This window comes from Pseudomonas sp. SWRI18, assembly GCF_014268345.1.
GTDB lineage: Bacteria > Pseudomonadota > Gammaproteobacteria > Pseudomonadales > Pseudomonadaceae > Aquipseudomonas > Aquipseudomonas cedrina.
The window spans coordinates 112,834-157,057 of sequence record NZ_JACCQQ010000016.1 but is presented as its reverse complement, the minus strand read 5'-3'; the positions used below and the strand labels follow the sequence as shown (position 1 = coordinate 157,057).

Sequence of the window (44,224 nt, the reverse complement as noted above, 5' to 3'; positions counted from 1 at the left end):
GGGGGCAGGAGGGGGAGTTTGAGGGGTGCGACGGATGGACGCGGTTGGCTAATTGCAGCCCCTTTTGACGGGCAAATATGGCCAGCAGCGGAGGTTTGCGAGTGGGTAAATGAATCTGTTCCTGTTCCGTGTAGATGAGCACCGTCTGAATCACACTGCATAGCGAAGCGGCGTCAGATTGGATGAATCGTTAGGGTTCAGCTGCCAGTTCCGAGCTCACCTCGGTTTGCCACATAGACCCAAGATCGGTTGCTCGTGAGTCTATGGTTGCAATGGCGTCGAGACAATTAGCCATGGTCTCCGTGGTGAGGTGCTCTTGGTAGATACAGAGGCTCTGAGCAAATTGCGCAAGAGAGGAATTTATGAAAACGCTCTCGTTGTAGTGGTCGTGGTTGAAGCAGATGACGTGTCGGCTGTCCATGTCAATAGCAATAACATCGCCAGAACCGTTGTGACCAATAGGGAAATAAGATTTGGGTAAGCCGAAAATGTGTACTCGTGACTCAATTTCCGACTGTGAGTAGGCATAGAACGAAAGAAACGGCGCGGCATCACGCGGCAGCCCTTGTGCCGCCAGAAAGCTTGAGTCTTCTCTTGCGAGACGGTGGGGAAGGGACTCAGAGTCAAACAAAACGAACTCGTCAAGATGAAGGTCGAGACCTGCGGGAATCTTCGGCAGAGATGCGACGAATCGATTTTTGAAGTTTAGTGAGATGTCGTTCATGAGGCCTGACAATCAAGGGGGGGGCGGCTTCGCTGGCGTAAGCGAGCGGTTTGCATATTGTTAGATTCCAGCTGCGAATTGGCAAGAGCTCTGTCTCGCTTGTGCTGCAGCGAATGGTAGATTCCTTGCGAACATATCAGCGCGTTCTCAATCATGCGGCACATGTGGCCCAGCGAACGCATCGGTACGCGGAGCGCGTTCTACGAACAATCAGGCGATCACAGCATTGGGGTTCGCGAGCTTTGCGAAAGGCTAAGTGCGCCCTATCATGCGGTCTCGTTCAATCAGGGTGCTAATGGAATGGCAATACGATTAAGGCAAGCATGCGTAACTGATATCCCCGCGGTCTACCGAGGCGAGGAAAGCTATATTCGGTGTTGGGAGCCAGAGCATGAAATCACGTGGCGCTTGCAACTGGAGCGGCACCTGACGCGCTGGGTGGAAAATTTTGAACGGCTTACCATCGCGCTCATGGGTGATCACTTCGCGGGATACTCGCTTTGGGCGCCGGATCAAGGCCTCGCAGAACTTAGTACCATTCATGTAGTGGCAGACCATAGACGTAGCGGCGTAGGAATGGCGCTTCTGGAGGCGTATGCGCTGGACGCGGCAGCCCAGGGATTCACTCAATTGCGTTTAAGTGTACGGCCTGACAACCCTGCGAAGTTGATGTACCAGAAAGCGGGTTTTCTGTGTACCGGCACGGGGGCCCATGGCTACCTAACGTATGAGCGCCACGCTTGATGGTCACGTGAGTGACATTTACTTCTGGCCGACTCCCGTCTTTTCGCGTAGGGCAGCTATGGGGCGATTGGGAAAACCGACTTTTCAAAACAATCGGCCGATTACTGATATTGAGAAGGGAAGTACGACCTTTAGCTGACGTTCAAATTCGTGACGCTTTGCACAGCAGCGCTATGCAAAGCACTGCCGCTTGCGGTAACCAGGTGTATGCAAAGTTCTCCAGGAAGAAGGGGCCTTTTCCGGTTGTGTAGATGGCAACGGCAAGGCCCAGCCCGACGCCGATGGCTGCCACCGGTATACGCGTGAACTGTGGAGGATTGTTTTCTACCGATCTCATTCCCTGTGACCTTTTTGAAGCGGATGGTGTGTTGAATGTCCGCAGGTTTTTTACAGTGAAAACCGGCCAAATCAAGCGATATTTAAAATTCCATCTATCTGCTGGCAGGTGTCTTTGCAGGTGCGTATTGTTTGATTGGCCGATACCTTCCCTGGAAAACACGCGATAAGGAGCATGCACATGGACGTCGAAATGGCTCATGCGATCGAGGCCGCTGAAAGCGAGTATTTGTGTTCCCGCGTCGAGAGCTTGTCTCGGGTAAGTGGAAACCCTTTTGGTGCTCGTGTGTTTTTCAACGACGCTTTTCCCTGCTTTCAAGTGAAGGCATCACCCAGCCCGATGCTCAATCGCATCTACGGCGACAGCACCGGCAGCCCGCAGTCACTCTTGAGTTTGCTCAAGGAGTCAGCAGAGTATTCGACTGTAACGCCGCTTATCGGGAAGGCCTCGACGTTGGGACCGTACGCTTTTGCGGGAGAGGGACGACTGGAGCGTCTGAGGGGATGGACGCACCTGCAACTCGCGTGCTCCATCGACGACGTGGTTTTGAACCCGCATTCATTCGAAATCGAAGAGGCCACTTCACAAACGCTTCCTGAGTTCGCCGCTGTGCATGCGAGTGGATTTCATACAAAGCCGGAGCATCTTCAGTTGAGCCAGGATTCGTTCGCAGGACTGATGTCAAATGAACGTCTGAAAATCTACGTCCTTAAATCGGATGGACAGGTAGTTGCAGGAGCGTTGATGTACCTGGCCACCAATGGCGTCGCGTACCTTGGGACGGCTGCCACCCGAAAAAACGCACGAGGCTTGGGCTTCCATGCAGCTCTGATAGCCCACCGGATAGAGCAAGCAAAGAAGTACGGCAGCCTTTTGATTGCCGCAACCGCGCTTCCCAGCTCGCAAAGTCGCCGTAATTTGCAGCGTGCAGGGCTGGCGACATCCCACGCTCAAGCGTTATATCGCCTGGCAGATACCCGCAGGTAAATCGCCGAGTCGTCGTAGCAATGGTCACTGCGACTCGGCGGCCTACCGGTTCACGAAACGTTAGCCAGCCGCTCCAGCACCCTCCCGCTCCATCAATTTATCCACCAACAACACCCCCATTTCACTCAATTGGTGAATCGCCAACGCGACATCCCGCTGTTTCCCCGTCAGCTCATCCGACAGGTCAAGCAGCAGCGTGGTCACCGAAGAAAAGGTTTCATAGCTATTGGCAATCAGCACTTCACTGCTGGCATCGTCAGCAACGCTGAACAGCGTTGTCGAGGGCGGAGGCGGGGGCTCTGGCGGTTCGGCGCCGGTGTTGAGGTAGTGATCAATCGCACGATGCGCCGCCTGATTCAGTTTCAGGTCGGGATCGTTTGGAGGGTTAGGCGTGACTTTGTACATATACGAAATTCCCCTTTTAGGGCCGACTCCGCTTCGCTACTAAACGAAAGGGTGGCAGCTGTACGCAGGTTAGTAGACCGGGGAATTCCGCAAAGCCGGCGCACCCGAAGGTGCCCTGCGCACAGCCGCCATCAAGCACAGACGGGAAGTCTGGAGGATGACGCTTGTGCACCAAGCGGAAATTACACCTCGGGCTACTAAACCCGATCACTGAAGTGTCAGCGACCGAGCCACCTTAGAGACGCCCACTCAAGCGCACAAGCCGGCGGATTCTGACGCAACTGTAGGCAATGCGGCAAGGTGCGCAAGCTTGGTGTAGGACACGTCGCAGGCTTTCCTACACAGCGCTCAACGCTGAAAATTCCCTGTAGTGAGCGGGCTTGCCCCGCGCTGGGTGGCGAAGCCGCCCCAATAAGAACGCTTCAGTGTTTCAGATAGAACACAGTCGCCTGATTTGGGGCGGCTTCGCCACCCAGCGCGGGGCAAGCCCGCTCACTACAATGTGGATTACGCAAGAGGTGACCGTCCTGCTTATCACGCCTGCGCGGAAAACCGCTGCGCTGCGCGTCGCTCCAACATGGCGGTTTCCGTCTCGCGTGTGGCCCGCTCACCTTTGTAGGACAGCTGAGTAAAAAAAACCGCATCCTTGAATTCCGCTGGAACCATGGTGCGCGTGTCTTTGAACAAGGGCGCCAGGTCAATGGTGGTGGCGAAGTTTTCCTTGGTCAGGCTGTAGAAGCCCATGTAGCTGCCCGACCAGGGTGAATCGGCGTCCACCAGGTCGATGGAGGCATCACGATAAGTCACCGCTGCCGCTTTGAGGCCAAGGGATTTGTTGAGCAGGTCGGTGAGCCGCTGGGTGTCCGAGCTGCTGAGCTGGCCGGCGGTATCGAGCACCTTGAGCTTGCCATCGGCCTCGACCGTGAAGCCATACTTTTTACTGGCAAGGTCGGGAGCGCTGCTCGACAGCGTCGCCTGGAATGCCTGAAAAGAGGCTTTCAGCACACCGTGCGCGCTGGCGGCCAGCTCGGCAAATCGAGGGAAGTCCGGCGATTGGGAGCGACCGATCCAGGTGTCGACGGCCTCCAGCGGCTCTACCGTGGCGCTGGCGCCTTCACTGGGATGGTAGATCACCGCTGGCGCGGCATGTGCCAGGGCATTCTTGGCGGTATCCGTCATCGGCTGGGGCTCGAGCTTCTGGTCGGAAGGCGTGAGGCGAGTGTTGGCCGGCGCGATGGAGGTGGAGCTGACGGGCGATAGCATTTAATCAGTCCTTGATTCGCGGGGTTTCCTACAGGTTATCGACAGGTGTGGAGCAAGCTTTAAGTCAGTCAATGGCCTGCGGCTTGCTGGCTGACCAGCGGAATCACCCACGCGACTGCAATCAATTCCAAGGGTGTAAAACCTGTCCCGGTGCTCAAGTATCGCAAACTCAAGGCGATAACTGACTACACCTCCTCAGATTACCCCGCCATGATCCTCCGAAAATTGAACCTCGCCTCACGCTCTGCCCTGTGCTTCGGTTTTTTCTGCGTGATGATCATTGCAATTGGATTGCTTGCGCTGCGCCAAGCTGACCGTCTCAATGCCGCGGAGCAATACGTCGAGACCAATGTCCTGCCCAGCGTCAAATTGCTCGGGCAGCTGGATCGAGAGTTCGTGAGCATCAGGGGTAACAACGCGCGCTTGCGCAACCCCCTTGAACCTGAGGATCGCAGGACCAAAGCACTCAGCGATATCCAGCTGTCTCGACAGTTGATCGACACTTACCTGCAATCCTTGGGCGCGCTGATCGTGACCCCCCAAGGCCGAGAAGCGTATCAGACGTTTGTACAAACACAGCGTGGCTATACCGCTGCGCAGGATGTTTATCTGGCATCAATTACGGCCGGGCAACTTGAAACTGCAGTGGCGATATCCAATGGCCAAATGAGAGATGCCGCCCAGGCGGTGGAAAAATCGATCGCCCGTCTGGTCGAGGTCAACGATGGTAAAGCCAGGAAAGCCGGCGCTGACGCCAACGATACCTATCAGCAAACCCTGTTGATTGTGGGCCTCTTCATCGCTGTCGCCGTGGCGGCTTCGTTGCTGCTCGCGCTGATGTACACCCGCAGTCTGACTCGGCCCATTGGTGAGTCACTGGAAATTGCCGAGCGTATCGCGGCAAACGATTTGAGCAAGGATATCAAGCTCGAAGGTACCGACGAAGCCGCTCGGTTGATCAGGGCGTTAGCGCTCATGCAAGAAAACCTGCGCCAGGCGCTGACGTTGATTGGTGACTCATCCACGCAGTTGGCCGCGACGTGTGAAGAAATGCATGCAGTCACCGAGGGGGCTTCGCGGACCCTCCAGCGCCAGAGTCACGAGATTGAAATGGCCGCCACTGCGGTGACCGAAATGAGCGCCGCTGTGGAGGAGGTTGCGAGCAATGCAACCTCTACTTCCGAGCTGACCGCGCAATCGAGCTCTGCGGCGATCGCCGGATGTGCTCAAGTTGAAGACACCGTGACTGCGATCAATCTGATGGTCTCCAATGTTGAGTCCAGTTCCGCCGAGGTGAGATCCCTGGCCGTCATGGCTGCCGACATCAGCAAGGTTCTGGACGTGATTCGGGCCATTGCTGAACAAACCAATTTGCTCGCACTCAACGCGGCAATCGAGGCGGCCCGAGCGGGAGAGGCGGGTCGCGGCTTCGCGGTAGTGGCCGATGAAGTCAGAGCCTTGGCCCATCGCACTCAGCAATCTACCCAGGAAATCGAGAAAATGGTGAGCTCGATTCAGTCGGGTACCAGCGGCGCGGTGTCGTCGATGAACCAAACCAGTGTCCAGGCCAATAAAACCTTGGAAATGGCCAATGGGGCGGGGGCGGTATTGGCGGCTATCACCGCCTCGTTGAACCAGATCAACGAGCGCAATCTCATGATTGCCACGGCATCGGAAGAACAAGCCCAGGTGGCGCGTGAAGTGGATCGAAATCTGGTGAGCATTCGCGACCTTTCCAGCGAAACCTCCGTGGGGGCAAGCCAAACGGCCCTCGCTACTGCCGAGCTGACCAAACTCGCTTCCGGGTTGAACCGGTTGACCAGGCAGTTTCAGATTTAAGCGGGGATTTTGAATTTCCCTCCTGCGGCTTCAGGAAATCGCGACCTGTCTTAGCCTGCGACTCAACCCAGGCGTGTTACCCGTAACACGCTTGAACGCCCGACTGAACGCCGCCTGAGAGGTATAGCCCAAACGCTGCGCCACTTCTTCAATCGGCAGCCTTTCCAGCGTCAGCCACTGGCTGGCAAGCCGCATTCGCACTTCGGTGACGTAGCGCAGCGGGGTCATGCCAATCGTCAGTTGAAAACGCTCCGCAAACACCGAGCGGGACGTATTGCATTGCTCCGCCAACTGCTCGACGGTCCAGTCGCGGCCGGGTTGCTGGTGCAGCGCCAGCAGTGCACCTGCCAGCCGTGGATCGCGCAGGGCGGCGACCAGGCCGGAGGCGTTGCCGCAGGCGCACTCGACCCAGCCACGAACGACCATGGCGGCGACCACGTCGGCCAGTCGCGCGAGGATGCCGGCAAAGCCGACGCGTGCGGCGCTGACTTCGCGTTCCATGGTGCTGAGGATAGGCACGAGTCCGGGGTAACGCTGGCCGCCGGCATCAATCAGCATCAGGCCCGGCATCAGCTTGCCAAGGCCATGCAGGCTGCCCAATTCGAATTCCATGCAGCCACTGAATACGATCGTGGTCGGCGTGGGGTCGGTATCGGTTCCGGTGTCCACGGCGCTGACGGTGTCGCCGAGGGGCTCGCCGTTCAGGAGGTCGATGTCTTGAACAGGCGCGTCCGTATGCGAGAGCAGTTGGTGGGCCGCGCCATGGGAGATGAACACGGCGTTGCCGGCTGATAGCGCATAGGTGGTCCCGTCTTCCATCCGCAGCACCGCGTTGCCGACCGCCAGGAAGTGGAACCAGGCATGCCCAGGCTTGGCAGCGAAGCCCAGGCCGAAGGCCGGACCGGCCTGGATACGCCGATACTCGACACCGCGCAGGCGCATGCCGCGCAGTAGCTCGTTGATGAGATCGGAGGAGAGAGCAAATTGATCTGTCGGCATTGTTCAGGTGTTTCGGTCAAGAAATCGAGGTTTTCGATCATAGATCATCCAGATCCTCGCGCCTAGACTGCGGGTCGCCATGAAGATTGGGAGATCCGTGCAATGACTGACCTTGTATGCAACGCCGTACCCGACAGCCGTCCTGGCGCCGGGCTGGAGGTAGAACCTGCAACCCCCGCGTGGATGGCCGTATTCTCGCTGGCCATGGGCGTGTTCGGCTTGCTGACTGCCGAGTACCTCCCGGCCAGCCTGTTGACGCCGATGGCGGCTGATCTGGGTGTGTCCGAAGCGCTGGCCGGCCAGGCGGTAACGGTGACGGCCGTGGTGGCGCTGTTTGCCGGCCTGTTGGTGCCTGGCCTGACGCGCAGTATTGATCGACGCTGGGTGCTGCTGGGGTTTTCCACCTTGATGATCGCCTCCAATCTGTTGGTGGCGATTTCCTCCAGTTTCGCCGTGCTGTTGGTGATGCGTATCTTGCTGGGCATCGCCCTGGGCGGGTTCTGGAGCATGGCGGCGGCGGTGGCGATGCGCTTGGTACCGGGTGCTTTGTTGCCGCGAGCGCTCTCGATCATTTTCAGTGGCATTGCCATCGGGACGGTGGTTGCGGTGCCGCTGGGCAGTTTTCTGGGCGGGCTCTATGGCTGGCGCAGCGCGTTCTTTGCTGCGGCGGCGGTGGGGGTGGTGACCCTGGCTTTCCAGTCGTTCACGCTGCCGAGCCTTGCGCCGCGTCGGCCGGCACGCCTGCGCACGGTGCTTGAGGTGTTGCAGCGGCCGGGCATCGCCGTGGGCATGTTGGGTTGTGTGCTGGTGCACAGCGGGCACTTCGCGATGTTCACCTATATTCGGCCATTTCTCGAAGGTACGACCGGCATTGGGCCGCAAGGGCTGTCGCTGATGCTGCTGGGTTTTGGTGTGGCCAACTTTGTCGGCACGCTGGTAGCCGGGTGGCTGCTGCCCCGTCACCCTCTGGCCACCCTGGTGCTGATGCCCGCGCTGGTGGGCGTTGCGGCACTGGCGTTGGTCCTGTTGCCGGCCTCGGTACCGGGGCAGGCCGTTCTGTTGGCCGTCTGGGGCCTGGCCTTTGGTGGCGTGCCGGTGGCGTGGTCGAACTGGGTCGCCAGCGCGGTCCCTGACCAGGCGGAAAGCGCCGGGGGCATGGTGGTGGCATCTGTGCAGTCGGCCATCGCCACAGGCGCGGCGGCTGGCGGTGCGATGTTCAGCCTCGGTGGCAGCGCAGGCGTATTCGTGGCGGCGGCCGTGCTGATGCTGCTGGCCGCGTTGCTGATTGCGCTGCGTGTGCGCGTTCCTTCCGCCCATGGCGCTGCCGGGAACAACCCGGCGCTGCACCTCTGATCCAGCTCCCCAAGCCGCTTCGATCCCGTCCGTAACCCGGAGATACACCATGAACAATACGACGTCTCACCAAGGACGCCTCAAATCCCTGCGCGCGGCCGGTATCGGCAATGCGCTCGAGTGGTTCGACTGGACCCTGTACGCAACCTTTTCGGTGTACCTGGCGAGCAATCTGTTCGACAAGACCGATGCCCGCTCGGCCATGCTCGCGACCCTTGCCGTGTTTGCGGTGGGGTTTGTCGCGCGACCTGTCGGCGGCTGGCTGTTCGGCCGGCTGAGCGACCGGTTGGGGCGCCGCACCGTCATGGTGATCACCATGATGCTGCTGGCGATCAGCAGCCTTGGCATCGCGGTGATCCCGGACTACCAGAGCGTTGGTCTGTATGCCTCGGTCGCGCTGCTGTTTTTCCGGCTGATGCAGGGGCTTGCCCATGGCGGCGAGACGGGGGTTTCCTACACCTATGTCGCCGAGATCGCCCCAAGCAAACACCGTGGCCTGTGGTCCAGTTCGGTCTACGTCGGGGTGACGCTCGGCGTGATGGCTGCGACCGCCGTGGCGGCGGCGCTGACCTGGCTGCTGGGCGCGCAGGCCATGGGCGACTATGGCTGGCGGATCGGCTTCGCCATCGGTGGGCTGCTGGGTATCTATGCGCTGTTTTTGCGCCGCGGTGCGCAGGAGTCCCACGTGTTCGTGGAACAGCAGGGGCTGGCTCGGCCGCCGCGCAAATTGTCCAGAGGCGAGATGCTGCGCGTCGCGCGCAATATCGTGATGCTTGCTGCGGCCGCCAACGTCACCTACTACGCCTGGGTCACGTTCGGCGCTTCGACGGCGATTGCCCAGGGCATGGACCCTACGGGGGCCTATGTGGCCAGCCTTTTGGCGCAGGTTCTCTGTGTGTGCTGGTTGCCGATCTGCGGAATGTTGTCCGATCGGGTAGGCCGCCGGCCCATGGTCATCGCCTGGGGCCTGGGCGTGATCGGGCTGACCTATCCCATTTCGATAATGGTGACGACTGAGCCCTACACGTTGTTCCTGGCTCAAGTCCTGGGGCTGGGCGCCTGGTCGTTGATCGCGGCGATCTTTCCCGCCGTGCTCTGCGAGCAGGTGCCCACCCAGGCGCGCGCGCAGGGCGTTGGGTTGGTGTCGTCGGTGTCGGTGGCGATCTTTGGTGGCTCCGCCCCCTATTTGCACAGCTACCTTGGCGGCGCCGACCTTGGCTATCTGTACGTCTGCTATGTCATGGGATTGGGCGTGGTCACCGTCCTGGCAGGTGTGCTTATCGACGAAACGGCCGGCATTGATCTTGCGCACATCCAGGCGCCCGGCGCTCGGGTGGCAGCAGGTGCACGGCCGTCGACGGCCGCTCAGGACTCATTCAATTGACGGGTCTATCCGCAGCATCAGCCGACCCAAGGAGTGCAACTTCCATGAACCCAGAAACAGACCTGGAAAATACCGCTGCACGCGGTGAAAGGCCGGGCACCGGCGTAACGGTCAGCCAGACGTCGGGGCCACGTCAGGCCGCGCGCGAGACCTGGGTCGAAGTCCCTACCGAGTCAGGCCCGGCGGCCGCCTGGTGCTACTCGGATCGCCGCGCCTACAGCCCGGCGGATTCGGTGCGCCTCTATGTGTCTTCGAACCGCCTGCACGTGAAACTCAGGATCTACCGTGATGGCGCCATGGCTCGCACGCTGCATGAAACCGGCAGCCTCGACGCTCGATTTCATGCCGTGCCCGACCGTGCCTATGAGCATGGGTGTGGATGGCCAGTCTTTATGCAATGGTCAATTCCGGCTGATGCAGAGCCGGGTGGCTATGTAGTGGAAGTACGGGACAGCGCTGACAGCGTGCTCGGGCATCACCTGTTCATCGTCAAGGCGGCGCGCAAGCGTGCCGATGCCTTGGTGCTCGTCGCAGCCACTTCGACCTGGGCCGCTTATAACGACTGGGGCGGCGCCAATCATTACTTCGGTGTTCATCCCGGTACGCCACGTGGCCGCGCGCCCTTGCTGTCGGCACAGCGGCCCTGGGCGCGAGGGCAGGTCTGGCTGCCGGAGGGCGCGCCACGCTCCATCAATGCGACCCGGCAACGCAAGCCCGGGCCGGCGCGTTACACGTTCATCGAATGGGCCTCGCTTAACGGCTACGCCAAGTACTACGCGCTGGCGGGGTGGGCCTCCTACGAAAGACCGTTTGTGGTCTGGGCCGAACAGCAAGGCTATACGGTCGACATCTTGACCCAGGACGATTTGCACCACGACCCGCATGCGCTCGAGGGCTACCGCTGCGCCGTCTTCGCAGGGCACGACGAGTACTGGACGCGGGAGATGCGCGACCATGTCGACGCCTTTGTCGAAGGGGGCGGCAATGTTGCGCGCTTCGCCGGCAATTTCATGTGGCAGATTCGCTTGGAAGATGAGGGCCAGCGGCAGGTCGCCTACAAATACGACGCCGGCGCACTCGATCCCTTGGCGGCTACCGACCCTCGTCGGCTAACCGGCGCGTGGGAAGATCCGAGGGTGGATCACCCCGGAGCGAAGACGTTTGGGGTGAATGCCGTGCGGGGCATATACGCCGGTTTTGGCGCAATGGCGCCGCGCAACCCTCGTGGGTATACGGTCTTCAGGCATCAGCACTGGGCGTTTGCGGGGACGGGCCTGGGTTACGCCGATATGTTTGGAGATGAGGCCAACATTTTTGGCTATGAGGTGGATGGCCTGGAATACACCTTCGTCGACGGTCTGCCGGAACCGCTCGGCACAGACGGTGCGCCCGTCGGACTGCAGATTCTCGCCATGGGCTGGGCGACCAACGCCGAGCACGGCCGCGCCGAGGATGCCTATTCATTCATGCTCGGTGATGGCGATGCCCGGTTTCGTGCGTCGATCCTGGCGCCCGACCTTAGTGAGGCCAACATCAGTCTGCATAGCCGCGGTACTGGCATGGTGGTGCACTTTCAAAAAGGTCGAGGCCAGGTGTTTACCGCCGCTACATGCGAATGGGTACATGGGCTTATACAGGCAGACATCTACACCGTGATGATCACAAAAAACGTGCTCGATCGTTTCCTGCGCACGCGGTAGGAGGCGAAATCGCCGGGTCGTTGTGGCGGTGGTCACAACGTCTCGGCGAACTTGGGGAGCTCAGGGTCTTTCCCTTATTCGCACGCAGGTTCAGCTTGAGCAAACCGGTCGCTCGCCCAACCGTTCTACCAACCTTACAAGATAACCGTCGGGATCCTGGACGATGAACTCGCGCTGGCCTACCTCTACATTTTCAGCCCTGTACCAAGTGTCTTTGCATGCTCGGTAGAGTGGAAAACCTGCCTCATCAAGCTTGCAGATAATGGGTGAAACCGCCTCAACATCAATTTGCAGGTTGATACCCCGTCCAAACGGCTTGGCCAACGGCGCAGTCAACCATTGACCCGCGTCCGGATCAACCTGCTCAAGCATGATTTGGGCGCCATCCAAATCCAGATAGGCAAACCCGTCTTCCGGACGTTGATAAGCTATTTTGAAGCCCAGGCAAGAAACCCAGAACGCCAGGCTGTTATCCAGGTGGGTGACCATTAACTCCGGGACCAGTTTGTTACGTCCAAACATAAGATGACCTCCATTTCATAAAACCTTCCGTCATGTTCCTGACCGAACTCAGGGGTTGGCTTTCAGCCGCCCCAGCACCGCCGTCCGTAGGCAACCCCAGGCGATGAAGCCAATAACCAGTACCTCGGCTACACCCATCAGCACATTGAATGAAAAAGTGAGCGGTTGCTCAGCCCAGTAGAACGTCGTATACCCCGAGCGAAAGCCGTTGATCCGAAGTCGTCCACTGAACACCGCCGGCACCAATGCAACAACTTGGGTCAGCTCCAGCACTGCCAGGAAAGCACCCAGCAAGGTGAGCAGGGCGCGTAGGGGGATGCCGAGTTTTTCAGAGGGTTCAACCGCAGGTGCGGGGTCTTTGGCTTTGTGCAACCTGGCGCTCTTGGCGGGCGACGGGGCAGGGCGATAAGGTGCCGGCTTGCCAGCTGCGGATCCGATGACGACCTCGGTGGGCACGGCGACGTTCAAGTGGTCGGCCAGCGCCTGCAGCCACGCATCGGTGCGCTTGCTTCCCGGCACCACCGGGACGTTATCGGTGGTCAAGCGCTGTTCGCTGCCGTCGCGCATCATCAGCCATAGCTGGGTGTGGGCGGGCTCGGCCTGTTCGCGGCGGCGCAGTTCGAGGGCACGCGGTGTGTCGATTTTGAAGATCGACACGATACGTTCGCGACGCCCGAAAAAGTTTTGCGTGCGGCGCTTGCCTTCACCGTCGAGGCGCGACAACAACAACGACTCGCGCATGCCCATGTACACCATCAGCGACAGGCCCAGGGCAGGCATCAGGAGCAGCGCGAGCACTAACAACAGGGTCGACAGTGGGTCCAGGTCCGCCAGTTGTGATTGCCATTCGGTGAGCCAGAATCCCACGCATGCCACCGGCAGGGTAAAGGCGATTGCGCCGACCAGCAGCACCGTTGCGGTCTGTACCCGATTGCACGAGTGGATGTGCAAATCACCGTTGGCGGTGCGTTCGAAGCGGTGCCCAATTAGCATGCCGGGGTCTCTATGCACTGGCTTCAAGGCCGGCGCGCAGGCCGGGGTCGAGGTTGATGCTGCGCAGGATACCTTAAGCCGGGCCCGCCGCGATTGTCCTCGATTAGATTGAACACCCGAAAACCCAGGCCGCCTAACCCTGACAGGCCACTTGACTGCATCGTCAGATGCAAGGGGCGTTTACCTGGCTGCGACCGACCATGCGCGACAACGCATGCGCCGTCGCAGGCTTCAAAAGGGGGTTTCAATGATCGAGGATTTCGCAGGTTTTTTCACCACGTACACCCTTCTGGGTATTTCGCTGGCCAGTTGGGCCCTGGCGGTTTGCGCCGCTGCGCTCAGCTACTTACTGGCAAGAACAGCCATTCGTTTTGTTTTTCGCAAGGTCCAGGCCAGGGCAAGCGTCGACAATGGTCATCTGAGTTATATCGCCAGCCAAGTGCTGTCGGCGACCAGCACCACATTACTGCTATTGGCGTCGATCCTGGTCGGGATTGGTCTGCTGGATCTGCCGGAGCGCTGGCTTGGCCGAGTCAGCAGCCTGTGGTTTGTGGTGGCGGCGTTGCAGATCGGCCTGTGGGCCAACCGCGCCTTGGCGCTTGGGTTGCACCGCTATTTTTCTCGGCACAGCGCCAATGGGACGTTTCAAGCGAGCGCCCTGGCCACCCTGAGTCTCTGGGGCGTCAGGGTGTTGTTATGGGCGGTGATCCTGCTCGCGATGCTGTCGAACCTGGGCGTCAATATCACTGCGTTTGTCGCCAGCCTCGGCGTGGGCGGTATCGCGGTGGCGCTGGCGGTGCAGAACATTCTGGGCGATGTGTTCGCCTCGCTGTCCATTGCGGTCGACAAACCCTTTGAAGTCGGCGACTTCATCGTGGTGGGCACGCTCGCCGGTACGGTTGAGCATGTCGGCCTCAAGACCACGCGCATTCGCAGCCTGGGTGGCGAGCAGATAGTCATGGCCAACGCCGACATGATCGGCAGCACCATCCAGAACTACAAGCGGCTGCAGGAGCGGCGGATCGTGTTCGAATTTCGCCTGACCTACGACTGCTCCACCGAACAGATCCGGCAGGTGACGCAACGGGTGCAGGACATTATCAAAGCTGAAGAACTGGCCAGGTTCGACCGCTGTCATTTCAGGAGCTTTGGTGAGAGCGCATTGGAGTTCGAGACCGTCTATATCGTTCTGGACGCGAGCTATAACGTCTATATGGATGTGCAGCAACGGATCAACCTGAGCATCATGGAAGCGGTCGCCGAACTGGGTGCTTGCTTTGCATTCCCGTCGCGCACCGTGCATGTGGCTTCGCTGCCAGAGGCGGCGGCAGTGCCTGCTCGGACGCAGTCTTTGGCGCGCACCGAGCCTGCATGAAACGGTGGGGGAGGCCGCTGTGATCAGGTGGCCTATCGCGCTTCAGTCTTGCGCGTTTGTCTCCAGGCAAAACATCTTGCGGTACTCAGACGGCGACGTCCCCAGCTGCGCGCCAAAGTGCTGCCTGAGCGACAGCGCCGTACCAAAACCCACTTCTCCCGCGATGCACTCGATCGGCAATTGCGTGGTTTCCAGCAACGCCTGCGCCTGGGCGACGCGCTCAGCGTTCAACCATTTGGACACGGTGGTCCCCGTGGCTTCCTTGAACCGGCGGGTAAAGGTACGCCGGCTCATCTTTGCGCGTTCGGCCAGGACATCAAGGGACAGGTCGTCGGCCAAGTGCGCGCGGGCCCACGCCAGCACTTCAGACAAGTGCGTTGCGCTGGGTAAGTGCGGTACCGGGTGTTCCACATATTGCGCCTGGCCGCCCTGCCTATGGGGAGGAGTCACCAACATTTTGGCGGTGCGGTTCGCCACATCGGCCCCGAGTCGCTGGCGCACAAGGTGCAGGCAGCAGTCGATGGCCGCGACGGTGCCCGCGGAGGTGATGATGTTGCCGTCGTCCACATACAGCACTTCCGGGCGGAAGCGAACCTTGGGGAAACGTCGCGCGAACTCATCGCGAACGGCCCAATGGGTGGTGGCTTGCTTGTCATCCAGCAAGCCCGCGTCGCCCAATACAAAGGCGCCCAGGCACAGACCTACGAGGAGCTTGCCTTGGGCATTGGCCATTTGCAGCGCGCTCACCAGTTGTGGGGAAGCAACGACTGACTGATGGCCCCACGCGGGGATGATGATGACGTCGGCCGTTTGCATCAGTTCCAGGCCGAGGTTCACCGACAGGCCGAGGCCTTGATCGCTGCTGACCATGCCCGGCACTTCTGCGCAGTAATCAACCGCATAGTGAGGCGCATCGGGCGCGGATTGGGCGGTGCCTAACACCATGCCCGGCACGGAGAGATGAAACAGGCTGACGCCGTCAAAAGCGAGCACGGCAACACGTATGGGCGGCATGGGATAACCTTGCGGGCAGTAGGAATGACGTGGCCCGATTATATCTATATATGTCATCCAGGCCACTGTTGGCTATCCAGGTGTTCGGCAAGAATAGACGCCTCGATACTTCAACAGGACCTGACTTATGAAATTCAGCACACTTCCCCTGGCCCTCAGCATTGCCTGCGGCGCAGCCGCTACCTCCGCGTTCGCGGGTTCGAACCTGCCTGATGCCGCCCACAAAGTGGACCTGCAGCAGGTGCGTAACGCCACGGTGAAAATATCCTACGGCGGTACCACTTTTCTGATCGACCCGATGCTGGCCAAGAAGGGCACCTACCCGGGGTTTGAAAACACCTACCGCAGCCACCTGCGCAATCCGTTGGTGGATTTGCCCGAGTCACCGGCCGAGGTCATCGCCGGGGTCGATGCGGTTATCGTCACTCACACGCACCTCGACCACTGGGACGATGCTGCGCAACAGGCGCTGCCCAAGGACATCGCATTGTTCGCCCAGCATGAAGAAGACGCGCAGCTGATTCGTTCCCAAGGCTTCAAGAACGTGCGCGTGCTCAAGGACGAAGCGGAATTCGGCGGCGTCAAAATCACCAAGACCGGCGGCCAGCACGGCACCGACGAAATGTACGCGGTGCCGGCGCTGGCCAAGCCGTTGGGCGAAGCCATGGGCGTGGTATTCCAGGCGCCGGGCTACAAGACGCTCTACCTGGCCGGTGACACGGTGTGGCGCAAAGAGGTCGACCAGGCTATCGAGCAATTCCATCCGCAAGTGATCGTGCTCAACGCCGGCAAAGCCATGATGAGCGGCTTCGAAGGCTCGATCATCATGGGTGAGGAAGATGTACTGCGCGCGGCGCAGACTGCCAAAGACGCGAAGATTGTGGCGGTGCACATGGACGCCATCAACCATATGTCCCTGACCCGCGAACAACTGCGCAGCTACGTCAAGAAGCAGGGGATCGAAGGGCGAGTGGATATTCCCGAAGACGGCGCTTCATTGGCGTTTTGACCCCCAAAAAAACATCGAACTGTAGTGAGCGGGCTTGCCCCGCGCTGGGTGGTGCGACGATTCGACAAGCCCGCTCACTACAAGCTTTTGGTTGACCGTTTAGCGATTGTTCTTGTCCAGAAACGCCCGAATAACCGGAATGATCTCCTGACCATGCGTCTCCAGCGCAAAGTGCCCGGTGTCATAAAACCGAATATCCGCCTTGGGAAGGTCACGCTTCCAGGCTTCGGCCCCGGCCGGCAGGAAGAACGGATCATTCTTGCCCCACACCGCCAGCAGCGGCGGCTGGTATTGGCGGAAGTACGCCTGGAACGCCGGGTACATCGCTACGTTCGAGGCGTAGTCCAGCACCAGGTCGAGCTGGATCTCGGCATTGCCAGGCCGGGATATCTGCAAGCCTTCCAGCGTGTAGCCATCGGGCGAGACTGAGCTTTTATCGGCCACGCCTTCAAGGTATTGCCACTTGATCGAGGCCGGGGTGGGGAAGTCGTGCAGGGCCTCGCGGTTTTGTGGAGTCGGCGCATGCCAGTAGCGTTGGATCGGCGCCCAGCCGTCGCCCAAGCCTTCCTCGTAGGCGTTGCCGTTCTGGGAAATGATCGCGGTCACGCGTTCGGGGTGGGCGACGGCCAGGCGCCAGCCAACAGGAGCGCCGTAGTCGTGGACCATCAGTGCGTATTTATTGAGTTTGAGCTGTTCGGTGAACTCACCAATGGTGTTTGCCAATTGGCTGAAGGTGTAGGCGTATTTGCCGCGCGGCGGAGCTTCGGTGTAGCCGAAGGCCGGCAGGTCCGGCGCGATCACGTGGTAACGGTCGGCGAGTGCGGGCATAAGGTCGCGGAACATGAAGGACGAGCCGGCGAAGCCGTGCAGCAGTAGGACGGTCGGTGCGTCCGGGTTGCCTGCCTCACGGTAGAAGACCTTCACGTCGCCGACCTGCGCGTGGCGGTAATGCACCGGGTTGTCTGCAGCGGACGCACCGCTGATCAGCAGGGAGGCGGTGAGCCCGGCAGCGGCAATGGATTTGGACGAGGTCATGATGCGCTTCCTATGTAACCGTTTAAGTGGTGGTTTGAAAGTTATGCCTTGGTCTGGTAACCTGTAAAACATATTTTCATTAGTTACAGGCTGCCCATGAATCCGATCAGCACTGCCCCAGGCGCACTTTTTCTGGCTGACAACCTGGCGCTCGACTTCATCAATACGCAGTACGGTGTGGGTGATCAGCGCCATGACTGTTTTATTGATGATCAAGGCGTCATGAGCTGGCTGACGCAGGCGGGGCTGTTGCCCGAGCACGCCGGCCCGACGCCGCCGCCCGGGCTGCTGACCCTCGCGCGTGAGCTGCGCGCGTGTTCAAGCGCTGTGGTGAACGCTGCAATGACCGGCGGTCCTGCCGATTTCACGGTGATCAACCAGGTGCTTGAAGCGGGGCGTCCGGTAAGCAGGCTGGAATGGGCGGCGGATACGGCGGCGCTGCGCGTCGTCACTCAGCCCAAAGACAGCAGTGCGGCCAGCGTGCTCTGGCCGGTGGCCGAGGCCTTGGTCAGCCTGGTCACGCACGACAAGTTCGAATTCGTGCGCCAATGCGAGGCCCATGATTGCGTGCTGCTGTTCCATGACTTGAGCAAGTCACACCGCCGCCGCTGGTGCAGCATGGCGACCTGCGGCAATCGGATGAAGGTGGCGGCTTTTAGGGCCAGGAAGAAAACCTGACGGGGGGAGCTGAAGGCAGCAAGCTGCAGGAGCGAACCCGCTCCTGCGGGGCAGACTATTCTTGGGGATCGACGTTTCCCTTGAGGGTTAAACTTTCGCCACACCCACCCGCCACTGTGCGGGCGGCAGCACCCCGTTGACCAGGTAATTGCCCACAATCCGCGACTTGTATACCCGCGGGTTGTGGTTCGCCAAGGTGCGCGCATTGCGCCACAGCCGGTCCAGCGCTTTGTCGCTGGCGGTGGCACTGGCGCCCAGCGCATCGAACAGCGCGGTGGTGGCCGCCAGCGTCGCATCCACTACCGGGTTGACCGCCAGGCACACTTCCAGCTCCGCCAGCGCCACGTGAGGGTCGTCATCGTGCAGCGGCTGGTCATGGGCGATCACGTGGTGCGCCGTGCGCTCCAGGCGTTGCGCCGCCTGCTGCGCGATGGCTTGTGCGGCGTAGGCTTGGCTTGCCACCTCGCCGATCACCTGCAGCAGTTGTACGTCCTGCGCGGCGGTGTCGGCGTTGCCGGTGGTGAACGTGCGGGCGCGCCGGCTGAGTTCTTCGGCACCACTCAGTGCAGCGCGGCGGGCGATGCCGGCGAGGGTGCTGAGGTGGTAGAGCTGGAAGAACGATTGGCCGTGGCCAAAGCGCTGCTGGGTCAGGCGCACGTCGTCGTCCACCACCGGTGCGTTGTCGAAAATGCAGGTGCCGCTCGCGGTGAGGCGTTGGCCGAAGCCGTTCCAGTCATCCACGATCTGCACGCCGGGCGCATTGAGGTCGACGACCACGCTGTAATGCGTGCCGTCTTCACCGGTAGCGATGGTGTTGATCAGGTCGCTGTAGAGCGCGCCGGTGGTGTAGAACTTTCTGCCGCTGATGCGCAAGGCGCCGGTTGCGTCGCGGTGCAGGCGGGTCTCGAAATCGCCCCGTGCCTGGGTGCCGACTTCGGTGCTGCCGGGGGAGAGCAGGGCGCCCTGGCCGAGGCGATCAAGCCATTTGGCGCGCCAGTCGAGGTCCTTGGCGCTGAGTACGTCTTCACAAAAACCGAAGTGGCCGCGCAGGGCCTGGGTGATGTTGGAGTCGGCGGCGGACAGCTCAGTGAGCAGGGCGAGCAGCTCGACCAGGGTGGCGTCCTGGCCGCCATAACTGACGGGCAGACGCCAACGGGGCAAGCCCAGGGCGTTCAGTTGTTGGATCACCGAGGCGAGGTTGCCGCGCGTCTGATCCGCCTCGGCGGCCTGCGCGAGAATCTGCGCAAACAGCGGGCGAAACGGCGCGGCCAGTTGTTCGTAGCGGGCGGTGGGCGGTGCGCCCCAGATATTCAAAGCGGGAATCGACATTGCAATGGACCTTGCTGAAAGTGGTTCAGGTGCTGGGGTCCAGTGGTCTGGTGATGCCACCCTAACCCAAGGGTGGCGAAATTTTTAATACGAAAAGTAGCTAGCGAGCTGTGAGGCAGTTCTATCGATAGTGCACAACAGTATTAAACGCCGCGCTTTTATTGCGATAGCTTCTAGGGTGAACGACCAGACTGCATGCTCACAGATGGTTGGAACCGACCAACTACCTTGTGGGTGATTTCATGATCAACCGTCGAACACTGCTCTCTCTGCTGGGCCTGGCCTCGCTCTCCTTGTACGGCCCTTCAACGTGGGCGGCGCAGCCTCAAACATTGATTGTGGGCGATCAGTTCTTCTCCAATCGCATCGTGCTGGAGCTTTCGGGCGAGCTCAAAGACCTGCCCTATAAGATCGACTTCAAACGCTTCAACACCGGCTCTCCCGTGGCCTCGGCGGTGGCCAGCGGCGCGCTGGACGTAGGCATCGTCGGCGATACCCCGGTGATCAGCCTGGCCGCCAATGGCGCGCCGGTCAAAGTGGTCGCCAGCACCCAGACCAGCCTCGACGGCGTGGGCATCGTGGCGCGCAGGGGCATTCACTCGGTGGCGGACCTCAAAGGCAAGACCGTCGCCATCTGGAACGGCTCGTGGAGCCAGCAACTGGCGTACAAGGCGCTGGACGAAGCCGGTGTGCCGCGCAGCAGCGTCCACTTCAGATACCTGCTCCCGGCCGAAGCGAGCCTGGCGCTGACCCAGGGCGACATCGATGCCTTTGGTACGTGGGAACCCTACGTGTCGCTGCAGGAAAAAGAAGGCAGCACCTTGATCCGCAACGCCAAGGGCTTGATGAGCGCGCCGACTTACATCGTGGCGTATGAACCGGCGTTGGCGCAGAAAAGCGCGATTATCAAGGACTTCATCGCACGACTCACCCGTGCCCGGGTGTGGAGCGCCACGCACGTTGATGAGTATGCCGAGGCATGGTCCAAGGCCAACCAGTCGGCGCCGGAAATCGCCAAGGTGTGGTTCAAGCGCGATGCGATCAAGGTGCTGCCCATCTCGCCGAAGATTGTCAGCGAAGCCCAGGCCACAGCGGATTTCCTGGTGGATGCGCAGATGCTGAAGCAACGGTATGACGTGACGCCGTTGTTTGATCGGGCGCTTTAAACGCTGGGGTAACCGACACTGGGCTTTGCCTTACGAGCGGGATTCAAGTCGAACCTGTGAGCGCTATTTCAGCAACAACAACGTTCAACTGTGGGAGCTGTCGAGCCCCGGCGAGGCTGCGAAGGCGGCGGTACTGTCAACATCTTTATCGCCTGACCCACCGCTTTCGCAGCCTCGCTAAAGCTTGACACACATCTACCCACCCTATCGAACCGTCAGCGCACCAGGCATGGTTGCTTGTTGTTGAAGCGCCAGCCCGGAATCAGGAACTGCATCGCCACACTGTCATCCCGCGCGCCGAGGCCCATGCCCTTGTACAGGTCGTGGGCCTTGGCCACGGCGTCCATGTCGATGTCCACGCCCAGGCCTGGCTTGCTCGGCACTTTCACGTAACCGCCTTCGATTTGCAGCGGCTCGCGGGTCAGGCGCTGGCCTTCCTGCCAGATCCAGTGGGTGTCGATGGCGGTGATGTCGCCCGGTGCGGCGGCGGCGACCTGGGTGAACATCGCCAGGGAAATATCGAAGTGGTTGTTGGAGTGCGAGCCCCAGGTCAGGCCCCATTCATGGCACATCTGCGCCACGCGCACCGAACCTTGCAGGGTCCAGAAGTGCGGGTCGGCCAGTGGAATGTCCACCGATTGCAATTGGATCGCGTGGCCCATTTCGCGCCAGTCGGTGGCGATCATGTTGGTGGCGGTTTTCAGGCCCGTGGCGCGGCGGAATTCGGCCATGACTTCGCGGCCCGAGTAGCCGTTCTCGGCGCCGCAGGGGTCTTCGGCGTAGGCGAGCACGTGGTGCTGGTCGCGGCACAGGCGGATGGCTTCTTTCAAGGACCAGGCGCCGTTGGGGTCGAGGGTGATACGTGCCGTCGGAAAACGTTCGGCCAAGGCAGTGACGGCTTCGATTTCTGCGTCGCCGCTGAGTACGCCGCCCTTGAGCTTGAAGTCGTTGAAGCCGTATCTGGCCTGGGCGGCTTCGGCCAGGCGCACCACGGCGTCGCTGGTCAGGGCTTTTTCGTGGCGTAGGCGGAACCAGTCATCGTCGCTGTCGGCTTCGTTGCGGTAGGCCAGATCGGTAGCACTGCGGTCGCCGATGTAGAACAGGTAGCCGAGCATTTTCACCGCATCGCGCTGCTGGCCTTCGCCGAGCAGGGCCGCCACCGGGACGTCGAGAAACTGGCCCAGCAGGTCGAGCAGCGCGGCTTCCATGGCAGTGACAGCGTGGATGGTGATGCGCAGGTCAAACGTCTGCAAACCGCGCCCGGCCGAGTCGCGTGACGCGAAGGTGCTGCGCATCTGGTTGAGCACGCGCTGGTACTGACCGATAGGCTGGCCGATTACCAGGCCGCGGGCGTCTTCGAGGGTTTCGCGGATGCGCTCGCCGCCGGGTACTTCACCCACGCCGGTGTTGCCGGCGCTGTCCTTGAGGATGACGATATTGCGCGTGAAATAAGGCCCATGGGCGCCGCTCAGGTTGAGCAGCATGCTGTCGTGGCCGGCGACGGGGATGACCTGGAAGTGGGTGACGACGGGAGTGTTCATGGCAAATTCCTGAAGTGACTTAAAGAGGTTTGCTGATGGCAGCGCGGCTGGCCGAGGCGTCGGCTGGCGTCAGTGCGACCGAGGGCTTGGTCTTGGCAAAGAACACCAGGATCGCCGCAAGCACCGAGGTCCCGGCCAGGCCGTAGAGGCCGCCCTGGATCGAACCTGTGGTCTGTTCCAGAAAACCGAAGGTAGTCGGTGCGACGAAGCCACCCAGGTTGCCGATGGAGTTGATCAGCGCGATCACCGCGGCGGCGATACGCACGTCCAGGTAGCCCTGGGGAATCGGCCAGAACAGCGACGACGCCGACTTGAAACCGATGGCCGCAAAACAGATCGCCACAAAGGCGAAGACCGGCCCGCCGGTGGTGGACATGAACATGCCCGCTGCGGCAATCAGCAGCGCCGCAGCGACCCAGGCCTGCTGGAACTTGAACTTGCCCGACAGCGAGGCGAAGGCGTACATGGCGATGATCGAGATCAGCCACGGAATCGAATTGAAGAAACCGACCTGTACATCACTCAAGTCCCCCATCTTCTTGATGATGCTCGGCAGCCAGAACGTCGCGGCGTAGATCGTCAGTTGGATGCAGAAATACAGCGCGCAGAACAGCATGATCTGGCGGTCCCTGAGCAACTTGCCGATGGTCGGTTTGACGGTGGTGAGGGCTTCGCGCTCGCGCTGTTCCTGGTCGATGGCATTGACCAGTGCGTCCTGTTCTTCGCGGGTCATCCATTTGGCGTCGTGGGGTTTGGAATCCAGCCAGAACCACACAAAAAAGCCGATCACCACCGAGGCCAGGCCTTCAATGGCAAACATCCATTGCCAGCCGTGCAAGCCAAACCCTTCGATCTGCAGCAGCGCGCCCGACAGCGGCCCGGAAATCAGCGACGCAATCGCCGAGCCACTGAGGAAAATCGCGATGGCCTTACCGCGCTCCACACCGGGCAACCAGCGCGTGAAATAGTAGATCACGCCAGGGAAGAAACCGGCTTCGGCCACGCCCAGCAGAAAGCGCAGGATGTAGAAGTGGGTTTCGTTCTGGATGAACGCCATCAGGGTCGCGACGATGCCCCAGGTGAACATGATGCGGGTCAGCCAGATACGTGCGCCGACCTTTTGCAGCAGCATATTGGAAGGCACTTCGAACAGCGCGTAGCCGATGAAAAACAGCCCGGCGCCGAAGCCATAGGCCGCCGCGCCGATGCCCAGGTCATGCTCCATGTGCGTACGCACAAAGCCGATATTGACCCGGTCGATGTAATTGAGGATGAACATGATCACGAACAGTGGGAGCACATGGCCCTTCACTTTCTTCACGGCGCGTGCGAGGACTGGATCACTGTCTGGTGCGGCAGATACCTGGCTTGAATGGCTCACAATTGAACCTCCCCCTGATTATTTTTATGCGGGTTTGCGTGTCTTGTTGATAGACATCATACAAGTAGGTTTCTTTTGGCTGCAATGCGTTAATGATTGTTTTGTTCGCTTGATGGCATGGATGGGCCGGATTGTTGATATGTAAGCTTGCAATAACAGCATGTTAGCTACTTTTTTCCGTGCAGTTCACTCTTTGGGTGCTGCGGAGGCTAACGTTTGGGGGTGGGGTAAGGATCTAGGTTGTCATACAAGATGGCGGTATATTGAATCGACCTGAGACCATCTCCAGGCCGGATGTTAAGCTCCCCCCAGCTCAACCCCGTGGACCTCTCAGCAATGCCCATTGAACGTGCAACTCCCCTCCGTAGACGCTCCACCAACCTGGCCCAGGGCGTGGTCGATGCGCTGACCCAATGCATCCTGCTCGGTCAACTGAAGCCCGGTGAAAAACTGCCCTCCGAATCCACCATCGTGCAGGAGCACGGCGTAAGCCGAACCGTCGTGCGCGAAGCACTTTCGAAGTTACAGGCGTCGGGACTGGTCGAGACCCGTCATGGGATCGGTACCTTCGTGCTGCAGCAGCAAGCCCAGCAAGGTTTGCGGCTGCACGTGGACACCGTGGCGAGTGTGCGCAACATGCTGGAGCTGCGCCTGGGCCTGGAGGTTCAAGCCGTGGCGCTGGCGGCGTTGCGTCGAACCGACGATCAATTGGGCCATATGCGCCAGGCGCTCGATGACTACCAAGCCTCCCTGGCCAACAACGACAGTTGCGTGGAGGAAGACAAGCGCTTTCACCAACTGATCGCCGAAGCCACCGGCAATACCTTCTTCACCGAAATCATGCTGCACCTGGGCAGTGCGATGATCCCGCGCACCCAAGTGAAGGTCGATGAGCGTGGCGGCGCCGACTTTGCCAAATTGGGGCAATTGGCGAACCTGGAACACGAGGCGATCTTCAATGCCATCAAGCGCCAGGACCCGGACGCCGCCCGCGCCGCCATGGTGCTGCACTTGACCAACAGCCGGGACCGTTTTTCGGGGGAGCAGCGTCGGTGAACGAACACACACTATCGATGCGCCTGGAACGCGTGGCGGCCAACGTGCCCGTGGGCGCGCGCCTGGCCGATATCGGCTCCGACCACGGCTACTTGCCGGTGGCGTTGATGCGCCGAGGGGTAATCGTCGCGGCGGTGGCTGGGGAGGTGGCGACTACGCCCTTCAATGCGGCGCAGCGCACGGTGTGTGACAACGACCTGGAACCACGGGTAGCGGTGCGCCTGGCCGATGGCTTGGCGGCAATCGAACCCCGCGACGGCATCACAGCGATCAGCGTCTGCGGCATGGGCGGCGAGACTATCCGCGACATTCTTGAGCGCGGCAAGGCGTACCTGAACGGGCAGGAACGGCTGATCCTGCAACCCAACGGCGGCGAGCAACCGCTGCGGCATTGGCTGATGGACAACGGTTATTCCATCCTCCGTGAAGAGCTGCTGCGGGAGAACCGTTTCTATTACGAAATCATCGTCGCCGAGCGCGCCGGGCCGGTGGCGTATACCGCTGAGCAGTTGTATTTCGGCCCGCTGCAGATGCAGGCGCGCAGTCCGGTATTCCTGGCCAAGTGGCAGCGCATGCTGAGCCAGAAGCGAAAGACCTTGGCCAGCCTGAAGCACGCGCGGCAGGCGGTGCCTGAGGAGAAGGTGCAGGAGATTGCCAGGCAGGTCGGTTGGATCACCGCGTTACTCAGTGGCGATGTTGAGGTAGAGGCGGGCGGGTGAGGTGAGCGTGTGGTTTAACGTGCACCAATAGTTACAGAAAGCCTGTGTTCACTGGGGCCTTTTGCCCCATTTATGTGCGCGCCGGGTTATTTGTTGGGTGCCGGCCCCACTGGTTCGGGGTGCTCAACCAGCGGCCCATATCTTGCTTGTCCCTTCCCAATCAATGACATGGCATTTTGCCGTTAGTCATTTCAAGGCTTGGCCCAGCGGTGCACCGCTTGGGTGTTTTGGGAGTGGTCGGACATGCACAGCCTTTTATCACCCGGTATCCGCCTGCTCGGACGTTTCGGTTTTGCGCGCAAATTCCAGATCCTGTTTTTCCTGTTCATGCTGCCCCTGGCGGGTAGCTTGTGGATGATCGGTTCGGACTATCGCGACAAATTGGCCGTGATTTCCAGTGAGCAGTCCGGCATTCGCCAACTGCTGGCCCTGGACGCGCTGGATGGTCAATTGACCGCCCAGCGCAACCTGGCCGCGCGGTGGAAAGCCGCGGATATCCTGCACGCCCCGACCCCGGCGGCGAAGGCGGCGATGGACAAGGTCGATGCCAACTTCCCGGTGATCCAGCAAAGCCTGCAAGCCGTGGGCGATTCACTCAAGGCCCAGAACGCGGGTGCCGATGTCATGGCGCGCTTCGATGCGCTGCAGGCCACGGTCAAGGGCATGGACTCCCCATCCCTGCGCACCGTAGGGTGGTGGCCGGACGGTTATGACCGTTTCACCTCTTCCCTGACGGCGATGCAAGCGCTGCGCGAGCAGATAACCCTCGACGCAGGGCTGATCCTCGACCCCTGGCTGGAAACCTACATGCTCATGCAGATGGGCACCCAGCAAACCCCTGACCTGATCGAGCGCATCGGCCGGATGGCCAGCGTCGGGCAGTCCTCGATCTCCTCGGGGCAGTTCACCTTGCAAAGCCGTTTGCAGATGCGCGACTTGCGCAGTCGCATCGGCGATGCGCGGGACCAGTTGGTCAAGGCCGCTGCCTCGCTCAAGGCCAAGCAATATGCCGGGATGGAACCCTGGACGGCGCAGTACGATACCAGCCTGCAGTTGCTCGATAACGAACTCAAAATGCTCGACGACGGTGTGTTCGGCGGCAGCATCAAGCTCGACACGGTCGGTTTCGAGCGCAGTATCGACGCGATGCTCGACTCGCTCGGCACACTGCGTGTCCAATCGCTCACGTCGATGGATGCGCGCCTGGGCTACTATCGCGACCACGCGAACCGGCAGTTCATTCCGTTGGCGGCGACCTTCAGCCTGCTGGCCTTGGCCGCGCTGTACCTGTTCATGTGCCTGCAAGCGTCCATCCGCCGCAGCGCCAGCGGCATCACCACCCTGGCCGAGTCCCTGCGTGACGGTAATCTGTGCGTCGAAGTGGCCGTGCAAGGACGTGACGAACTCGCGGCCATCAGCACGGCGCTGAACGTCGCGGTGGTGCAATTGCGCGCCAGCCTGCTGGGCGTCAATCACGAGACGCAGCAACTCGGTTCAGCGGTGCTCACGCTCAACGCGCAATCGGGCAGTACCCTCACCGAAGTCGAAGACCAGCAACATCAGATCAGCCAGATCGCCGCGGCCGCCACGCAGTTGGCCGCCACTTCCCTGGGTGTCGCGCGCAGTTGCGAGCAAGCCTCTGGCAGTGCCCAGCACACCCGGCGCATTGCCGAAGACAGCAGCCGCGACAGCCAACGCACCACCGCCAGCATCCAGCAACTCAACCAGCGCCTGACGGACACCGCCGATGCGCTGGCGCAAGTCAGCCAGCAGGGCCAACAGATTCAATCGGTGGTCGACACCATTCGCGCCATCGCCGAACAGACCAACCTGCTGGCGCTCAACGCCGCCATCGAAGCCGCCCGCGCCGGCGAGCAAGGCCGAGGCTTTGCCGTAGTGGCCGATGAAGTGCGCAGCCTGTCGCAACGCACCCAGGCCTCCACGGCGCAGATCGCCGGCACCGTGGACAGCCTGCGTGCGACGGTGAGCCAGGCGGTCACCTTGATGGGCGCGGCCTGTGAACAAGCGCTGACCGACGCCGCGTCCGTCACCGGGCTGGGCACGCGCCTGGGCGAGATCGCCGGCGCGGTGCAGAACGTCACCGACACCCTGGCGCAGATCGCCACGGCGGTTGAGGAGCAAGCCGCGACGGCGGACGAGGTGAGCGGCAATATCCAGCAAGTCGACCAGGCGGCCGGGCGCTTGCTCGATGGCGCAAGGGCCGTCAACCGAGCGGCCGACACCCTGAGCAAGGGCAGCCAGGCCCTGAGTGACAACACTGCGCGGTTTCGTCTGGGTTGAGCTGATGTTCCCAGGCTGAACACATCCCCCTGTGGGAGCGGGCTTGCTCGCGAAAGCGGAGTGTCAGTCACTGCACCTGACACTGACCCACCGCTTTCGCGAGCAAGCCCGCTCCCACATTGGATCTCCAGCGTTTTCACTACCTTCTCAGACCCGCCATCTGAACCTTCGGCCGCGACAGGGCTCACTTGTTAAGTCACCCTGTTCCCTTGCCGAAAGGAATTCGCATGCCTGCCACGACCCTCGCCCCCGTGACCCGCGAACTGAGCCTGCGCGCCGTCGTCACCGGCACCGTCCTCGGCATCCTGCTCACGCCTTCCAACGTGTACGCGGGGCTGAAGATCGGTTGGTCGTTCAATATGTCGATCATTGCCCTGTTGGTCGGTTACGCGATCTGGCAAGGCTTGGCCAAGCGCTCCACCGGGCAATTGCCGTGGACCTTGCACGAAAGCAACATCAACCAGACCGTGGCCTCGGCTGCCGCGTCGATCATTTCCGGCGGGCTGGTGGCGCCGATCCCTGCCTACACCTTGCTCACCGGCAACCAACTGGATGCCATCCCCATGATCGCCTGGGTGTTCTCGGTCAGCTTCCTGGGCATCTGGATCGCCTGGTACCTGCGCCCGTCATTGCTCAATGACAAGGCGCTGAAGTTTCCCGAAGGCATGGCCACCCTCGAAACCCTGTTGCACATCTACAACCACGGCCGCGAAGCCGCGACGCGCTTGAAGGTGCTGCTCAGCGCGGCGTTGCTGTCGGGGTTGGTCAAATGGGTGGACACTTTTCTGTGGGCCTTCCCACGCTGGTCGCCCAGCGCTCAGTTGGAGCGCCTGACCTTTACCGCCGACCCTTCACTGCTGCTGGTGGGTTTTGGCGGCATCATCGGCATTCGCGTGGGCCTGACCCTGTTGCTCGGTGCTTTGCTCGCCTGGGGCGGCCTGGGCCCGTGGCTGTTGGCGCAAAACCTGGTGACCTTGCCCGCAGGCAGCCAAGGCCCGCAATTTGCCGCGCTGGTGGAGTGGCTGCTCTGGCCGGGCGTGAGCCTGATGGTGTGTTCCACCTTGGCCTCACTGGCGATTCGCCTCTGGGCCTTGCATCGGTCCACCCGGTCCCTCGGCGGCCCGACCTGGACGGTGCCAAAACCTGGGCCCGCAGGGGGTTTGGTCGTGTCGATTATCCTGGTGGTCAGCCTGCAGGCGGCGCTGTTCGGCATCAACCTGTGGATGGCCTTGCTCACCATTCCGTTGGCGGTCTGCCTGGCTGCCGTTGCCGCGCGGGTGGTGGGCGCCACCGGTATTCCCCCCATCGGCGCCATCGGCCAACTGTCGCAGCTGAGCTTTGGCATCGTCGCGCCGGGGCAGGTGCCGATCAACCTGATGAGCGCCAACACGGCCGGCGGCTCGGCCGGGCAGTGCACCGACTTGATGAATGACTTCAAGGTGGGCAAGGCCATCGGCGCCACGCCGCATAAACAGGTGATCGCGCAGATCCTGGGGATTTTCATCGGCAGCATCGTCGGTGTGTTCGCCTACCTGGCGCTGATCCCCGACCCACAAACCATGCTGCTCACCGAAGAATGGCCGGCGCCGGCGGTTGCCACTTGGAAAGCCGTGGCGCAAACCCTTACCCACGGGTTGGACTCATTGTCGACCAGCATCCGCTGGGCGATTGCCATCGGTGGCGTGGTTGGCGTGTTGCTCGGCGTGCTGGACAGCCTGTTGCCCGCCCATCGCGCGCGCTACCTGCCCAGCGCCGCGGCATTGGGCCTGGCCTTTGTACTGCCGGCCTCGGTGTCGCTGATGATGGCCCTGGGCGCCGTGCTCACCTGGCTGGTGAGTTGCCGCTGGCCGAGCCTTACCGAACGCTTCGCGATCACCGCCGCCGCCGGGTTGATCGCCGGGGAGAGCATCACCGGCGTGGGCGCTTCCTTGTGGGCGATGGTTGCGAATTAGCGCAGGGCACTCCATTGCGATGGCGTAGTCTGTTTCATACCCCCCGTTAACCTTACGGAGCACCTTATGATCATCGTCCACCACCTCAACAACTCACGTTCGCAACGCATCCTGTGGCTGCTCGAAGAACTTGGCCTGCCCTATGAAATCAAGCGCTACCAGCGCGACCCCAAGACCAACCTGGCGCCGCCTGAGCTCAAGGCCATTCATCCGCTGGGCAAATCGCCGGTGATCGAAGACGGCGGCCACGTGCTGATCGAATCCGCCGCCATCATCGACTACCTGATCCGCCGACACGGCCAGGGCCGCCTGCAACCGGATCCGGCCAGCGCGGCCTACGACACGTACGTGCAATGGCTGCACTTTGCCGAAGGTTCGGCCATGCTGCCGTTGATGCTCAATCTTTATGTGGGCCGCCTCGGCGATGCCGGCGCGCCGTTGCACCCGCGTATCGAATCGGAAGTGGCCAATTATTTGGGTTACCTCAACGACGTGCTGGGGCAGACCCCGTACCTGGTCGGCGATGAGTTGAGCGGCGCCGACATCCAGATGAGCTTTATCGGCGAAGTGGCAGGGGCCCAAGGCAAGTTGCAGGCTTACCCGAACCTGGCGGCATGGGTGCAGAAGTTCCAGGCACGGCCTGCGTATCGCAAGGCGGTGGAGCAGGGCGGGGAGTATGCGTTTGCCAAGTGACTCCATAAGTATTGGCACAACTTTGTAGTGAGCGGGCTTGTCCCGCGCTGGGCTGCGAAGCGGCCCCAATCAAGCAACCTCGGATTATCTGGAACTCAGCGGCGTTTTTATTGGGGCGGCTTCGCCACCCAGCGCGGGACAAGCCCGCTCACTACAGGTGCTCCTGCGTTCTCAAAAAAAAGACTCGGCGAGGCTGCGAAGGGATCACCTCGGTGCCCCTGTTAGCCGCTACGCCTGTATCGCATCGCTTTCTCTCAGCGCACTGCTTGGATTATGCGCTTTCCATGGCTCTCGTCCATTTGCAAAATGCAAGCTCTAACCTAGCCATTGAGACCTGATCATGCCATTCGATACCTGGCTGCTCTACTTGGTTACCTGCTGCGGCATCGCAGTGGTACCCGGGCCGAACGCGTTATTGGCGCTGACCCATGGCGCGATCCATGGCAGCCGCAGAACACTGTTCACCATCACCGGCGGCGTGCTCGGTTTCGCCCTGGTGCTGACGCTGTGCGCGTTGGGCCTGGGCGCCTTGATCCAGGCTAGCGCCACTTGGTTCATGGCCTTGAAAATTGCCGGCGGGCTCTACCTGATCTGGTTGGGCCTGGGCCTGTGGCGCTCGGCTCCCATCAACCTCGATGCCCCCGCTACGACCGGCCTGCAACGTTGGTCGCTGTTCCGCCAAGGGCTGGTCTCAGCCATTTCAAATCCCAAGGCGCTGCTGCTGTTTACTGCGTTTATTCCACCCTTCCTGGACCCGCACCGCAGCATTGTCGCGCAGACGGCGGCGATCGCGCTGACCTACGCCGTCGTCGAGTTTGTTGTCGAATATACGGTCGCCAGCGCAGCGCACAAGGTCAGGCCTTGGCTGGCGCGAACCGGGCGACGGTTCAATAAAACCTGCGGCGGGTTCTTCGTGCTGTTCGGGGTGGCCTTGCCGATGCATGGCTGAGGCCCGTCTCACCGCACACGCGTGCGGCTCTGCACCGCCAGATCCAACGCCTTTTGCATGTCCAGCCGCGCCGAACGGCCTACGTCCTTGTCGTTGAGCTGATAGTTACGCTCCGACGGCAGGATCGGCGCGGTCAGGTCCTGCGCGTCGCTGCGTTCGAAGTCATTGTTGTCACCGATACTCATGGCGCTGCGGCGCAGCAACATGCGCAATTGCTCGGGCTGAAGCTGCGGGTTGATCGACAGCATCGCCGCCAGCAACCCCGCCACCATCGGCGTAGCGTAGGACGTGCCGCAATGTACCGCGCCGTCCTCACCCGCCTTTGCCGTCGACGCATGGGCGCAGGCCGCGGCGGTGATGTCCACGCGCATGTCCACGTTCGAAGAGCTGCGGGTGACCGCGTAAGCCGGGTCATCGATGGCGACCCCGCCGCGTTCACTGCGCTGGTGCCCGCCGACCACCAGCAGTTGTTCGGTGATAAAAGAGGAGGGCAGCCGGTAGTCATCCGTGCCGGAGAATGCCGAGCCGTTGCCCGCGGAGTTCACCACGATCACGTCCGGATGCTCCTTGCGCAGCCACAGGAAAAACTCCTCCAGCAACTCCTCATACCCGCTCATGGCGATACCCGAGCGCAGCAGCGAATCCACCTCATCGCCGTTGACGTCCCTGGCGCCGACACGATGAATCCCCCAGCTCCAGTTGAGCACCCGCACACCGTCCTCCACCAGGTTGACCGATGCGGCGATATTGGCCGTGATGCCGGCGTCGGAATTGCGGTCGACAATCACATCGAAACCACCGCTGGCCTTATCCAGCCCGCGCAGGAAACCGGTGTTGCCGCCATCGTCCCACTTCGCCGCAAGAATCCCGGCCACGGTGGTGCCATGCCCGTCTGGAGCACGTGTGTCGCGCGCGTAAACACAGGTGCGCTTGGGCGAACAGCCGCCCAGGTAGTCAGCGAAATCCGCTGTGTCGAAATCCACACCGCGCTCGATCACGCCCACACGCACCGGCTGCGGCACAATCGGCGTGTGCTGCCCCGGAAGCCGGCGCTGGTAGTAGGCGACCGCGTCGAGAAAGCGGTTGGCCGCCCATTCATCAGAGTCCGCCGCGGGTTTGCTCGGTGCCTTGGGAGGCGTCGCGGCGTGCTCGGATTCTTCGGCAGCGGACTCTTCGATCACCACCGCATCCACACTGGTTTCACTGCCCAGGCGCAGCACCAGGGCGTCACGCTGAACCAGGTCCTTGGCCGGCAGGCGCAGTTGAAACAGGTTCAACGGCGCGATACTGCCGACCACAGTGGCCCCGTATTTGTGGGCCAGGCGCTCGGCTTCCTGGCGACCGTCGTGGTCTTCTTCGATCAGCACGCTGACCAGGTCGACGTAGGTGGTCAGGCCGTCCATGTTCTTCGCCACTTCGCCCGGCGTCGCCGCGACTACATGGCTGTTGCGCAGGGTCAGCCAGGCCGCGTTGCTGCGGCGGGCGCCGTCTTCGAGCCAGAGCGGGCCGCTCTGGTGCTGCGCGCTGTCCAGGCGCAAGCGCAGCTGATTGCCGTCGCGTTGCAGCGCACCCGACGGCAGCGCCTTGCCGGCCAGTTTCAGTTGCGGCGTTGCATCGCCCAATCCGCCTACCTTCAGGCACCAGTCCTGCTGGCGGTTTTCCAACAGGTCGCCGCAGCGTTTCAGGTTTTCCAGGCGCAAGGGCTCCTGGGCAACGGCGCTTGTGCTTGCGGCCAGGGCGAAGAAGGTTGCGAGGACAGCGAGGCGTAGGGGCATGGGCAGGATCTTGGCCGGGGTGATGGTGTTCGGACTGCGATGAGGGGCGCTTCGTTCAGAGGATGCGATGCAATCTCAGCACCGATAGCGCTCAACTGAGGGAGCTGTCGAGCCCCAGCGAGGCTGCGAAGGCGGCGGTACTGCCAGCATCTTTATCGGCCGACCCACCGCTATCGCAGCCTCGCTAAAGCTCGGGAGCTCCCATAGGGGATCTACTTTGTCGGCGGTATTTCGGTTGTACCTGCGAACGCAATCTCTAGAGCAACGCAGATCAACTGTGGGAGCTGTCGAGCCCCAGCGAGGCTGCGAAGGCGGCGGTACTGCCGGCATTTTTATCGCCTGCCCCACCGCTTTCGCAGCCTCGCTAAAGCTCGACAGCTCCCACAGGAGATCTGCTGTGTGGGCGGGACCGGTTGTACCTGCAAACACAGTATTCAGCCGCGATGAAGATCAAATGTGGGAGCTGTCGAGCCCCAGCGAGGCTGCGAAGGCGGCGGCACTGCTGGCATCTTTATCGGCCGACCCACCGCTATCGCAGCCTCGCTAAAGCTCGGGAGCTCCAACGCACACTCAGTAGTTGAACTCCACTCCCGGCGCCCACTCCTAACTCATAACGTGCTTCATAGGACGAGGACGCCGCGATGATCGATCAGCAGCTTCACACCCACAAGCCCGGTGCGGTCTTCGAAACCGACCTGCCGGCGCGACTGGACCGGCTGCCCTGGGGCCGATTTCATACGCTGCTGGTATTCGCGCTCGGCATCACCTGGCTGCTCGACGGCCTGGAGGTGACACTGGCCGGTTCGGTGTCCGGCGCGCTGAAAGACAGCCCAGGCCTGCGGATGAGCAATGTCGACATCGGCCTGGCCGGCGGGGTCTACATTGCCGGCGCCGTGCTCGGTGCCTTGCTGTTTGGCTGGCTCACCGACCGCCTGGGCCGGCGCAAGTTGTTCTTCATCACCTTGTGGCTCTATATCGGCGCCACGGCGGCCACCGCGTTTTCCTTCAACCTGGAAACCTTCCTGCTGTTCCGTTTCCTCACCGGCATGGGCATCGGCGGCGAATACACCGCGATCAACTCGACCATCCAGGAATTCACCCCGGCGCGTTATCGCGGCTGGGTCGACCTGACCATCAATGGCACTTTCTGGCTCGGTGCAGCCCTCGGCGCTGGCGGGGCCATTGTGCTGCTCGACCCGCACGTGGTCGGCGGCGACCTCGGCTGGCGCCTGTGCTTCGGCATTGGTGCGGCGCTGGGCCTGATCATCCTGATCATGCGCCTATGGCTGCCGGAGAGCCCGCGCTGGCTGATGATTCACGGCCAGCACGACGAAGCGCGCCGCATCGTCGAAGGCATCGAAACCCGCCTGCGCGCCCAAGGCCACGACCTGCCCGCCGTCAGCAGCCCCCCCTTGCGCCTGCATGCCCGCGACCACACGCCGCTGCGCGAAATCTTCCACACCCTGTTTGTCAGCTTCCGCCGCCGCGCCCTGGTGGGGATGACCCTGCTCACCGCCCAGGCGTTCTTCTACAACGCCATTTTCTTCACCTACGCGCTGGTGCTCACCGACTTCTACCAAGTGCCCGCCGAGAAAGTCGGCTGGTACGTCCTGCCGCTGGCCCTCGGCAACTTCTGCGGCCCGCTGCTGTTGGGACGGCTGTTCGATGTGGTCGGCCGCCGCGTCATGATCAGCTCCACCTACGCGATCTCCGGCGTGTTGCTGGCGCTGAGCGGCTATGCGTTCCAGCAAGGCTGGTTCGATGTGACCCAGCAGGCGGTGGCGTGGATGGTGATCTTCTTTTTCGCCTCGGCGGCGGCCAGTTCGGCTTACCTGACCGTGGCGGAGACGTTCCCGCTGGAAATCCGCGCGCTGGCCATTGCGGTGTTCTACGCGTTCGGCACCGGGCTGGGCGGGATCATCGGGCCGACATTGTTTGGGCAGTTGATCCAGACACAGCAGCGCGGGAGTTTGTTGATCGGGTATCTGATCGGGGCCGCGCTGATGTGCGGCGCGGCGCTGGTGCAAGCGATCTGGGGCGTGGCGGCGGAGCGCCAGGCCTTGGAGAGCGTGGCCAGGCCGTTGTCGCAGGCGGGGGATTGAGCGTGATGCAGGGTCATCAGCGCTTCACTGACCCAGCGGTATCTTACGCAACCTGTAGTGAGCGGGCTTGCCCTAATGCCAGTCAGTTAAGCGCAATCCCCTGTGGGAGCGGGCTTGCTCGCGAAAGCGGTGGGTCAGTCAACATCAATGTTTGCTGTGCCGATGTCTTCGCGAGCAAGCCCGCTCCCACATTTGATCTTCGTTGCTTTAAGCATTGCGTTCGCTTAACTGATCGGCATTAGGGCTTGCCCGCGCTGGGCTGCTAAGCAGCCCCAATAAAGACACCACCGAATGCCAGATTAAAACCGCGTCGCCTGGTTTGGGGCGGCTTCGCCACCCAGCGCGGGGCAAGCCCGCTCACTACAGAGCTGTCGAGTCCCGGCCAGGCTGCGAGAGGGTCGGTACTTATCTGCCCGACTTGATCTTCGTCCACGCCCGCGTGCGCGCGCGTTCGGCATCACGGCCCAGGGGCTTGAGGGTATAGAGCGTGGCCATGGCTGCCTCGGTGGGGTACAGGTTGGGGTTGTTGCGAATCGCCGGATCAACCTGTTCGGTGGCGTCCTTGTTGGGATTGGGGTAGCCAACAAAGTCGCTGATCGGCGCGATCACCTGCGGCTGCAGCAGGTAGTTGATAAAGGTGTAGGCGTCCTGCGGGTTGCTGGCACCCTTGGGGATGGCGAGCATGTCGAACCAGATTGGCGCGCCTTCCTTGGGCAGGCGCATGTCCACGGTGACGCCGTTCTTGGCTTCCTTGGCGCGGTTGGCAGCCTGGGAAAAGCTGCCGGAGTAACCAACGGCCACGCAAATGTCGCCGTTGGCGATATCGGCCATGTACTTGGAGGAGTGGAAGTAGGTGATGTAAGGACGGATTTTCATCAACAGCGCCTCGGCCTTGACGTAGTCCTTGGGGTTGCTGCTGTTGGGGTCCAGGCCCAGGTGTTGCAACGCCAGTGGCAGGATTTCCGAGGGCGAATCGAGCAGCGCCACGCCGCACTGTTTGAGCTTGCTGATGTTCTCTTCCTTGAAGATCAGGTCCCAGCTGTCGACCGGCGCGTCGGCCCCCAGCGCGGCCTTGACCTTGTCCGGGTTGAAGCCGATCAGGATGGTGCCGTACATGTAGGGCACGGCGAATTTATTGCCGGGGTCGTTGGCCTCGATCAGCTTCATCAGCTTGGGGTCAAGGTGGTTCCAGTTCGGCAACTGGCTGCGGTCCAGGGGTTGGAACACCCCGGCTTCAATCTGTTTGGCCAGGAATACGTTGGACGGCACCACCACGTCGTAGCCGGCGTTGCCGGTGAGCAGCTTGGCTTCAAGCGCTTCGTTGGTATCGAAGATGTCGTACACCAGCTTGATCGCAGGGTTCTGCGCCTTGAAGTCCTCCAGCGCCTTGGGCGTGATGTAGTCGAACCAGTTATAGACCTTGAGGGTTTTGTCCTCGGCGTGGGCCATGCCACTGGCAACGGCCGCGCAGAGCACGAGTGACTTGAGCATGTTCATTGGGCTGCCCCTTCAAAACCTTCGAGAACGTTGACGGCATTGATGCCGATTTCTTCCACCGCGTAGCCGCCTTCCATCACAAACAGCGTGGGCTTGCCCAGGCCGGCGATGCGGGCTCCCATGGCCAGGTAGTCCGGGCTGTCGAGCTTGAATTGCGAAATCGGGTCGTCCTTGAACGTGTCCACACCCAGGGAGACCACTATGACGTCGGCGCCATAGCGCTCGATCTCTGCGCAGGCCTGTTCAAGCGCGGCGCTCCAGGCTTGCCAGCCGGTGCCTGCCGGCAGCGGGTAGTTGAAGTTGAAGCCTGCCCCGGCGCCTTCCCCGAGCTCGTCCGCATACCCCAGGAAAAACGGAAACTCCGCTTCCGGGTGCCCGTGGATCGAGGTGAACAGCACGTCGTTGCGCTCATAGAAAATCGATTGGGTGCCGTTGCCATGGTGGTAATCCACATCCAGGATCGCGACCTTTTTGTGGCCCTGGTCGAGGAACGCCTGAGCGGCGATGGCGGCATTATTGAGGTAGCAATAACCGCCCATGAGATCACCGGCGGCATGATGCCCCGGCGGGCGGCACAGGGCGAAAGCACTGCGGGCGCCTTGCTGGACAGCGGCCTGGGCGGTGAGGGCAACCTGCGCAGCGCTGTAGGCTGCTTGCCAGGTGCCGGCGGTAATCGGTGCGCCGCCGTCGAAGCTGTAATAGCCCAACTGGCCGTGCAGGCTGGTGGGCAATACCGCTCGCAGCGTACGCGCGGGCCAGGTGTAGGGCAGCAGGTCGCCGTCCTGGCCGAACTCGGTCCAGCGCGCCCAGGCCCCCTGGAAAAAGTCGAGATAGTCGCGGCTGTGGATGCGTTGCAGTGGTGCCAGGCCAAAATCCTGCGGTGCCTGCACCGGCCCCAGATGACGGTGCTTGACCCGTTGCAGCACATGGTCGGCACGCGAGGGCATTTCAAAGCAGGGCATCAGTTGCCCGTCCATCAGTTCACAGCGGCCGTGATGCAGGTGGTGATCATCGGAGTAGATGGTCAGCATGTTGTTGTTCTCCGCAGGCTGTATCGGTGCATGCAGTCTTGCGGTGGGCGCGGTTTTTGAGAACGTCGGGAGCGGCCAAAAGGGGATAAATATGGCCAAAGTGTTTGTCCGCAATTCGACCCTTTATGGGGCGTTACCCGCGATATCGGCTTGGCGCGACGCCACTCCAGCGCACAAAGGCGTGCCTGAAGCTTGCGGTCTCGCTGAAGCCCAGGGTCTCGGCGATTCGATGGATTGGCCAGTGGTCTTCGGCCAGCAGTTGCTTGGCGCGTTCGAAACGAAGCTCGTCGAGCAGTTCCTGATAGCTGCAGCCCAGCTCATGCAAATGTCGACGCAGGGTGCGCGCCGAGCAGTTCATTTGAACGGCCAGCCCGTCCAGCCCAGGTGCGGCGCGCAGTTGCCCCGCCAGCAACTGGCGGATGCGCCCCAGCCAGGCCTCGCGCCCGGTAAATTCGGTGTTCTGTTTGCGACAGCGCTCGGCCATGGCGTGATGGGTTACGGCGTCGGCCAGTGGCAGAGGTTGCTCCAGCCAATGTTTATCAAAGGCAAACGCGTTGGTCGTGGCCTGGAACTGTAACGGGCAGTCGAAACACTCGGCGTAGCGCGCGCGATAATCCGGCGCATCGTACTCGAACCGCGCGCTCAGCAACGGCAGCGGATGGCCGAGCAAGTCGTCGCAGATGACCTTCAACGACGCCAGGCACAGCTCCACATTGAAGGCGGTGAGCGCCGGGTTTTCGCGGTAGTCGCCAGCGGTAAACCAGACCCGTTCGCCGTCCTCCTTAAGGCTCAGCTCGAACAGTGTTCCCAGCAGCGCCGGATAACGCAGGGCCAGGCGCAAAGCGTCACCGAAAGTGGCACTGGTGAGCAGGGCATAGCCGAGCATGCCGTACGACGAGACATGCATGCGCCGGCCCACGCTCAGGCCGATATCACGCTGCAGCGCCACGGCGTTGGCGCACACTTGCATCTCCTGATGCGTGGCGATGCGCGTATCGGCACGGCTCAAGTCCGCCGCGCAGATACCGCTGCCGGCCAGCAGCGTCGCGGCGGGCCAGCCTTGCGCCTCGAACGTGCTGAGTACCAGCGAGACAGCATTGAGGGTGGTGAGATGGGAATGCAACATGGCGACTTCCAGCCAGGGGATGGCTGGAAAGGGCAGCAAGTAATGTGCCGAAGCCCGCGGCTAACGCCTGTTCGATGCCGTGTAGGCGCGCGCCTGCTGCCTATTTCGGCACAAAGCGGCCCCTTTTTTTCGCAACCGGTCTACCATGCCAGCCCCGGCAGTGGTTCACGCGCTACCGACCCCATTCTTAAAAGGTGCTGCAATGTCCATCGATCAAATCTCCCTGCCTAAAGGCGTAGGCCCTCACGCCATCAAGCTTCTTGAAGCCATCACCGGCGCGTCCACCCATGAAGAACTCAACCGCGCCGGCGGTAAAGCCGAGGGTTTTGTGCTGGGCCTTGAGTCCACCAAGGCCATTAAAAGCCAGATCGCCGAGTCGCTGTATGTGGCTTACGACGACGCGGCGAGTAATCGGGCGGGTGAGTTGAAGGGCTGAGAGCCTGGCCTCACACCTGATACAGCGCACGAATCTCCTCTACTGCCCGCTCCCCGATCACCACACACGGCGCCATGGTGTTGCCGCTGGTCACGTGCGGCATGATCGAGGCGTCGGCAATCCGCAGGCCTTGCACGCCGTACACCCGCAGGCGGCTGTCGACCACCGACATCGAATCCCGACCCATTTTCGCGGTGCCGCATTGGTGCCAATAGGTCATGGCGGCATTGCGTGCGTAGTGTTCCAACGCGCGCGCGTCGAGGTTGCCCGGCAAGCATTCACCTTTGACCAGGCCTTTGAAGGCGGCCTGCGCGCCCAGTTCCTGGACGAAGCGCAGGTTGTCCAAGGCGCTGCGCAGGTCGTCCGGGTGCGACAGCGTGTTGGGCTGGATGATCGGCGCGTCGTCATAGCGTGGGCCGGACAAGGTGACGTGGCCACGGCTCTGCGGGTGGGCGAGGCCGGCGAACATGGTCCAGCCGTGGGCAGGCACGCCCAGGTGGGCGTTTTCGGCGCTGGGCACCGGGAATTCGGCTTGGCAGTGGAACATGTCCGGCAGGCGCAGGGCGTTGTCGCTGCTCCAGTACAAGGTGGCTTCGGAGCCGCCGTGGCCGATGGGTTGTGGCGTGGTGTATTCGAAGATGGCGGCAAACGACACGTGGTCCTGATGGTTGGCGCCGACACCGGGCAGGTGCTGGACCACCGGGATGCCGTGGCGTCGCAGTGCCTGTTCAGGCCCGATGCCGGATTGCATCAGCACCTTGGGCGTATTGATCGCGCCGAGGGACAGGATTACCTCGTGGCCGGCGAAGTAGCACTGGGGTTGCCCCTGTTTCAGCGCCTCAACCCCCACCACGCGCTGGCCCTCGAACAGCAGCCGGCTCACCCATGTATCGGTCAAGACAGTCAGGTTAGGCTGGCCGCGCCGTGGGTGGACATACGCGCGGTAGATGGAATGGCGCTTGCCGTCCTTGATGATCAGGTCGTTGAAGGCCGCGCCGCCTCGGCCTTCCATCATCAGGCCGTTGGGGTTGTCGAAGGTGGGGATGTCCATTGCGCTGGCGGCGTCGAGCATGGCGTGTGCGATCGGCTGGGCGGGCGCGGCAGGCTGGACATGCACCGGGCCGCCGGTGCCGCGTCGGCTGGGGTCGGCGTTGCCCTGGTAGTCCTCGATGCGCTGGTACAACTTGAGCACGGAGGCGTAATTCCAGGCCGGGTCGCCGCTTTCCGCGGCGAAGTCCTCCCAATCGTTTTTATGCCCGCGCGCCCACAACATCACGTTGATGCTCGACCCGCCGCCCAGGCCGCGGCCCATGTTGAGCGGGATCTGCCGGTCATTGATATGCGGGTTGGCGGCGGCGGTGAAGTTCCAGTCGCGCTCACTGCCCAGGTTCATGGGCCAGTGGCTGGGCTGCTCGATATCGGGGTGTTCGTCGTCGCTGCCTGCTTCGATCAGCAGCACGCGTACCTCGGGGTTTTCTGCCAGCCGGCCCGCGACCACGGAGCCGGATGCGCCGGCGCCACATACAATGAAGTCGAACGTGTTGTCAGGCATGAATCCATTTCCATCCGTTTGATATGCGCAAGGCCAGGCACTTACTTTTCCGTGCGTTCTTGATAAGTGCCCGGCCCATGGTAAGAATGCCGGGCGTTACTGGCTTTGCTGCACCGCCTGGATGATCACCTTGGCCACATCGGCCGGGCGTGATTGTTGAGGCACATGGCTGGCCTGGATCTCAGTGACCTGGGCGCCGATTTTTTTCGCGAAGGCGCGCTGCAGGTCAGGTTGGATCATGCGGTCGTCGCGGGCGACCACGTACCAGGACGGCTTGCCTTTCCAGGCGGCGGCGCTGGTTTTGTCGTCAAACGCCGAGGCGCGGATCGGCCCTTGGGTGGCGGCCATCACGGCGGTCTGTTCTGCCGGCAGGTCCTGGGCGAAGCCGGTGGCCATGCCTTGGGCGGTCATGTAGAGGAAGCCGTTTTTATCGGCAGCGATGTCTTTGACGCCGGCCGGGGCGGGGTAGTCTTTGCCCAGGTCTTTGCTGGCCTGGCCGGCATCCGGGGCAAAGGCGGCGACGTAAACCAGGCTGCGTACTTTCTGGTCGGTGCCGGCCTGGCTGATCACGGTGCCGCCCCACGAATGCCCGACCAGCACGACGTTGCCGTCCTGGTTATTGAGCACGCGTTGGGTGGCGGCGACATCGTCTGCCAGCGAGGTGAGCGGGTTTTGCACCACGGTGACCTTGATGCCTTGGGTCTGCAGCAGCGGCACCACCTTGGCCCAGTCGGAGCCGTCGGCGAAGGCACCGTGCACGATCACCACCGAAGGTTGGGCGGCGAAGCTGGCGCTGGCGAAGATCAAGGTGGTCATGGCGAGTGCGAGAGCGATTGCTTTGGGCTTGAACATGGCGGTGTCTCCTGTTGGGGTGTCGCCAGTGTCGGCATTGCGCGGCGGTACGGGTATCGGTCGTTTATCCGAGGCCGGCCATTTAATGAGTGCGGAGAAACAAATGGACGAAACGGACTGCATTGAAATGGACGGCGCGATCCTGGCCCTGTCCATGGTCGGCGACCTGAGCATGGGCCAGCCGTTTGGCCAGTCGCGGCGAACGGCGCGCCTGGTGCAGTTGCTGGGCCAGGCCTGCCACGGTGACGGCGACCACATCGACATCGGCCGCCAGGTGGCGTTGCTGCGGTGGTCGGGCTGCACGGCGAATGCGGACGGTTTCAGCGAACTGTTGGGCGACGACGTGCAGGGGCGCAACGCGATGCTCAGCCAGACCCTCGACGCAGCAGGCGCACGCGCCGTAGGCCAGGCGACGTCGCTGGCGCAGGTGCATTGCGAGGTGTCCGGCGATATCGCCCGGACCTTGGGGCTCAATGCTGGCGTGGAACAGGGCCTGCGCAATGTGTTCGAGCAGTTCGACGGCGGCGGCAGGCCCTTCGGCTTGCGCCACCCGCAGGTGCCCGAAGTGGTTTACCTGGTGGTGCTGGCGGGCGACCTGGAGATTCTGTCGCGGGTTCATGGCCTGGAAATGGCGCTGCAATGGATCGCAGGCCAGCGTGATCAACGCTATCCGGCCGCGCTGATCGCCGAACTCACGCGCCATGCCGGGGATTGGCTGGAGCAGTTGCGTTCAGTGCAAGAGTGGCCGGCTTGTGCGCGCGCCGAGCAGCGTGAGGTACCGTTAACGTTGGTGGGCGACGTGATCGATCTCAAGTTGCCCTGGCTTGCCGGTTATTCGCGGCGCTCGGCAGAATTGGTACGCGTGGCGGCGGGGCTGTCCGGAATGTCCCAGTCCAGCGCCAATCACCTGAGCCAGGCGGCGTTGATCCACGGCATCGGCCGCGCCGCAGTGCCCAATCGTATCTGGAATACGCCCGGTGCACTGCTCGACGGCGACCTCGAGCAGGCCCGATTGGTGCCTTACTGGACCTCACGCGTCTGCGGCCAGATCCCGGCGCTCACCGTGCCCGGGCAACTGGCGGCCCATGCCTACGAGCGGCTCGACGGCAGCGGCTACTTCCGCAGCCTCAGCGGCGACGCGCTCACAGACGAGCACCGCTTGCTGACGGCCACCCTGGCCTGGACCGCGTTGCGCAGTGATCGCCCCTGGCGCCCGGCATTCAGCGAGGACGATGCGGCACGCCTGATGCTGGATGAGGCGCAACAGGGCCGCTTCGACACGCGCGCCTGCCAAACCGTGATCGCTGCGGCGCGTGGCGAGCTTTCAGTCAAAGCCTGCAAGGCCAGCAATGGCCCGCTCACCGAGCGCGAAACCGAGATTTTGCAGCGCATCAGCAAGGGCGGCAGCAACAAGGAAGTCGCGCGCCAGCTCGGCATCAGCCCGAGCACCGTGCGCACTCATGTGGAGAGTGTGTTTCGCAAACTGCACTGCACCACGCGGGCGGCGGCGACGCTCAAGGCGTTGACGTTGGGGTTGATTTGAGTACCGTCGTTTGCTTGATTGCTGAGTCGTGATGTTTGCCGGACTTATTCCGGCACCTTTGTAGTGAGCGGGCTTGTCGAATCGTCGCACCGCCCGCGCGGTGGCGAAGCCGCCCCAAACCAGGCGACTCGGTTTTATCTGTAAATCGGCGGTGACTGTATTAGGGCGGCTTCGCCACCCAGCGCGGGGCAAGCCCGCTCACTACAGGCGTTGGCGTTAGGGTTGAGTGAGCACTGCGCGTCTGCTGGATCGCCGCGTCGTTGTATGTGGCATATGACGACGCGGCGAGTCATCAGGCGGTGAGTTGAAAGGCTGGCAATTAAGCGGAGCAGGGCGCTTCGCGGTCCAGGAGTTTGGCAGTGAGCAGTACACCCAGTTCGCTCAGTTGGTGGATGGCCAGGGCGATGTCGCGGTGTTTGCCGCACAGGTCTTCGGACAGGTCGAGCAGCAGGGTGCTGACGGAGGTGAAGGTTTCGTAGCTGTTGGTGATGAGGGTTTCGTTACTGGCGTTGGGAGCGACGCTGAAGAGGGCGGTTGGATCTGTAGCCATTGTTAAGTTCCTTGCTTGAGGCCACGACCCGGTCGCTACTAAACAATAGGGCGGTGGCTGTACGCAGGTTAGTAGACCGGTGGAACCTAACAAAACCGGCGCGCCCGAGGGCGCCCTGCGCACAGCCACCATCAAGCGTAGACGGGAACGTCTGATCGATGAAGCTTGTGCACCTGTTAGGTTGAACCGTGGGCTACTAAACCCGATCACCGAGACGTCGGCGACCGGAGCACCTTAGAGACGGCCACCCCAGCGCACAAGCCGGCGGATTCTGACGTACGCGTAGGCAATGGGGCAAGGTGCCGGGTGGGT

The 44,224-nt window shown here is 61.8% G+C and carries 38 protein-coding genes; 19 read left to right on the top strand and 19 right to left on the bottom strand.

The genetic code is table 11. The features are described 5' to 3' along the window. Window positions 1–190 precede the first annotated feature (190 nt). Window positions 191–724, bottom strand: a complete 534-nt coding sequence (locus H0Z09_RS18370; protein ID WP_186692149.1) for an SMI1/KNR4 family protein — start codon at window positions 722–724, stop codon at window positions 191–193. 153 nt (window positions 725–877) lie between these two features. Here H0Z09_RS18370 and H0Z09_RS18365 point away from each other — a divergent pair, with 153 nt between their 5' ends. Then, complete coding sequence (locus H0Z09_RS18365; RefSeq protein ID WP_346656800.1) at window positions 878–1,468, top strand: GNAT family N-acetyltransferase; 591 nt, start codon at window positions 878–880, stop codon at window positions 1,466–1,468. A 142-nt stretch (window positions 1,469–1,610) separates the two neighbouring features. Here the strand turns inward: H0Z09_RS18365 and H0Z09_RS27380 are convergent, their stop codons facing one another. Further along, complete coding sequence (locus H0Z09_RS27380) at window positions 1,611–2,006, bottom strand: hypothetical protein (RefSeq protein WP_238340270.1); 396 nt, start codon at window positions 2,004–2,006, stop codon at window positions 1,611–1,613. On the opposite strand from H0Z09_RS27380, the gene H0Z09_RS18355 reads away from it, so the two are divergent. Then, window positions 1,986–2,792, top strand: coding sequence for a GNAT family N-acetyltransferase (locus H0Z09_RS18355; RefSeq protein WP_186692145.1), 807 nt, complete (start codon window positions 1,986–1,988; stop codon window positions 2,790–2,792). The two genes, H0Z09_RS27380 and H0Z09_RS18355, sit on opposite strands and share 21 nt — an antisense overlap. Before the next feature lie 60 nt (window positions 2,793–2,852). Here H0Z09_RS18355 and H0Z09_RS18350 read toward each other — a convergent pair whose 3' ends face one another. Both H0Z09_RS18350 and H0Z09_RS18345 read right to left on the bottom strand, forming a co-directional pair. Next, window positions 2,853–3,197 (bottom strand): DUF6124 family protein, encoded by a 345-nt coding sequence (locus H0Z09_RS18350; protein WP_186692143.1) that lies wholly within the window; start codon window positions 3,195–3,197, stop codon window positions 2,853–2,855. 534 nt (window positions 3,198–3,731) lie between these two features. Next, window positions 3,732–4,460 (bottom strand): hypothetical protein, encoded by a 729-nt coding sequence (locus tag H0Z09_RS18345; RefSeq protein ID WP_186692141.1) that lies wholly within the window; start codon window positions 4,458–4,460, stop codon window positions 3,732–3,734. A gap of 210 nt (window positions 4,461–4,670) precedes the next feature. Between H0Z09_RS18345 and H0Z09_RS18340 the strand changes: the two genes are divergently transcribed. Continuing rightward, window positions 4,671–6,299, top strand: coding sequence for a methyl-accepting chemotaxis protein (locus H0Z09_RS18340; protein ID WP_186692157.1), 1,629 nt, complete (start codon window positions 4,671–4,673; stop codon window positions 6,297–6,299). A gap of 30 nt (window positions 6,300–6,329) precedes the next feature. Here H0Z09_RS18340 and H0Z09_RS18335 read toward each other — a convergent pair whose 3' ends face one another. Beyond that, complete coding sequence (locus H0Z09_RS18335; protein ID WP_186692139.1) at window positions 6,330–7,298, bottom strand: AraC family transcriptional regulator; 969 nt, start codon at window positions 7,296–7,298, stop codon at window positions 6,330–6,332. A gap of 102 nt (window positions 7,299–7,400) precedes the next feature. On the opposite strand from H0Z09_RS18335, the gene H0Z09_RS18330 reads away from it, so the two are divergent. Genes H0Z09_RS18330 through H0Z09_RS18320 form a run of 3 tightly spaced genes read left to right on the top strand, consistent with a single transcriptional unit; the run spans window position 7,401 to window position 11,735 of the window. After that, the gene (locus tag H0Z09_RS18330; protein ID WP_186692137.1) at window positions 7,401–8,651 is read left to right on the top strand and encodes an MFS transporter; all 1,251 of its coding nucleotides are present in this window, start codon (window positions 7,401–7,403) and stop codon (window positions 8,649–8,651) included. A gap of 49 nt (window positions 8,652–8,700) precedes the next feature. Next, a complete protein-coding gene (locus tag H0Z09_RS18325; RefSeq protein ID WP_186692135.1) occupies window positions 8,701–10,035 on the top strand; it encodes an MFS transporter in 1,335 nt (444 codons plus the stop codon). A gap of 44 nt (window positions 10,036–10,079) precedes the next feature. Further along, window positions 10,080–11,735, top strand: a complete 1,656-nt coding sequence (locus H0Z09_RS18320) for a N,N-dimethylformamidase beta subunit family domain-containing protein (protein WP_186692133.1) — start codon at window positions 10,080–10,082, stop codon at window positions 11,733–11,735. A 90-nt stretch (window positions 11,736–11,825) separates the two neighbouring features. Here the strand turns inward: H0Z09_RS18320 and H0Z09_RS18315 are convergent, their stop codons facing one another. Further along, a complete protein-coding gene (locus H0Z09_RS18315) occupies window positions 11,826–12,257 on the bottom strand; it encodes a VOC family protein (protein ID WP_186692131.1) in 432 nt (143 codons plus the stop codon). A 48-nt stretch (window positions 12,258–12,305) separates the two neighbouring features. Further along, window positions 12,306–13,250, bottom strand: coding sequence for a hypothetical protein (locus tag H0Z09_RS18310; RefSeq protein ID WP_186692129.1), 945 nt, complete (start codon window positions 13,248–13,250; stop codon window positions 12,306–12,308). A 247-nt stretch (window positions 13,251–13,497) separates the two neighbouring features. On the opposite strand from H0Z09_RS18310, the gene H0Z09_RS18305 reads away from it, so the two are divergent. Continuing rightward, on the top strand, window positions 13,498–14,625 hold the full coding sequence (locus tag H0Z09_RS18305) for a mechanosensitive ion channel family protein (protein WP_186692127.1): 1,128 nt from the start codon (window positions 13,498–13,500) through the stop codon (window positions 14,623–14,625). A gap of 42 nt (window positions 14,626–14,667) precedes the next feature. Here the strand turns inward: H0Z09_RS18305 and H0Z09_RS18300 are convergent, their stop codons facing one another. Continuing rightward, a complete protein-coding gene (locus H0Z09_RS18300; protein ID WP_186692125.1) occupies window positions 14,668–15,639 on the bottom strand; it encodes a helix-turn-helix domain-containing protein in 972 nt (323 codons plus the stop codon). A 127-nt stretch (window positions 15,640–15,766) separates the two neighbouring features. On the opposite strand from H0Z09_RS18300, the gene H0Z09_RS18295 reads away from it, so the two are divergent. Further along, window positions 15,767–16,648 carry an MBL fold metallo-hydrolase gene (locus tag H0Z09_RS18295; RefSeq protein WP_186692123.1) on the top strand — a complete coding sequence of 294 codons (882 nt, stop codon included), beginning with the start codon at window positions 15,767–15,769 and terminating at the stop codon, window positions 16,646–16,648. Between the two features lie 99 nt (window positions 16,649–16,747). On the opposite strand, the gene H0Z09_RS18290 is transcribed toward H0Z09_RS18295, so the two are convergent. Then, on the bottom strand, window positions 16,748–17,683 hold the full coding sequence (locus H0Z09_RS18290) for an alpha/beta hydrolase (RefSeq protein WP_186692121.1): 936 nt from the start codon (window positions 17,681–17,683) through the stop codon (window positions 16,748–16,750). A 96-nt stretch (window positions 17,684–17,779) separates the two neighbouring features. On the opposite strand from H0Z09_RS18290, the gene H0Z09_RS18285 reads away from it, so the two are divergent. Beyond that, on the top strand, window positions 17,780–18,361 hold the full coding sequence (locus tag H0Z09_RS18285; protein WP_186692119.1) for an ABATE domain-containing protein: 582 nt from the start codon (window positions 17,780–17,782) through the stop codon (window positions 18,359–18,361). Window positions 18,362–18,448: 87 nt separating this feature from the next. On the opposite strand, the gene H0Z09_RS18280 is transcribed toward H0Z09_RS18285, so the two are convergent. Continuing rightward, the gene (locus H0Z09_RS18280) at window positions 18,449–19,690 is read right to left on the bottom strand and encodes an acyl-CoA dehydrogenase family protein (RefSeq protein WP_186692110.1); all 1,242 of its coding nucleotides are present in this window, start codon (window positions 19,688–19,690) and stop codon (window positions 18,449–18,451) included. Between the two features lie 242 nt (window positions 19,691–19,932). Between H0Z09_RS18280 and H0Z09_RS18275 the strand changes: the two genes are divergently transcribed. Beyond that, window positions 19,933–20,856, top strand: coding sequence for an ABC transporter substrate-binding protein (locus H0Z09_RS18275; protein ID WP_186692108.1), 924 nt, complete (start codon window positions 19,933–19,935; stop codon window positions 20,854–20,856). Window positions 20,857–21,071: 215 nt separating this feature from the next. Here H0Z09_RS18275 and gudD read toward each other — a convergent pair whose 3' ends face one another. Beyond that, the gene (gudD, locus tag H0Z09_RS18270; protein ID WP_186692106.1) at window positions 21,072–22,397 is read right to left on the bottom strand and encodes a glucarate dehydratase; all 1,326 of its coding nucleotides are present in this window, start codon (window positions 22,395–22,397) and stop codon (window positions 21,072–21,074) included. Between the two features lie 19 nt (window positions 22,398–22,416). Beyond that, window positions 22,417–23,778, bottom strand: coding sequence for an MFS transporter (locus H0Z09_RS18265; RefSeq protein WP_186692097.1), 1,362 nt, complete (start codon window positions 23,776–23,778; stop codon window positions 22,417–22,419). Between the two features lie 336 nt (window positions 23,779–24,114). Between H0Z09_RS18265 and H0Z09_RS18260 the strand changes: the two genes are divergently transcribed. The 6 genes from H0Z09_RS18260 to H0Z09_RS18235 all read left to right on the top strand — a co-directional run bounded on the left by H0Z09_RS18260 (window position 24,115) and on the right by H0Z09_RS18235 (window position 31,448). Then, window positions 24,115–24,834, top strand: a complete 720-nt coding sequence (locus tag H0Z09_RS18260; RefSeq protein ID WP_186692095.1) for a FadR/GntR family transcriptional regulator — start codon at window positions 24,115–24,117, stop codon at window positions 24,832–24,834. Further along, complete coding sequence (locus H0Z09_RS18255; RefSeq protein WP_186692093.1) at window positions 24,831–25,553, top strand: tRNA (adenine(22)-N(1))-methyltransferase TrmK; 723 nt, start codon at window positions 24,831–24,833, stop codon at window positions 25,551–25,553. Before H0Z09_RS18260 ends, H0Z09_RS18255 begins: the two co-directional genes overlap by 4 nt. Window positions 25,554–25,796: 243 nt before the next feature. Beyond that, window positions 25,797–27,854, top strand: coding sequence for a methyl-accepting chemotaxis protein (locus H0Z09_RS18250; RefSeq protein WP_186692090.1), 2,058 nt, complete (start codon window positions 25,797–25,799; stop codon window positions 27,852–27,854). A 227-nt stretch (window positions 27,855–28,081) separates the two neighbouring features. After that, window positions 28,082–29,806, top strand: coding sequence for an OPT family oligopeptide transporter (locus H0Z09_RS18245; RefSeq protein ID WP_186692088.1), 1,725 nt, complete (start codon window positions 28,082–28,084; stop codon window positions 29,804–29,806). Between the two features lie 66 nt (window positions 29,807–29,872). After that, entirely contained in the window at window positions 29,873–30,499 is a 627-nt protein-coding gene (locus H0Z09_RS18240; protein ID WP_186692086.1) for a glutathione S-transferase, read from the top strand. Window positions 30,500–30,839: 340 nt separating this feature from the next. Further along, complete coding sequence (locus H0Z09_RS18235; protein ID WP_186692084.1) at window positions 30,840–31,448, top strand: LysE family translocator; 609 nt, start codon at window positions 30,840–30,842, stop codon at window positions 31,446–31,448. 8 nt (window positions 31,449–31,456) lie between these two features. On the opposite strand, the gene H0Z09_RS18230 is transcribed toward H0Z09_RS18235, so the two are convergent. Further along, window positions 31,457–33,223, bottom strand: a complete 1,767-nt coding sequence (locus H0Z09_RS18230; protein ID WP_186692082.1) for a S8/S53 family peptidase — start codon at window positions 33,221–33,223, stop codon at window positions 31,457–31,459. A 641-nt stretch (window positions 33,224–33,864) separates the two neighbouring features. On the opposite strand from H0Z09_RS18230, the gene H0Z09_RS18225 reads away from it, so the two are divergent. Then, window positions 33,865–35,325 (top strand): MFS transporter, encoded by a 1,461-nt coding sequence (locus H0Z09_RS18225; RefSeq protein ID WP_186692080.1) that lies wholly within the window; start codon window positions 33,865–33,867, stop codon window positions 35,323–35,325. Window positions 35,326–35,730: 405 nt separating this feature from the next. Here H0Z09_RS18225 and H0Z09_RS18220 read toward each other — a convergent pair whose 3' ends face one another. The 3 genes from H0Z09_RS18220 to H0Z09_RS18210 form a co-directional block, all read right to left on the bottom strand. Continuing rightward, complete coding sequence (locus tag H0Z09_RS18220; RefSeq protein WP_186692078.1) at window positions 35,731–36,822, bottom strand: polyamine ABC transporter substrate-binding protein; 1,092 nt, start codon at window positions 36,820–36,822, stop codon at window positions 35,731–35,733. After that, on the bottom strand, window positions 36,819–37,853 hold the full coding sequence (locus H0Z09_RS18215; protein WP_186692077.1) for a histone deacetylase family protein: 1,035 nt from the start codon (window positions 37,851–37,853) through the stop codon (window positions 36,819–36,821). The genes H0Z09_RS18220 and H0Z09_RS18215 overlap by 4 nt, the downstream gene beginning before the upstream one ends. Window positions 37,854–37,986: 133 nt before the next feature. Then, window positions 37,987–38,979: an AraC family transcriptional regulator gene (locus H0Z09_RS18210; protein WP_186692075.1), complete on the bottom strand. Its 993-nt coding sequence runs from the start codon at window positions 38,977–38,979 to the stop codon at window positions 37,987–37,989. Window positions 38,980–39,181: 202 nt separating this feature from the next. Between H0Z09_RS18210 and H0Z09_RS18205 the strand changes: the two genes are divergently transcribed. Next, window positions 39,182–39,415: a hypothetical protein gene (locus H0Z09_RS18205; protein ID WP_065874155.1), complete on the top strand. Its 234-nt coding sequence runs from the start codon at window positions 39,182–39,184 to the stop codon at window positions 39,413–39,415. Between the two features lie 10 nt (window positions 39,416–39,425). On the opposite strand, the gene H0Z09_RS18200 is transcribed toward H0Z09_RS18205, so the two are convergent. Together H0Z09_RS18200 and H0Z09_RS18195 are read right to left on the bottom strand one after the other, a co-directional pair. Beyond that, a complete protein-coding gene (locus H0Z09_RS18200; protein WP_186692074.1) occupies window positions 39,426–40,967 on the bottom strand; it encodes a GMC family oxidoreductase in 1,542 nt (513 codons plus the stop codon). Between the two features lie 96 nt (window positions 40,968–41,063). Next, window positions 41,064–41,819 (bottom strand): alpha/beta hydrolase, encoded by a 756-nt coding sequence (locus tag H0Z09_RS18195; RefSeq protein WP_186692073.1) that lies wholly within the window; start codon window positions 41,817–41,819, stop codon window positions 41,064–41,066. Window positions 41,820–41,922: 103 nt separating this feature from the next. Between H0Z09_RS18195 and H0Z09_RS18190 the strand changes: the two genes are divergently transcribed. After that, complete coding sequence (locus H0Z09_RS18190) at window positions 41,923–43,362, top strand: HD domain-containing phosphohydrolase (protein WP_186692072.1); 1,440 nt, start codon at window positions 41,923–41,925, stop codon at window positions 43,360–43,362. A 319-nt stretch (window positions 43,363–43,681) separates the two neighbouring features. Here H0Z09_RS18190 and H0Z09_RS18185 read toward each other — a convergent pair whose 3' ends face one another. Further along, on the bottom strand, window positions 43,682–43,912 hold the full coding sequence (locus H0Z09_RS18185; RefSeq protein ID WP_186692071.1) for a DUF6124 family protein: 231 nt from the start codon (window positions 43,910–43,912) through the stop codon (window positions 43,682–43,684). Window positions 43,913–44,224 lie beyond the last annotated feature (312 nt).

Bases quoted from the DNA above. Each gene is read 5' to 3' on its own strand.
- H0Z09_RS18185 (WP_186692071.1), bottom strand. From the start codon at position 43,912: ATGGCTACAGATCCAACCGCCCTCTTCAGCGTCGCTCCCAACGCCAGT.
- H0Z09_RS18240 (WP_186692086.1), top strand. From the start codon at position 29,873: ATGATCATCGTCCACCACCTCAACAACTCACGTTCGCAACGCATCCTG.
- H0Z09_RS18355 (WP_186692145.1), top strand. From the start codon at position 1,986: ATGGACGTCGAAATGGCTCATGCGATCGAGGCCGCTGAAAGCGAGTAT.
- H0Z09_RS18310 (WP_186692129.1), bottom strand. From the start codon at position 13,250: ATGCTAATTGGGCACCGCTTCGAACGCACCGCCAACGGTGATTTGCAC.
- H0Z09_RS18305 (WP_186692127.1), top strand. From the start codon at position 13,498: ATGATCGAGGATTTCGCAGGTTTTTTCACCACGTACACCCTTCTGGGT.
- H0Z09_RS27380 (WP_238340270.1), bottom strand. From the start codon at position 2,006: ATGAGCCATTTCGACGTCCATGTGCATGCTCCTTATCGCGTGTTTTCC.
- H0Z09_RS18300 (WP_186692125.1), bottom strand. From the start codon at position 15,639: ATGCCGCCCATACGTGTTGCCGTGCTCGCTTTTGACGGCGTCAGCCTG.
- H0Z09_RS18365 (WP_346656800.1), top strand. From the start codon at position 878: ATGCGGCACATGTGGCCCAGCGAACGCATCGGTACGCGGAGCGCGTTC.
- H0Z09_RS18325 (WP_186692135.1), top strand. From the start codon at position 8,701: ATGAACAATACGACGTCTCACCAAGGACGCCTCAAATCCCTGCGCGCG.
- H0Z09_RS18250 (WP_186692090.1), top strand. From the start codon at position 25,797: ATGCACAGCCTTTTATCACCCGGTATCCGCCTGCTCGGACGTTTCGGT.
- H0Z09_RS18315 (WP_186692131.1), bottom strand. From the start codon at position 12,257: ATGTTTGGACGTAACAAACTGGTCCCGGAGTTAATGGTCACCCACCTG.
- H0Z09_RS18285 (WP_186692119.1), top strand. From the start codon at position 17,780: ATGAATCCGATCAGCACTGCCCCAGGCGCACTTTTTCTGGCTGACAAC.
- H0Z09_RS18370 (WP_186692149.1), bottom strand. From the start codon at position 724: ATGAACGACATCTCACTAAACTTCAAAAATCGATTCGTCGCATCTCTG.
- H0Z09_RS18340 (WP_186692157.1), top strand. From the start codon at position 4,671: ATGATCCTCCGAAAATTGAACCTCGCCTCACGCTCTGCCCTGTGCTTC.
- H0Z09_RS18235 (WP_186692084.1), top strand. From the start codon at position 30,840: ATGCCATTCGATACCTGGCTGCTCTACTTGGTTACCTGCTGCGGCATC.
- H0Z09_RS18275 (WP_186692108.1), top strand. From the start codon at position 19,933: ATGATCAACCGTCGAACACTGCTCTCTCTGCTGGGCCTGGCCTCGCTC.
- H0Z09_RS18280 (WP_186692110.1), bottom strand. From the start codon at position 19,690: ATGTCGATTCCCGCTTTGAATATCTGGGGCGCACCGCCCACCGCCCGC.
- gudD (WP_186692106.1), bottom strand. From the start codon at position 22,397: ATGAACACTCCCGTCGTCACCCACTTCCAGGTCATCCCCGTCGCCGGC.
- H0Z09_RS18245 (WP_186692088.1), top strand. From the start codon at position 28,082: ATGCCTGCCACGACCCTCGCCCCCGTGACCCGCGAACTGAGCCTGCGC.
- H0Z09_RS18330 (WP_186692137.1), top strand. From the start codon at position 7,401: ATGACTGACCTTGTATGCAACGCCGTACCCGACAGCCGTCCTGGCGCC.
- H0Z09_RS18345 (WP_186692141.1), bottom strand. From the start codon at position 4,460: ATGCTATCGCCCGTCAGCTCCACCTCCATCGCGCCGGCCAACACTCGC.
- H0Z09_RS18190 (WP_186692072.1), top strand. From the start codon at position 41,923: ATGGACGAAACGGACTGCATTGAAATGGACGGCGCGATCCTGGCCCTG.
- H0Z09_RS18215 (WP_186692077.1), bottom strand. From the start codon at position 37,853: ATGCTGACCATCTACTCCGATGATCACCACCTGCATCACGGCCGCTGT.
- H0Z09_RS18320 (WP_186692133.1), top strand. From the start codon at position 10,080: ATGAACCCAGAAACAGACCTGGAAAATACCGCTGCACGCGGTGAAAGG.
- H0Z09_RS18290 (WP_186692121.1), bottom strand. From the start codon at position 17,683: ATGACCTCGTCCAAATCCATTGCCGCTGCCGGGCTCACCGCCTCCCTG.
- H0Z09_RS18210 (WP_186692075.1), bottom strand. From the start codon at position 38,979: ATGTTGCATTCCCATCTCACCACCCTCAATGCTGTCTCGCTGGTACTC.
- H0Z09_RS18220 (WP_186692078.1), bottom strand. From the start codon at position 36,822: ATGAACATGCTCAAGTCACTCGTGCTCTGCGCGGCCGTTGCCAGTGGC.
- H0Z09_RS18230 (WP_186692082.1), bottom strand. From the start codon at position 33,223: ATGCCCCTACGCCTCGCTGTCCTCGCAACCTTCTTCGCCCTGGCCGCA.
- H0Z09_RS18195 (WP_186692073.1), bottom strand. From the start codon at position 41,819: ATGTTCAAGCCCAAAGCAATCGCTCTCGCACTCGCCATGACCACCTTG.
- H0Z09_RS18205 (WP_065874155.1), top strand. From the start codon at position 39,182: ATGTCCATCGATCAAATCTCCCTGCCTAAAGGCGTAGGCCCTCACGCC.
- H0Z09_RS18200 (WP_186692074.1), bottom strand. From the start codon at position 40,967: ATGCCTGACAACACGTTCGACTTCATTGTATGTGGCGCCGGCGCATCC.
- H0Z09_RS18350 (WP_186692143.1), bottom strand. From the start codon at position 3,197: ATGTACAAAGTCACGCCTAACCCTCCAAACGATCCCGACCTGAAACTG.
- H0Z09_RS18225 (WP_186692080.1), top strand. From the start codon at position 33,865: ATGATCGATCAGCAGCTTCACACCCACAAGCCCGGTGCGGTCTTCGAA.
- H0Z09_RS18295 (WP_186692123.1), top strand. From the start codon at position 15,767: ATGAAATTCAGCACACTTCCCCTGGCCCTCAGCATTGCCTGCGGCGCA.
- H0Z09_RS18335 (WP_186692139.1), bottom strand. From the start codon at position 7,298: ATGCCGACAGATCAATTTGCTCTCTCCTCCGATCTCATCAACGAGCTA.
- H0Z09_RS18260 (WP_186692095.1), top strand. From the start codon at position 24,115: ATGCCCATTGAACGTGCAACTCCCCTCCGTAGACGCTCCACCAACCTG.